Source organism: Vibrio sp. R10-SG3-ISO10, from assembly GCF_059834185.1.
The window spans coordinates 977152-1034822 of record NZ_JCBDHG010000022.1; the positions used below are offsets into that span (position 1 = coordinate 977152).

Annotated in this window: 50 protein-coding genes and 1 pseudogene (2 of these 51 only partly in view); 33 read left to right on the forward strand and 18 right to left on the reverse strand. The window is 42.7% G+C overall.

Annotated features, from left to right (window positions below; all coding sequences use genetic code 11):
• The 3 genes from AC6R16_RS17975 to AC6R16_RS17985 all read left to right on the forward strand — a co-directional run.
• A protein-coding gene (locus AC6R16_RS17975) for an exonuclease SbcCD subunit D (RefSeq protein ID WP_500675293.1) crosses the window boundary here: on the forward strand, positions 1 to 436 show its 3' end. 695 nt of this gene lie to the left of the window's left edge; 436 of the gene's 1131 nt are visible here — the last part of the coding sequence; its start codon lies off the left edge, out of view; its stop codon occupies positions 434 to 436.
• A gap of 8 nt (positions 437 to 444) precedes the next feature.
• Positions 445 to 3492, forward strand: a complete 3048-nt coding sequence (locus tag AC6R16_RS17980; protein ID WP_500675294.1) for an AAA family ATPase — start codon at positions 445 to 447, stop codon at positions 3490 to 3492.
• 196 nt (positions 3493 to 3688) lie between these two features.
• On the forward strand, positions 3689 to 5743 hold the full coding sequence (locus tag AC6R16_RS17985; RefSeq protein WP_500675295.1) for a hybrid sensor histidine kinase/response regulator: 2055 nt from the start codon (positions 3689 to 3691) through the stop codon (positions 5741 to 5743).
• Positions 5744 to 5805: 62 nt separating this feature from the next.
• Here the strand turns inward: AC6R16_RS17985 and cqsA are convergent, their stop codons facing one another.
• The 5 genes from cqsA to ylqF form a co-directional block, all read right to left on the reverse strand.
• Positions 5806 to 6987, reverse strand: coding sequence for an alpha-hydroxyketone-type quorum-sensing autoinducer synthase (gene cqsA, locus AC6R16_RS17990; protein WP_500675296.1), 1182 nt, complete (start codon positions 6985 to 6987; stop codon positions 5806 to 5808).
• 210 nt (positions 6988 to 7197) lie between these two features.
• Entirely contained in the window at positions 7198 to 8169 is a 972-nt protein-coding gene (locus AC6R16_RS17995; RefSeq protein WP_500640222.1) for a TDT family transporter, read from the reverse strand.
• A gap of 117 nt (positions 8170 to 8286) precedes the next feature.
• Positions 8287 to 9687 carry a H(+)/Cl(-) exchange transporter ClcA gene (clcA, locus tag AC6R16_RS18000; RefSeq protein ID WP_500675297.1) on the reverse strand — a complete coding sequence of 467 codons (1401 nt, stop codon included), beginning with the start codon at positions 9685 to 9687 and terminating at the stop codon, positions 8287 to 8289.
• Positions 9688 to 10106: 419 nt separating this feature from the next.
• Entirely contained in the window at positions 10107 to 11087 is a 981-nt protein-coding gene (locus AC6R16_RS18005; protein ID WP_500640220.1) for a CobW family GTP-binding protein, read from the reverse strand.
• 82 nt (positions 11088 to 11169) lie between these two features.
• The gene (gene ylqF, locus AC6R16_RS18010; protein ID WP_239855921.1) at positions 11170 to 12105 is read right to left on the reverse strand and encodes a ribosome biogenesis GTPase YlqF; all 936 of its coding nucleotides are present in this window, start codon (positions 12103 to 12105) and stop codon (positions 11170 to 11172) included.
• A gap of 99 nt (positions 12106 to 12204) precedes the next feature.
• Between ylqF and AC6R16_RS18015 the strand changes: the two genes are divergently transcribed.
• Positions 12205 to 12474 (forward strand): hypothetical protein, encoded by a 270-nt coding sequence (locus AC6R16_RS18015; RefSeq protein WP_500675298.1) that lies wholly within the window; start codon positions 12205 to 12207, stop codon positions 12472 to 12474.
• A gap of 51 nt (positions 12475 to 12525) precedes the next feature.
• On the opposite strand, the gene AC6R16_RS18020 is transcribed toward AC6R16_RS18015, so the two are convergent.
• Positions 12526 to 14046, reverse strand: coding sequence for a sensor domain-containing diguanylate cyclase (locus tag AC6R16_RS18020; protein ID WP_500675299.1), 1521 nt, complete (start codon positions 14044 to 14046; stop codon positions 12526 to 12528).
• A gap of 486 nt (positions 14047 to 14532) precedes the next feature.
• On the opposite strand from AC6R16_RS18020, the gene AC6R16_RS18025 reads away from it, so the two are divergent.
• From AC6R16_RS18025 to yejF, 5 genes are all read left to right on the forward strand, one after another.
• Positions 14533 to 16095: a methyl-accepting chemotaxis protein gene (locus AC6R16_RS18025; protein WP_500675300.1), complete on the forward strand. Its 1563-nt coding sequence runs from the start codon at positions 14533 to 14535 to the stop codon at positions 16093 to 16095.
• Between the two features lie 160 nt (positions 16096 to 16255).
• Positions 16256 to 18076: an extracellular solute-binding protein gene (locus tag AC6R16_RS18030; protein ID WP_500675301.1), complete on the forward strand. Its 1821-nt coding sequence runs from the start codon at positions 16256 to 16258 to the stop codon at positions 18074 to 18076.
• Positions 18077 to 18087: 11 nt separating this feature from the next.
• Positions 18088 to 19176 carry a microcin C ABC transporter permease YejB gene (locus AC6R16_RS18035; RefSeq protein WP_171383677.1) on the forward strand — a complete coding sequence of 363 codons (1089 nt, stop codon included), beginning with the start codon at positions 18088 to 18090 and terminating at the stop codon, positions 19174 to 19176.
• Positions 19176 to 20216, forward strand: coding sequence for an ABC transporter permease (locus AC6R16_RS18040; protein WP_500675302.1), 1041 nt, complete (start codon positions 19176 to 19178; stop codon positions 20214 to 20216). Before AC6R16_RS18035 ends, AC6R16_RS18040 begins: the two co-directional genes overlap by 1 nt.
• 2 nt (positions 20217 to 20218) lie before the next feature.
• Positions 20219 to 21811, forward strand: a complete 1593-nt coding sequence (yejF, locus tag AC6R16_RS18045; RefSeq protein ID WP_500675303.1) for a microcin C ABC transporter ATP-binding protein YejF — start codon at positions 20219 to 20221, stop codon at positions 21809 to 21811.
• A gap of 123 nt (positions 21812 to 21934) precedes the next feature.
• Here the strand turns inward: yejF and AC6R16_RS18050 are convergent, their stop codons facing one another.
• Positions 21935 to 23089, reverse strand: coding sequence for an insulinase family protein (locus AC6R16_RS18050; RefSeq protein WP_500675304.1), 1155 nt, complete (start codon positions 23087 to 23089; stop codon positions 21935 to 21937).
• A gap of 247 nt (positions 23090 to 23336) precedes the next feature.
• Positions 23337 to 25112, reverse strand: coding sequence for an EAL domain-containing protein (locus AC6R16_RS18055; RefSeq protein ID WP_500675305.1), 1776 nt, complete (start codon positions 25110 to 25112; stop codon positions 23337 to 23339).
• A 380-nt stretch (positions 25113 to 25492) separates the two neighbouring features.
• Here AC6R16_RS18055 and AC6R16_RS18060 point away from each other — a divergent pair, with 380 nt between their 5' ends.
• Positions 25493 to 26383 (forward strand): LysR family transcriptional regulator, encoded by an 891-nt coding sequence (locus AC6R16_RS18060; protein ID WP_500675306.1) that lies wholly within the window; start codon positions 25493 to 25495, stop codon positions 26381 to 26383.
• Here AC6R16_RS18060 and AC6R16_RS18065 read toward each other — a convergent pair.
• On the reverse strand, positions 26364 to 26999 hold the full coding sequence (locus AC6R16_RS18065; RefSeq protein WP_500675364.1) for a response regulator: 636 nt from the start codon (positions 26997 to 26999) through the stop codon (positions 26364 to 26366). The two genes, AC6R16_RS18060 and AC6R16_RS18065, sit on opposite strands and share 20 nt — an antisense overlap.
• A gap of 146 nt (positions 27000 to 27145) precedes the next feature.
• On the reverse strand, positions 27146 to 27898 hold the full coding sequence (locus AC6R16_RS18070) for a substrate-binding periplasmic protein (RefSeq protein ID WP_500675365.1): 753 nt from the start codon (positions 27896 to 27898) through the stop codon (positions 27146 to 27148).
• A 156-nt stretch (positions 27899 to 28054) separates the two neighbouring features.
• On the opposite strand from AC6R16_RS18070, the gene AC6R16_RS18075 reads away from it, so the two are divergent.
• The 5 genes from AC6R16_RS18075 (at position 28055) to vctC (ending at position 32271) form a co-directional block, all read left to right on the forward strand.
• The gene (locus AC6R16_RS18075; RefSeq protein ID WP_500675307.1) at positions 28055 to 28477 is read left to right on the forward strand and encodes an RNA-binding S4 domain-containing protein; all 423 of its coding nucleotides are present in this window, start codon (positions 28055 to 28057) and stop codon (positions 28475 to 28477) included.
• Between the two features lie 166 nt (positions 28478 to 28643).
• Entirely contained in the window at positions 28644 to 29555 is a 912-nt protein-coding gene (locus AC6R16_RS18080; RefSeq protein WP_500640208.1) for a siderophore ABC transporter substrate-binding protein, read from the forward strand.
• Positions 29556 to 29629: 74 nt separating this feature from the next.
• Positions 29630 to 30565 (forward strand): iron chelate uptake ABC transporter permease subunit VctD, encoded by a 936-nt coding sequence (gene vctD / locus AC6R16_RS18085; RefSeq protein ID WP_500640207.1) that lies wholly within the window; start codon positions 29630 to 29632, stop codon positions 30563 to 30565.
• On the forward strand, positions 30558 to 31508 hold the full coding sequence (gene vctG / locus AC6R16_RS18090) for an iron chelate uptake ABC transporter permease subunit VctG (RefSeq protein ID WP_500675308.1): 951 nt from the start codon (positions 30558 to 30560) through the stop codon (positions 31506 to 31508). Before vctD ends, vctG begins: the two co-directional genes overlap by 8 nt.
• Positions 31509 to 31515: 7 nt before the next feature.
• A complete protein-coding gene (gene vctC / locus AC6R16_RS18095) occupies positions 31516 to 32271 on the forward strand; it encodes an iron chelate ABC transporter ATP-binding protein VctC (RefSeq protein WP_500675309.1) in 756 nt (251 codons plus the stop codon).
• 62 nt (positions 32272 to 32333) lie between these two features.
• Here vctC and cueR read toward each other — a convergent pair whose 3' ends face one another.
• From cueR to AC6R16_RS18110, 3 genes are all read right to left on the reverse strand, one after another.
• Complete coding sequence (gene cueR / locus AC6R16_RS18100; protein WP_500640204.1) at positions 32334 to 32726, reverse strand: Cu(I)-responsive transcriptional regulator; 393 nt, start codon at positions 32724 to 32726, stop codon at positions 32334 to 32336.
• 159 nt (positions 32727 to 32885) lie between these two features.
• Positions 32886 to 33938: a porin gene (locus tag AC6R16_RS18105; protein ID WP_500675310.1), complete on the reverse strand. Its 1053-nt coding sequence runs from the start codon at positions 33936 to 33938 to the stop codon at positions 32886 to 32888.
• A gap of 225 nt (positions 33939 to 34163) precedes the next feature.
• The gene (locus AC6R16_RS18110) at positions 34164 to 35177 is read right to left on the reverse strand and encodes a helix-turn-helix transcriptional regulator (RefSeq protein ID WP_500675311.1); all 1014 of its coding nucleotides are present in this window, start codon (positions 35175 to 35177) and stop codon (positions 34164 to 34166) included.
• 116 nt (positions 35178 to 35293) lie between these two features.
• Here AC6R16_RS18110 and AC6R16_RS18115 point away from each other — a divergent pair, with 116 nt between their 5' ends.
• Entirely contained in the window at positions 35294 to 37309 is a 2016-nt protein-coding gene (locus AC6R16_RS18115) for a TonB-dependent siderophore receptor (RefSeq protein WP_500675312.1), read from the forward strand.
• A 67-nt stretch (positions 37310 to 37376) separates the two neighbouring features.
• On the opposite strand, the gene AC6R16_RS18120 is transcribed toward AC6R16_RS18115, so the two are convergent.
• Positions 37377 to 38984 (reverse strand): putative bifunctional diguanylate cyclase/phosphodiesterase, encoded by a 1608-nt coding sequence (locus tag AC6R16_RS18120; RefSeq protein ID WP_500675313.1) that lies wholly within the window; start codon positions 38982 to 38984, stop codon positions 37377 to 37379.
• A 287-nt stretch (positions 38985 to 39271) separates the two neighbouring features.
• Between AC6R16_RS18120 and AC6R16_RS18125 the strand changes: the two genes are divergently transcribed.
• Positions 39272 to 40465 carry an acetate/propionate family kinase gene (locus AC6R16_RS18125; RefSeq protein WP_500675314.1) on the forward strand — a complete coding sequence of 398 codons (1194 nt, stop codon included), beginning with the start codon at positions 39272 to 39274 and terminating at the stop codon, positions 40463 to 40465.
• 284 nt (positions 40466 to 40749) lie between these two features.
• Here AC6R16_RS18125 and AC6R16_RS18130 read toward each other — a convergent pair whose 3' ends face one another.
• Positions 40750 to 41721 (reverse strand): integron integrase, encoded by a 972-nt coding sequence (locus AC6R16_RS18130; protein WP_500675315.1) that lies wholly within the window; start codon positions 41719 to 41721, stop codon positions 40750 to 40752.
• A gap of 243 nt (positions 41722 to 41964) precedes the next feature.
• Here AC6R16_RS18130 and AC6R16_RS18135 point away from each other — a divergent pair, with 243 nt between their 5' ends.
• Together AC6R16_RS18135 and AC6R16_RS18140 are read left to right on the forward strand one after the other, a co-directional pair.
• Positions 41965 to 42582: a LysE family translocator gene (locus AC6R16_RS18135; RefSeq protein WP_500675316.1), complete on the forward strand. Its 618-nt coding sequence runs from the start codon at positions 41965 to 41967 to the stop codon at positions 42580 to 42582.
• Positions 42583 to 44292: 1710 nt separating this feature from the next.
• On the forward strand, positions 44293 to 45153 hold the full coding sequence (locus AC6R16_RS18140) for a hypothetical protein (protein ID WP_025580511.1): 861 nt from the start codon (positions 44293 to 44295) through the stop codon (positions 45151 to 45153).
• A gap of 1023 nt (positions 45154 to 46176) precedes the next feature.
• Here AC6R16_RS18140 and AC6R16_RS18145 read toward each other — a convergent pair.
• Positions 46177 to 47133, reverse strand: a complete 957-nt coding sequence (locus AC6R16_RS18145; RefSeq protein ID WP_500673213.1) for an IS110 family RNA-guided transposase — start codon at positions 47131 to 47133, stop codon at positions 46177 to 46179.
• A gap of 208 nt (positions 47134 to 47341) precedes the next feature.
• Positions 47342 to 47611, reverse strand: a pseudogene (locus AC6R16_RS18150) (IS110 family transposase); the annotation flags it as partial.
• Positions 47612 to 47952: 341 nt separating this feature from the next.
• On the opposite strand from AC6R16_RS18150, the gene AC6R16_RS18155 reads away from it, so the two are divergent.
• Positions 47953 to 48450 carry a GNAT family N-acetyltransferase gene (locus AC6R16_RS18155; protein ID WP_038191604.1) on the forward strand — a complete coding sequence of 166 codons (498 nt, stop codon included), beginning with the start codon at positions 47953 to 47955 and terminating at the stop codon, positions 48448 to 48450.
• Positions 48451 to 48601: 151 nt separating this feature from the next.
• Here AC6R16_RS18155 and AC6R16_RS18160 read toward each other — a convergent pair whose 3' ends face one another.
• Entirely contained in the window at positions 48602 to 48880 is a 279-nt protein-coding gene (locus AC6R16_RS18160) for a hypothetical protein (RefSeq protein WP_029790587.1), read from the reverse strand.
• A gap of 254 nt (positions 48881 to 49134) precedes the next feature.
• Here AC6R16_RS18160 and AC6R16_RS18165 point away from each other — a divergent pair, with 254 nt between their 5' ends.
• The 13 genes from AC6R16_RS18165 to AC6R16_RS18225 form a co-directional block, all read left to right on the forward strand.
• Positions 49135 to 49668: a DUF6817 domain-containing protein gene (locus AC6R16_RS18165; protein WP_500675317.1), complete on the forward strand. Its 534-nt coding sequence runs from the start codon at positions 49135 to 49137 to the stop codon at positions 49666 to 49668.
• 134 nt (positions 49669 to 49802) lie between these two features.
• On the forward strand, positions 49803 to 50225 hold the full coding sequence (locus AC6R16_RS18170; protein ID WP_500675318.1) for a GNAT family N-acetyltransferase: 423 nt from the start codon (positions 49803 to 49805) through the stop codon (positions 50223 to 50225).
• A 152-nt stretch (positions 50226 to 50377) separates the two neighbouring features.
• A complete protein-coding gene (locus AC6R16_RS18175) occupies positions 50378 to 50860 on the forward strand; it encodes a putative signal transducing protein (protein ID WP_500675319.1) in 483 nt (160 codons plus the stop codon).
• 135 nt (positions 50861 to 50995) lie between these two features.
• A complete protein-coding gene (locus AC6R16_RS18180; protein WP_500675320.1) occupies positions 50996 to 51571 on the forward strand; it encodes an NADPH-dependent FMN reductase in 576 nt (191 codons plus the stop codon).
• 110 nt (positions 51572 to 51681) lie between these two features.
• Positions 51682 to 52152: a GNAT family N-acetyltransferase gene (locus AC6R16_RS18185; protein ID WP_500675321.1), complete on the forward strand. Its 471-nt coding sequence runs from the start codon at positions 51682 to 51684 to the stop codon at positions 52150 to 52152.
• A 216-nt stretch (positions 52153 to 52368) separates the two neighbouring features.
• Entirely contained in the window at positions 52369 to 52749 is a 381-nt protein-coding gene (locus AC6R16_RS18190) for a SpoIIAA family protein (RefSeq protein ID WP_500675322.1), read from the forward strand.
• 179 nt (positions 52750 to 52928) lie between these two features.
• On the forward strand, positions 52929 to 53483 hold the full coding sequence (locus tag AC6R16_RS18195) for a chloramphenicol phosphotransferase CPT family protein (RefSeq protein ID WP_500675323.1): 555 nt from the start codon (positions 52929 to 52931) through the stop codon (positions 53481 to 53483).
• Positions 53484 to 53627: 144 nt separating this feature from the next.
• The gene (locus AC6R16_RS18200) at positions 53628 to 54470 is read left to right on the forward strand and encodes a DUF3626 domain-containing protein (protein WP_500675324.1); all 843 of its coding nucleotides are present in this window, start codon (positions 53628 to 53630) and stop codon (positions 54468 to 54470) included.
• Between the two features lie 41 nt (positions 54471 to 54511).
• The gene (locus AC6R16_RS18205; RefSeq protein ID WP_500675325.1) at positions 54512 to 55456 is read left to right on the forward strand and encodes a D-2-hydroxyacid dehydrogenase family protein; all 945 of its coding nucleotides are present in this window, start codon (positions 54512 to 54514) and stop codon (positions 55454 to 55456) included.
• Positions 55457 to 55602: 146 nt separating this feature from the next.
• Complete coding sequence (locus AC6R16_RS18210) at positions 55603 to 56241, forward strand: DJ-1/PfpI family protein (protein WP_500675326.1); 639 nt, start codon at positions 55603 to 55605, stop codon at positions 56239 to 56241.
• 39 nt (positions 56242 to 56280) lie between these two features.
• Positions 56281 to 56775 carry a GNAT family N-acetyltransferase gene (locus tag AC6R16_RS18215; protein WP_500675327.1) on the forward strand — a complete coding sequence of 165 codons (495 nt, stop codon included), beginning with the start codon at positions 56281 to 56283 and terminating at the stop codon, positions 56773 to 56775.
• A gap of 137 nt (positions 56776 to 56912) precedes the next feature.
• Positions 56913 to 57317: a GFA family protein gene (locus tag AC6R16_RS18220; protein WP_500640922.1), complete on the forward strand. Its 405-nt coding sequence runs from the start codon at positions 56913 to 56915 to the stop codon at positions 57315 to 57317.
• 138 nt (positions 57318 to 57455) lie between these two features.
• Positions 57456 to 57671, forward strand: partial view of an NUDIX domain-containing protein gene (locus tag AC6R16_RS18225; protein WP_500675328.1) — the 5' portion only. It continues 192 nt past the right edge of the window; only the first 216 of its 408 coding nucleotides appear in the window; its start codon is at positions 57456 to 57458; its stop codon lies beyond the right edge, outside the window.

Sequence of the window (57671 nt, forward strand, 5' to 3'; positions counted from 1 at the left end):
GAAATACAGCTTTTCAGAGCAGCATCAAAAGAAAGGCATGACGTTAGTTGAGCTTGATGAATCGGGTTTTAAGTCAGCAACCCATATCGAGCTCACTGCTCCACATGAAATGCGCATAATCGAAGGGGAGTTGGATGAAATCATTGCCCAAGGTAAAACCGACCCTAACAGCCATGACTATTTACTGGTTAGATTAATGGACAGACATGCAATCTTAAACCCTATGGAGAAGCTAAGAGCTGTCTACCCAAATGTGTTGCATCTTGAAAAGCCAGGGATGCTGGTGGGCGTGGAACAGCAGATGGCAGCGGCCAAGTTGGCTCGCAGTGAAGCCGATATGTTTCGCGATTTCTTCGTCGAAGCACAAGATAGTCAGCTCAGTGAAGAGCAAGACAAAGCCATCACAGACATCATCAAGCAACTCAGTGAGCAATAGGCCAGATCATGAAACCAGTTAAATTAATAATGCAGGCTTTCGGCCCTTTTGCTAAGACAGAGCAAATCGATTTCACTCAATTAGGCTTAAATCCTCTTTTTCTCATCAACGGACCTACAGGTTCAGGGAAAACGTCAATACTCGATGCGATTTGCTTCGCCTTATATGGCGAAACTACGGGCAATGAACGTCAGGGCAACCAAATGCGCTGCGACCAAGCAGCGGCGAATTTACTCACGGAAGTGACTCTAGAGTTTTCTTTAAACGGTAAACAATATCGAGTTACCCGCGCGCCTGAGCAAGAAGCGCCAAAAGCGCGTGGTGATGGTCTGACAACGCGCAAACATACTGCTTCCTTGTATGAAATCACCCAAGATGAAGTTCTGATCACCAGCAAAACGGCTCAGGTTAAAAATGAGGTTGCCAACTTGCTTGGGTTAAATGAAACCCAGTTCCGTCAGGTTATGGTGTTGCCTCAGGGCAAGTTTCGAGAGCTGTTACTCGCTTCATCTAAGGAACGTGAAGCGATTTTTGGTCAGCTATTCCAGACTGATGTGTATAAGAAAATTGAATTTGCATTGAAAGATAAAGCCAGTGCAATTAGCAAGGCTAAAGATGAATTCGACAATCAAATTCGCGGCGCTCTGCAAGTGGCAGAAGTTTCTACCGAGCAGGAGTTGCAAGAACGACGGATTCATTCTCGCAGTGAACTCGAACAAGCGAAAAGCGTTGAGGCGAAGGAGTTAGAGATTCTCAATAGCTTAAAAAGTGAGTTAAACAAAGCAAAATCGCTCAATGAGTTATTTACTAAGCGTGCTTCGACAGTTGCGGCTCAACAATCACATCTGGAAAACAAAGCGCAGATTACCGAGCTGGAGTCAAAGTTAAAGCTAGCTAAGAGTGCGAGCCACCTTGAAGTGGCTTACGCTAGCATGCAGTCAAGTGCGAAACAGGTGGTTGGTCTAGAAACCAAACTGGACGCACTAACGGCTCAACACTTAGTGGCAGAAAAAACATCTCATGAAGAAGAACAACGAGTTAATACGGCTGAGGAAAATGCTAAACAAATCCCAATACTGACTGAAGAGCTGTTCAAATTAGAGCAAGTCAAAGCAAAACTTGTTGAGAAATCGGAACTAGAGAAAAGCATTAACGCGTTAAATGTCACTCGAGTTGATTACGATAAAAAGCTCGTTCAATACAGCGAACTCAAACAGAAACTGCAACAAGAGGCTGACTTAGGTGCCAAGTCACTCGAACAAGCGCGCAAAGATCTGACCGAGAAATCGAACTTAGAAACCGGTTTAATAAACAATCAGCGTCTGCTTGACGATCTCAATAAGCTTACAGCCCAAACCGCCGAGCTTGCTCGCCTACAGCAGAAGCTTGTCCCGATAACAGAACAAGTCGAGAAGGCAAAAAACGCTGTTGCAGAGAAGCAAAAATACGCCGATGAACAAGAACTGAGTTGGCACAATTCTCAAGCTGCGTTTCTAGCACAAAAGTTGGAAAAAGGCTCGCCCTGTCCTGTGTGTGGTAGCCAAGAACATCCAACACCTGCCACGTTTGAAGGTGAACCAATCTCTAAGGAGTCGGTTCAAGCCGCTCGGCAGCAAGAGCGCAGTGCGGTTGAAGAGTTAAACCGACAAACTAATGTACTGGAACAACAGCAAGCGACAATAGTGGCTCAAGAGAAACACATTGAAGAGTTAAGGCGCGAGTTAGGTGAAGGCGCAGCTATGGGTTCTGAGCAGCTACATCAAGAGATAGTCCGACAGAAGGCTAGGTTAGACGTGTTGGCGGCAATCGATCTTGATAAGATGGAAAAGGCCGTTCAAGAGTTAACACAGCGCTGCGTTAATGGTGAAGCGAAAATCAATGAGCTAAAATCACTAGTTTCTGCAAATGACTCAGCGATAAACGTCCAAAGCCAGCAATTGGAGAAATTATCCTCTGGCATTGATCCACAATACTCATCAGCTGACGTTGTCGAGCGCCAATACCTTGCTCAAAAAGCTAACATTACACAGCTTAATCAGACGTTAGAAAAGGCTCAACAATCTGCGAAACAGGCGAAACTAGCGCTTGTTGCTATTGAAACAGAAAGAAACTCGACGACTCAGTTACTCAAAGATGGCAGAGTAAACCATCAAGAAGCGAACAAAGAGTGGCAGTCTCAACTAGAACTTTCAGCATTAGATTCACAAGAGCAATTTCTGCAAGCTCGCATAGAGCCTCAGCTTTATGAACAATGGCAAGCTCAAATCAATGAGTATGTACAGACCGCAACCCAGTTAGAACAGTCTGTAAAGGACCTTGATGAGCAGTTAAGGGACATTGAAAAGCCAGATCTTGATAAAAAACAAACCGAGCTAGATGCAGCGGAGATAAAATACCGCGAATGCCGAGGTTTGCTAGACACCGTGCATTCAGTGACAGAACGCCTTGAAAAAGTACAAAAAGATATCAATACACTGCATGAAAAAAATCAGCGATTAGAAGCCGAATACAAGGTCTACGGAACGCTTTATGACGTAGCGAGTGGTAAAACTGGGAGCAGAATCAGTCTACATCGATTCGTTCTCGGTGTGTTGCTCGATGATGTATTGATCCAAGCCTCTCAACGTTTATCTATGATGAGCAAAGGGCGCTATCAACTAGTACGTAAGACAGAAGGCTTCAAAGGTGCCGCAGGACGCGGGCTCGATTTGAGCGTAGAAGATGGTTACACCGGAAAAACACGTGATGTTGCAACCCTTTCAGGTGGAGAGTCTTTTATGGCGGCACTTGCGTTGGCGCTTGGGTTGTCTGATGTGGTTCAGTCGTACAGTGGCGGCATTAAGCTTGATACGTTGTTTATTGATGAAGGGTTTGGCAGCCTGGACCCCGAGTCTCTGGATTTAGCGATTCAAACGCTTATTGATTTGCAGCAAGCGGGGCGTATGATTGGCTTGATATCCCATGTTACTGAACTTAAAGAGCAAATGCCTTTAAGAGTAGATGTCGAAGCCTCACGTTTAGGAAGCCGTATTCAATTAGTTGGTATGCATGCTTAGAGCAGACTAAAATTTACATAGTTCACTATGTTGCGTATGCTCAATCTATAACAATGATTTATGTTAAGAGCATCGAATTGATGACAGTTGGCAGGTCACTCTTTTGTACCTAGCAGATATATTCACTTAACGGGGGCTTAAGGTGCTTTAACAGTGCTCTAGGCGATAAAGAAGTTGCGCGTAGCGGTTTTAATGCATGAATGTAGTAAAGAAGATTTATCAATACGCAGATCCCAACCTTGAGTTAGTCGGGTGGATGGGCTTCTTCGGTTTCCCTGCATACTTCTACATTTGGTCTTACGTTTATCCTCAATCGTATGAGAATGGTCCGCTTAGGTTTTTTTGCGCTTTACTCCTGTTGGGGTTAGCGCTCAGAAAGTATGTACCGCCACCCGTTAAGCGTTACCTCCCATACTATTATATTGCGACGATCACTATCTGCTTGCCGTTCTTCTTCTCATTCATGCTGTTTATGAACGAGTGGTCGACGGTGTGGGCAATGTCGTTCATGTCTTCAATCTTCTTGCATGTATTATTAGTCCATGAGACTCGAGTTATGTTGCTGCAAGCCATGATCGCAATTGCTGCGGCATACTTGCTAAGTTATGGACTGGAGCATGCGCCTAGCAAAGTTGAGACTGAAGTCGTCGTCATTTGGCCTTACATCCCGATTTTTTTGTTCACCTATGTCTTTGGTAATTTGTTCTATTTTCGTAATCAAGTTGAACATGAGGCGAAAGTCTCGATTGCTAAGTCATTTGGTGCTGGGATCGCTCATGAAATGCGTAACCCTTTAAGTGCTCTTAAAGCATCAGTTGACGTGCTTGACTCGTCTTTACCGTCAGTTAAAACAATTAAAGGAGATAAAGCTGAGATCGATAAGTTTGATATCGAGCGTATGAAGGAAGTGCTTTCTGGAGCCGACGAGGTTATTCGCAATGGTAATGAAGCTATAGACCTCTTGCTTACCTCTATTGACCAGAGCCGAGTATCGCACTCAACATTTCGTTCTTATTCCGTGGAGCAAGTGGTAAGAGAGTCGCTCACCAGTTTCTCTTATCCTAGCGATCATGCCAAAGACGTCGTGAATTTGCATGTCGAAGGTGATTTTGATTACTTTGGAAGTGATACGTTACTGAAATATGCGCTATACAACCTACTCAAAAATTCACTTTATTATCAGAATGGTGAAGAGTTTAAGATTGAGATCACGCTTAGAAGTGATCATGAGTTCAACTATTTATACTTCGAAGATAACGGCATTGGGATTGAAAAAGAAAAGTTAGAGTTTGTCTTTCAAGATTTTTATACCTCTGGAAAATCCTCAAGCTATGGGCTTGGGCTACCTTTTTGTAAACGTGTCATGCAAGCATTTGGCGGCAAGATAAAATGTGAATCCGTGCTCGGAGAGTGGACACGTTTTACCCTTAAGTTTCCTCGATATGAGTCCCCAAAAGTGTCCACAATTAAACAAGATATTCTAAGAAATAAATCAATGCTTTACGTGGGTAATGATGTAACGGTAAAGCGCAAACTGAACGAATTTACGTTCTACACAGGTGCACTATGTGACGTAGTCGATTTTGAGCAAGCACAGGGTAAAGAAGAGTTTGAATTTGAATACGATTTAATACTACTCGATCTAGAAGTATGCAGTGAGCAAGAGTATTTAATGCTGGAGTCTAAACTCCATTTTACTGAAGCGAAAATTGTGATGCTTTTTGCTCAAGATAGTGAGTATCACAACCGATTTAGTCGATTCCTTACTTTCTATCCAAAAGAGAAAAAGCAGTTCCTACTTGACGTCTCACAGTCGGTCGATGCACTTATGTTTGGCAATGTTGAGCCTAACCGTAACCTGATTCCGAAAAAGGCACCTGCGGTCGTTGGTAAACGTATCTTGATTGCTGATGACAATGAGTCGATGAGACAATTAACGACGATCTTATTGAATAAACAGGGTTATCAAGTTTCTCAGGCAGGCGATGGCAACGAGGTGCTAAGTGTATTGAGCAATGAGCAAGTTGACCTCATTCTGATGGATCTCGAAATGCCAATGTTGGATGGCTTAGAAACTACGACTCTTATTCGCGAGTCAGAAGAAGTCTACGCTAACGTGCCTATTCTTGGGCACACCGGTGATAATCGAAAAGAAACTCTCTCTAAAATTGACCAAGCGGGTATGAATGGATACTTAATTAAACCTGTAGATAAAGTTAAGTTGCTTGATAAGGTTGCAGACTACATTTAGTCCAATAATTTTTTCGTTTAAGTTTAAATAGTAACGCCCCTGTAGTAAGAGGCGTTATTTTATTATACGAAATACAATTCCTTATTTTCTTTAGCTTGCTTTGCAACCGATAAAATCTTATCAATATCATTGTTAGTTAAGGCGCTATTTAACGATAAGCGCAGGATGTTTTTATTATCAGGTGTGGCAGGAGTACAAAAAACGGAGCCAAATACTCCGTGTTCTTCGAAGAAATCTCTAACTTTACGCGTATTAGTCTTCTCTGCTGTTTCTAAACTGATTATCTGCGATTCGCTACGTATGTCGTAACCTATATCTTTTAGTCCCTCCCGTACTTGCTCTGAGCATTCCATTAATCGCTTGCGGGATTGGTCACTTTCCTTAATAACACTTAGCGTCGCATCAATTCTATCTAGCTCAAATGACATCATCGCTGAACTAAAAATAGATGGAAATGAGACGTACGGCACCACTTGACCTGTTAAGTTGTTACACCAAACTGCACCAGCTCGATAAGCGAAGGTTTTCGCTAGGCTGGCTGTCATGAAGTCTACATGATTAGTGAGACCGAGCTCTTGAAGTAATCCGGAACCTTTAGGGCCGTAAACACCGACAGAATGGGATTCATCAACGACAATCGCACAATCCATCTCTTTTGCCAAGGCCACCATTTCCTGAAGTGGCGCTATAGTGCCAATGGTGCTGTAAATAGAGTCAATCAAAACCACCCCTGGTCCATTACGTTTAATTAAACGTTTGAGATGATTAGTGTTATTGTGCATAAAGGGATGGATATTGGCTCCTGCAATTCGAGCCCCTTCCCACAGCGACATGTGCGCGAAAAAGTCTATATACACATTTGTTTCTGAATCACAGATGGTTTGCAGTAAGCCGATGTTGGCAATCCAGCCCGACGGTGCAATAGTGCAAGTTTGAAATCCTGTGTAATTTGCAAGGTGGTGCTCAACCGTTTTATCTAGTCCATCGCTGTGCAAAAACACATTAGACATAAATGCCGTGTCTTTCTTGGAAAGCAATGAATTAACTTGAGCGTCTATGATTTTAGGGTGATGGGTAAGTGCAAGGTAGTCATTACTTTGCAAAATGATATCACCTAGGTGTGGCTTCTTACCTAAAACTAGGTTTCTTCCATTATCTTTTTTATTTATTAGGTCAGAAACATAGTAGTTGATTCGTCTATCGATAAAATCGGGCAGACGAGATCGTGTAGTTAACATATTCATAATACATAGCCTTAAGTTATTTGTTGTAAGCGCCAGCTGACTTAGCTATGTATAAATTCAGTTGAATAATAAATCTAATATAAAATGTGATTTTCTTGCACATACCAACAGATATAATTATAATCAATGGTATATTAACTAAGAATAATTACCCTAAAGGGGAAGTGTCTAAATATAATAAATAGTTAATTTGTTTTTTCCACGATTTAATTATTGCGAATTCACTTTTATCTCCGAGGTAAAGACCTCCGGCCAATACATTTTTAAATATCCTGCAGCGACCCAAGCGACGAGACCTGTTGCGACCGACAACTCAATCAACCCAAAGTTATGTAACCAGTGCCAATGTGGGTGATTGTCTGCAAAAAAAGACGTAAGTCGATGCATCGCAATGGCACTGATGACTGATGGAAAAGTTACCGCGGCGATTGATGGTTGAAACTTCAGCCTCATGAGCCTTATATAACAAAGGTAAATGAGCAGTGTCATGGTGATTGCGATACCTGCAAGGGCACCAGTTAAGATAGGGTCGGGCTGTTCAAAGTTAACCAAATAGGTCGCTAACGTGAGGTTAATAGGGGCAGCCATGATCGCGAGTGTTGGCTTCGCCCTTTTAGGCAACATTCCCTCAAATACTAGTCTATATAGCACCAGTGGTAGCATAAAGAAGTAAATAGTTATGCATATGCTTACTAAGGTTTCTGAGAACACTGTGTGACCAAATTGCGTACCTGCAAGAGAGCTACTGATTACTCCAACTGGATAAAGAAACCAACTTGGTACAATGTTACACATCTTGAAGTTCTTCAACTGAAATGAGAAGAACAAACTCATCATGGTAAGATGTAAAAGTAAGGCAGCGAACCACAATGGATAGGCGATGATAGGCGATATAATGGCAAGGTAATCGCATAAAATCAGAAGCGCCATGCTCATTGGTGCCATTAGGCTTCCGCTGAGGGGGTGTCGGATGTCATTTATAAACGTGCTGTAGCTTGTTAGATATTTAACTAACACGGGGAAAAGCAGAATTGCACCTAAGCCAGCCAGGTAAGGTCTAATAACTTCTCCGACTTCTGGGACATAGAGTGCCCATGCATGACCAAGCCCAATGACACCTAATGCTAACGAGGCCTGTGAAGGCGGGACACTCTGGAATTGAGTAAAGCGTCTCCAGTTCAACGACGTTTTCCTTATACGGCTTACGGCAACCCTTTAGCTGGGAATATGCCGATATCTTTTAATGATGCGGGGTTAATTGCCGCGATCATAGCAAGCCAAACGGTTGCGACGCAAATCTCATTCAGTGTCTGATGGGAGATCTTTCTGTCTCAACTTCTCATTTTTTAGGGTTCGATGAAGCAGTTGGCTATAAATTGGCTGTCCGCCGAGCAGTTGAGCGAAAATAACCGCACCTAAACTCGTGATAATGAGTGGCAAGATTAGATAGTAGTTATTGGTCATTTCTATAACCAATAAGATTCCGGTGATCGGTGCACGAACGGTTGCGGCAAACAGTGCGCCCATTCCAGCAATAGCAAACATGCCTGGAGTAATATTAAGATCCGGTAAAAGGCCCTGTGCAATTAAGCCGAATGCATAACCAAACAAAGTGCCTAAAGCCAGCATAGGGGCAAAGATGCCACCGGGAGCGCCAGATCCAAAACAGATAAGCGTGGTAGCAATACGTGCTACAAACAATAGCAGGAGTATTTGCGCGCTATAGCCCCCATTTGTGATGGTTGGAATGAGACCAATCCCGCCACCTGTTACGGATGGGAAATAGAGCAACATAATTCCAAAGCAACCGCCGATTAAAGATCCGGTAACCAAGTAACGTTTTCTGTCGTTGCGATGCAGCTTTACAAACAGGTCTTGAGATAGAGTGACGAGCTGGTTGAATACTACACCGAATATTCCAAACAACGCACCTAGCAATAAGAACAGCCATAAGGTAGGCAGTTCCGGAGCTTCATACTGCGGCATGGTAATCACCGCATGCTGACCATTTATGTATCTAAAAACAATATTGGCGGATATGGCTGAAATGATCACTGCACGTATAGAGATCAAAGAGTATCGAAATTGAGGGCGCATCTCTTCGACAACAAACATAATGCCTGCTAGTGGGGCATTAAATGCTGCTGCTAAACCGCCTGCTGCACCTGATGCAAGCAGTGAATGGCGAGTATCATCATCTTTGACCTTGAAGATATCTGTGACCATTCGCCCGATAGCGCCACCCATTTGTACTGTTGGCCCCTCGCGGCCCAGTACCATACCCGAACCAAGTGCACCCATACCGCCAAAGAACTTAACAGGAATAACGCGCCACCAACGCACAGGGCGGATTCCATCCATTGCACCTTCTATCTCTGGTATTCCAGAACCAGCGGCTTCTGGAGCAAAGCGATGAACGAGGTAGTAGCCAATGAAAGCGAGTGATGCACTAATCAGAAATGCCGCTAACCAAAGAGGTAACACTCCGCCAATTTCGTTTTTTAGCCAATCCGTGCGAGTTTCAGAAACAAAATGAACCGCGATTTCAAAATAGGTTCCGACGAGTCCGGCTAGAATGCCAACCACCAAAGAAAGCGCCAAGACCGAAATAGGCGTTTTATCCTTTGAGAGAAATTGATTTACCGCATCCTTGGGTACTTTGGCGAGTAAGGACTGCTTAAATTTTTCTCTCTTGGTCATGAAAGTGGGGCTCCTGTTGAGTCGGAATATCGATAGGTGTCGTGAGAATTATACCCCTGAGAAATGCTAACTATAGCAATAAGAATGGAATATTGATTTTCAAATTTGAGATGGAGGGCAGGGATGAGATTTCGTGAGGGTAATTACTGGATGAAAATCACAATATCAGCACAAGCTATGGGGTGATGACCTTGCATAATCACTGATTTGAACCATAGTTAAGAGGTAAGGCAATTTGAATCGACCCGCATGGAGGAAATGTCGCCTTACCTACAATTTGGATGGATTCAACCGTAAAATTGAAAGCCTCGTTTTTTATCAGGTCGCAACATAATGACCTCCTGATTCGCAAACTCACGATTGAGTAACGAGGGATAGGGCGCACTTAATGGTGCGCCTCTTGTCGTTTAGTGGGGGAGTTATTCTTCGAGGTTGGAGATTTGTTTTAAAACATCTTCCAGTTGGTCCCAGGGCAGTAGTTGGTTGTCGATCACTTCCAAACGGCTCTCAAACCCTTCTAAAGACATCTCGTTGACCGACACAACGCCGTTGCTAACATTGAAAGCAAAACAACCATTTGTGGTGTTTAACACCCCTTTAACCCGTTCCGCGGTGAGATCAGAGAGAACGGAAAACAGCTCGTCAAAGTTGAAAACCACTTCTGCACCAAAGATCCAACCACAGCTAAAGTAACCTTGGCCTTTGTTCTCTTTACGTACGTAGGTTTGATCGGGCGCTAAGGCGAACTGAGGTTCTAACTCGGCGTGCTCATGGTGATGTGCAGCGACTTCTGTAGATACTGAATGGTCACGACGGGGAGAATCTAATAGCTCGATAGGAAAGTTGCCCTGTTTGACTAACTGGCTGAACACTTTTGGTGGCGTTTGATCGGTTACCCAGTCATTGAACGCATCAATATCACTGACATGACACTGATCGACTTTGTTGCCGATGACAATATCAGATATCTCTAGTTGGTCAGTGAAGTTTTGATTTTGTAAGTACTTCTCTTTACTTAGGTTTCTAGGGTCTACCAGACCAATCGTCGCTCTTAAATCTATGTAATCTGAGAACTGACTAGAGGTTAGCGTAGCCAATACTTTATGCGCATGCCCTAAGCCTGTTGGTTCAACAATCAGTCTGTCTGGCTTGGTTCTTAAAAGCGCCGTAATCGCAACAGACATAGGGACACCCGCTGCGCAGCACATACAACCGCCAGGCACTTCTTTAATTAGAGCGCCCTGATCGGTCAGCATAGCACCATCTATGCCAATTTCGCCAAACTCGTTCACTAGCACTGCCCAACGCTCACCTTCAGGCTTTTCTTTTAGAAGGTTAAGAATAGCGGTTGTTTTACCTGTACCTAGGAATCCAGTGATGATATTAGTTGGTATGCTCATCAGAAATACTCTCTTGTTCTTTTTGTTACACTATAACAATAGGGCACAAAAAAGGGCAGTGGAATCACTGCCCTTGGCGAAATTAGCGTTTGTTTTTAAGATAACGCTTGCGACGTTCTTCTTTCTTCTTCGCTTTTTCTTCTGCTTTACGCGCTGCTTCTAATTCAACTTCGATAAGCTCTTGAGTGATCATCTCAGGCAGTTCAAGCGTAATTTGTCCAAGTGTTCCGTTACGTAACTCGTGGAGCAGAATTTCCGAACATTTGTGTAAATCTACCCGGCCACCTGAACGCAATGCACCACGCCTTCGACCAATCTCTTCCATTAGCTCGATATCACTTTCCGGCAGCTCTTCAATCTCATAACGAGCTTGTAAACGCTGCGGGTAAGCTTTTGCTAGGTACTCGACCGTATAGAAAGCAACTTCGTCGTATTCCATTGCGGTATCTTTTACTGCGCCAGTGGCAGCAAGGCGGAATCCACTATGCGGGTTTTCAACTTTTGGCCACAGAATACCCGGTGTGTCAGAAAGCACGATACCATTTTGGAGGTTGATGCGTTGCTGACGACGCGTTACCGCAGGTTGGTTACCAGTGACAGCAATAGTACGACCAGCCAGTGAGTTGATAATGGTCGATTTCCCTACATTCGGGATACCCATAATCATGGTGCGAATGTTTTTACCAATCTCTTCGCGATGCGGCGCAAGTTTACGAACCAACTCCATGATCTTCTGCACTTCTTGTGGCTGAGATGTGGTAATCGCAATCGCTTTTACGTTGTGCTCTTTCTCAAAATGGTCAATCCAAAGTTGAGTCAATTCAGGATCGGCAAGATCGCGTTTATTAAGCACTTTTACAACCGGCTTATCACCCTTTAACTCGGCAATCATAGGGTTTTCACTACTAAAAGGGATGCGAGCGTCAAGCACCTCAATAATCACATCGATTTGAGGGATCGCTTCAGCAATCTCTTTTTGAGCCTTGTGCATATGGCCCGGAAACCATTGGATAGACATAGAACTAACCTTGAAATTCAAACTTGGCACAATTGTAAGGGGAATTGAGGGAGAGTAAAGGGTTCATATGGTCTTGATGAGCAGATTATTGAAAAATCAATGCCAATCATCAAACAGAAAGACCGTTCCAATGATAGCTTAATTGCAAAATCATTAGTGGAAATGTTCAATTACTATTTTGAAGTACCAGACTTTGCAATGCGCGATGAAGTGTTCTTTATTTGGGTCGAGCTTGTCGATACGGTGTTTACCGTATCGCAGATGAAACACGGTGACATTACGGCTGAATATGCGGATGAAGCGAAACGCGTTGCCAAGGCTTACTTAGGCACTTATCTTGATGTCTCCCTTCCTTTGAAGAAAGCGTAGTAATTTGGACTCATACTCGTTATGTCGGGTGTCTAGCCCCGTGACATAGTTTTACAGGTAGACGTGAAAACCATTGCGGCCATTGTTTTTCGCCTCGTATAGCGCTTGATCCGCTTGCTGGAACCAGTGTGTTAGTTGGTTATATGAGGTTAATTGCCCGGATGTTGCTCCCACGCTAATTGTAAGAACGTTACTTGTAGAAGAGTGTTCGTGTTTTAGTTTTAACTCCCTTACGTGAACGACAAGTTGGTCTAAATAGTCGTTGATTTCAAGTGGGTGATCTCCTGCTAGCAGGATACAAAACTCTTCGCCGCCGTATCGTGAAACGAGCTTCTCATACGATGTATCAACGGATTGGAGGGCTTTGGCTACCTTGCGCAAAGCTGCGTCACCTTCAAGATGCCCATAGTTGTCATTGAATAGCTTAAAATGGTCAACGTCAATTAACACAACAGCAATGTATTTATACTTGAGGTTTTCAATCAAGTTATGAGCGGTTTCATACAAGAACCTTCTATTGGCTATTTGAGTGAGTGCGTCAATGGTTGACTGCTCTTTTAAGATAGCGCGCTTATCTTCGAGCTCTGTAATTAAATCATTGATTTGGCGGGCGAAGCTACGCATCTCTTTCGAAATAAAAGTATCCTCACTTGGCAGGCGATCTCCTGATTTTTGGAACTGCTTTAGATACTGCTGCGCGGCTTTTAACGGTTTGATTAAATTAGTAACAACGTACAAGTTCACTATAAAGGTGATCAAAGCAAATAGAGACAACGCAGCTATTTCCGCTGAAGGAAGGAATTCTGGCAGGGTTTCATTGTGCGAGACGTGAATCGCAATTTTCACTTCATCGTCGATCAGAGCATCTCGGTACAGCACTGTATTGTTTAGGCCGACATCTGTCACTGAACTGAGAGCTGGGTATATACGAATACCTACTCCCGTTGAGGCTTCAATATCTTTAATGAATTGGTCTCTAATTTTTCGAATAAATAGCAAATAGCCATGTTGGCATTCTTGGCCGTCACTTAGACAGATTCGAGAAGAGGCAACCATAAATACTGAGCCATCAAAAGTTGCATAATCTAGGAATGACTCGATGGTGTTTTGTGACGCGTCAAATGCACGTGATAAAACTTTATTCACTACCGCGTGATCCTCGAGCGCAATAAATTCCATAGCCACAACACTTTCACCATCGTATGCACCACTCCAAACCGTGTTTCCTTGGGGGTCAAATATTACGATGGCATCGATATGTTTTGAGGCGAAAGCGTGAGCGCCGATACTATCTGCTATAAATATGGGCTCTGGGTTGTCTACATATCGGGCCATTGAAGTCCACGCCGCGTAGTCCTCTACCGAAGCACGAATCTCTAACTCTTCCATTCTAAGCACGGTGTTTACACGTTCTAATTCAAACTGCTGCCGGTTTTTAGATTGCTCTAGCGCTTGGCCGTGGCTCCAAAACAATTTAAAAGACAGGTAGAAAAACAGAAATAGAACAGCCGCGATCATTGACACAAAGATGGTGATCTGACGAATGCTTAAATGTTTAAAGTTATATAACAATGATGGCTCACCTGTATTGCTGATGATGTTTTCTTATTTGCTCTAATGCGTAAGTTAAGTGTAGAGGGGTTACTGGAAAGCAGAGAATAAATCGCTGAGAAAGATCTATTAATCGGTGCTTCTTAGCAAAATACCACTAACCATCAAGCGCGTGTCCAATGGGGTGGTGACTAAATCTACAAGTTAGCGCTATTCTCTTTTAAAGTGAGTTACTTATCAATAGTGGCTTTGATCCTATATGAGGGCTGAATAACACCAATTGTTGCAATGCTAGGTACGAGCTGAATTAGTTTTTTTTACTGGGTAGGTCTTTTATATTGATACAAATCTAAATGTAGGTTTCTGTACTTTTACGTGCGGCAAAATGTCCGGTTAATCTAGTGAATTACTTCAAAATTTTAAAATTGAGTTAAATTAATATTTTGTCATAATTTGATTAATTGTTTATATTCGCGAGCAACATAAATACTACAAAAGTACTAGGAAATGTCAGCCCAATCATCTTCCGCACGTGAAACGCTATTAGAAAGCCAAGAACAACTTGTCTCCACGACCGACCTCAAAGGCGTGATTACCTACAGTAATGAGGCGTTTGCTCGTGTTGCTGAATACTCACAACAAGAATTGCTAGGTCAACACCATAATATCGTTAGACACGATGATATGCCGAAAGCAGCTTTTGCAGACATGTGGCGAAATCTGAAGCAGGGTAAAGCGTGGCGTGGGATTGTTAAAAATAGAACCAAGTCTAATGGTTATTACTGGGTCGATGCATACGTAACGCCGATTTATCAAGATAACCAAATGGTGGGTTATCAGTCGGTTCGCGTCAAGCCTAAGCGAGAGTGGGTTGATATTGCGGACAAAGCCTACAAGGGGCTTTTGAATGCTGAAAAATCTGGCAGATCATGGTCACTTAAGATCAGTGACACCGTTCGTTATGCGGTGCTTCTTGGTGCTCTGGGTGCACCACTAGCCTCAAGCGTGATTGGCTTGCAGGGAGTGCCGAGTATTCTATTGAGTTTGGCACCAGTTGCGGTGATTTTGGCGCTATTTAGACAAGAACTCATTGATACGCCGAAACAACTTGGCAAGCTTCAATCTGAATACGACAGTGTCAGCCGTTTGATTTTTTCGGGCAGAAAAAAGTTTTCTGTCGCTGATTTCCACCTCAAGCTGTCGTCTGCGCGAATCCGCACAGTACTTGGGCGAATGAGTGACTCGGCAAAACCATTGCAAGATCTCGCAGACAATTTAAGCGCGACTTCTTATCAAGTGACTGAAGCTCTTGACCAACAGACCAAGGACATTCTGCAAGTTCGAGAAGCGACCGAAGAAGTAGAACTGACTGCGAATGAAGTTTCATCGAGCACACAAGATGCTCACCAGATTGTTGATGTCACTTTGAAAACCTGTGCTGGTGCAAAAGAGAGTATCAATCAAACGCACCAGAACCTCACTAATTTAAGTGTACAGGCGGAGAAGGCGACACAGACGACGTACCAATTGAGCGAGCAAGCTCAAAATGTCAGTAAAATGATGGAAGAAATCGGTGGAATTGCCGAGCAAACCAATCTTTTGGCCCTCAATGCTGCCATTGAAGCGGCGCGAGCAGGAGAGCAAGGACGTGGCTTTGCGGTGGTTGCTGACGAGGTTCGCGCACTTTCGGGGCGCACATCCAATGCGACTGTTCAAATTAAAGACAGCATTGAAGCCATGTTAGGCACTATTGAAAGTTGGCAGGGCGATATACTTGCCAACCAAGAGCAGACCAACGCTTGTAGCGATGTGGCGAGTGTGAGTGCTGAGAGGTTGTCTGAGGTCGAAGAGCTCATGACATCGATGAATAACTTAATGCAGTCGGTTGAAAGCTCTGCGATTAAACAGCGTGAACTGTCGAGCGAAGTGAATTTACATATTCAATCAATCGCCTCAACTTCAGAGCAAAATCTCGCGGCAACTCGTGCTGTAAAAGAACACTCTAATGAGCTGAAAGAGCAAGTGGACGAGTTCCATCAGCTGGCTAAACGTTTTGAAGAGAAATCATAATTCGCTCTGATTGTAATAGCCCTCGAACTTAGCGAGGGCTATTTTTTTGCTTCACAGAAAGAACTTTCCCTATCTATACTTATCCAAGTAGTTGAATTATTAATACTAATTAATACTATAGTTATTAGATTAACTTGTATGACCATGGAAGGAAGAGCATATGAAGATGCTGTCTCGCTTAGTGCTTAGTGGATTGATTGCCACAAGTACAAGCTTTGGGGCTTATGCCGATGTGATTGAAACGACGACTCTGGTTGGATTTGGCAAAGCAAAATACCCAGAAAATTTTGCTCACTTCGATTACGTCAATCCGGAAGCGCCTAAGTACGGCAAAGTGACATATGGTCAGATGGGGACTTACGATAACTTTAACCGATATGCTTCGCGCGGAGTAGCAGCAGCAGGAAGCGGTCAGCTGTACGATACGCTTATGTATTCTCCAAGTGATGAGATTGACGCCTACTATCCGCTGATTGCGAGTAAGGCGCGCTATTCTGATGATTATATGTGGTTAGAGCTCGACATTAACCCGAAGGCACGTTTCCAAGATGGGAAGCCAATTACCGCCCATGATGTTGCTTTTACCTTCCAGAAGTTTATGACTGAAGGTGTGCCTCAATATCGTTCATATTACAAAGCCATTAAGTCTGTCACTGCCACGTCTGATCATGTCGTTCGTATCGAGATGTCTGAACCAGACAGAGAGAAGCTATTTAGCTTCGCTCAGTCTACTCGTGTACTTCCTAAGCACTTCTGGCAAGATAAGAAGTTTTCTGAACCCCTCAATGAACCACCAGTTGGCAGCAGTGCGTATAAGGTTACCGATTACAAACCGGGGCAGAGCGTGACCTATACATTAGACAAAGACTATTGGGCAAAAGATCTGCCGGTGAATGTAGGGCGCAACAACTTTGAACAGGTTCAGTACGATTATTATCGGGATGATACGGTCATGCTTGAGGCCTTTAAAGCAGGTGAGTTTGACATCCGTATTGAGAGCGAACCGAAATTCTGGGAAAACTCATACACAGGCTCAAACTTTGATAAGGGTTACATTAAGAAAGAAGTGATCCCTCATTCACAGCCTCAGCAAGCCAATGGTTTTGTGTTCAATATTCAAACCGAGGTATTTAAAGATCCTAAAGTACGTGAAGCCATCACCTATGCACTCGATTTTGAGTGGATGAATAAAAACCTTTTCTATAGTGAAAACAGCCGTACGCGTAGTTATTTCCAGAATACCGATTATGCATCAGTTGGTTTGCCGTCAGACGCTGAAAAAGCGGTATTGGAGCCGATAAAGGATAAAATTCCGCCGCGTGTTTACACCGAAGAGTACCAACCGCCTAAAACCGATGGTTCAGGTCGTATTCGTAGCCAAATGCGATCGGCGTTTAAGCTATTTAAAGAGGCTGGATGGGAATTGAAGAACAAAGTCATGACCAACACCAAAACGGGTGAAGCGATGAGCTTTGAGCTACTTATCTTCAATCCGAATGTGGAAACTTACGCGATCCCGTTTCAGAAAAACCTCAAGTTAATGGGGATTGATATGAAGCTTCGCACTGTGGATCGTACCCAATACATCAAGCGATTGCGTGATCGTGATTTTGATATGGTCTCTTCGCGTTTCTTTGCCAACGCTTATCCTAGTTCTAGCCTAATGATTGTTTGGAATTCAAAGTTCATTGACTCGACCTACAACACCGCAGGTGTTATTGACCCCGCAGTCGATTACCTAACCCAGGAAATCGCCGATAATCAGCAGAACCCTGAGAAGTTACTCGCGTTAGGGCGTGCATTCGACAGGGTGCTTCAGTGGAACTTCTATATGGTTCCTCAATGGCATTACAGTAACTACCGCGTCGCGACATGGGATAAGTTTGAGCGACCAGATATTCGGCCAGAGTATGATTTAGGTGTCGATACTTGGTGGGTGTCTAAAGAGAAAGCTGCCAAGCTTCCAGAAAAACGACGTTAATCGAGGCATTGATGGCTGCATATATTTTTCGACGACTGCTGTTAGTCATACCCACATTGTGGGCGATTATCACTATTAACTTCTTCATTATTCAGGTGGCCCCGGGCGGTCCAGTTGAACAAGCAATTGCGCAAATGGAGGGGTTAGAGTCTGGCTTGATGAGCCGTTTCACTGGGGGAGGCAACTCAGCGGACACCGCTGTTGTAGAGGAAGCGTCTTCAACAGGCTATAAAGGCTCACGAGGCTTAGACCCAGAAGTTGTCGAAGAAATTAAAAAGCAGTTTGGTTTTGATAAACCTATCCATGAACGCTATTTCGACATGTTGAAAAACTATGTGACTTTCAATTTCGGTGATAGCTTATTCAAGGGTGGTAGCGTCATCGATCTAATTGTTGAAAGGTTACCTGTCTCCATCTCCCTAGGTTTATGGAGCACGTTGATCATCTATCTGATTTCAATACCCCTTGGGATTTTGAAAGCGATTCACCATGGCAGTCGATTTGATATTTGGTCTAGTGCGGTCGTCATCGTGGGTTATGCAATTCCAGGTTTCTTGTTTGCCATCATCCTGATTATTGTGTTTGCCAGCGGTAACTACTTTAGTTGGTTCCCGCTGCGTGGCTTGGTTTCAAGTAATTTTGAACAGCTCAATTGGTATCAACAAATCATCGACTACTTCTGGCATTTAACCTTGCCGATCCTTGCCATGGTTATTGGCGGCTTTGCGACATTAAGTATGCTGACGAAAAACTCCTTCCTTGATGAGATCAACAAGCAATACGTGGTTACCGCGCGCGCAAAAGGACTTGATGAACGAGACATTCTCTATAAACACGTTTTCCGCAATGCCATGTTGATAATTATTGCAGGCTTTCCAGCGGCGTTTATCAGCATCTTTTTCACTGGCTCAATGCTAATTGAAGTCATGTTCTCCCTTGAGGGGATAGGCCTGCTCGGCTTTGAGTCGACCATACAGCGCGACTATCCTGTCGTGTTCAGCTCACTTTATATCATGACGCTTCTCGGCCTGATCTTGAGCATAATTTCAGACCTCACCTATACCTGGGTGGATCCACGAATTGATTTTGAGGCGCGTTAATGTTGTTGAAAAAGAAGCGAAGTAATCCTCTAAATGAAGCTCGTTGGCTAAGGTTTAAAGCCAACAAGCGTGGCTTTTGGTCAATGTGGATTTTTGGGTTGTTGTTCATCGTTAGCTTGTTTGCCGAATTGATTGCCAATGACAAGCCGTTGCTGGTGGAATTTGATAGTCAGTGGTACTTCCCGATTGCGACCCAGTATGCTGAAACCGAGTTCGGTGGTGAATTTGAAACTGAAGCAGACTATACCGACCCTTATGTGATCGAATTAATCGAAGAAAAAGGTTACATCGTCTGGCCATTAATTCGATTTAGCTACGACACCATCAACTTTAATATTGGCGGCGCTGTGCCTTCGCCTCCGGACAATATCAATTGGTTAGGAACTGATGACAAAGGCCGAGACGTATTGGCTCGGGTCATTTACGGCTTTCGTATTTCGGTCTTGTTTGGCTTTGTTTTAACCATAGTTTCGAGTGTCATTGGTGTGGCAGTCGGCGCAACACAAGGTTATTACGGTGGCTGGTTAGATTTATTTGGTCAGCGTTTTATCGAAGTGTGGTCGGGTATGCCGACACTGTTCTTGCTCATCATATTATCCAGTTTTGTCGAGCCCAATTTCTGGTGGCTACTCGGGATTATGGTGGCATTTAGCTGGATGAGTTTAGTCGGGATAGTGCGCGCTGAGTTCTTACGCTGTCGTAACTTTGATTATGTTCGCGCCGCGCAGGCGATGGGTGTGGCCGATAGGCGAATTATGCTGCGTCACATGTTGCCCAATGCTATGGTTGCGTCTCTGACTATGATGCCTTTTATCCTTTCAGGTTCGGTAACAACGCTAACCTCCCTAGACTTCTTAGGTTTTGGTTTACCCGCGGGCTCGCCTTCATTGGGTGAGTTACTCGCGCAAGGTAAAGCCAACTTACAAGCGCCATGGCTTGGTTTTTCAGCATTCCTTGTTCTCTCCGTGATGCTAACTTTGCTGGTGTTTATCGGCGAAGCAGTCCGTGATGCCTTTGACCCTCACCATCAAGGAAGATAGCGATGTCTGAAACTGTACTTACTATTAATGGATTATCTGTTGGGTTTGGTAGTAAGAAGCAAGTCGAACAAGTGACTAACCAAGTGTCGCTCTCGATCAAAAAAGGTGAGACCCTCGCTTTGGTTGGTGAAAGTGGCTCCGGCAAGTCGGTGACGGCCAATTCGATTCTCAAGTTACTGCCCCAAGGTTCTTCTCACTACCTTTCTGGCAATATTACCTTTGATGGCATCAATATTCTTGAGTGCTCAGAGCGGCAGTTAAGAGGGATTCGTGGGGGAAGAATCGGCATGATTTTTCAAGAGCCAATGGTCTCGCTCAACCCGCTGCACAAGGTCGGTAAACAATTGGTTGAGACACTGGCAATCCATAGAGGGATGCGCCAACAAGCGGCAGAACAGCTTGCTGTTGAGTGGTTAGGAAAGGTGGGCATTCGTAACCCTGAACATAAGGTTATGGCTTACCCGCATGAACTGTCAGGGGGAGAAAGGCAACGAGTAATGATCGCCATGGCGTTGATTAACGAGCCTGAATTGTTGATTGCTGACGAACCGACGACAGCGTTGGATGTATCTGTTCAGGCTCAGATACTCGACCTGCTCAAACAGTTGCAACAAGAAATGGGTATGGCAATGTTGTTTATCACCCATGATCTGAGCATTGTAAAACGGATTGCTGATCGTGTGTCTGTTATGCAAAACGGTAGTTTGGTTGAAACTGGTAATTGCGAGCAGATTTTCAATTCCCCCGTCCATGAATACACACAAAAGTTGATTAACTCGGATCCCAGAGGCTTGCCAGTTCAAATCAGTGAGCAAGCTACGCCTTTACTAGATGTCAGCAACTTGCGTGTTTGGTTCCCCATTACTGGTGGGATCTTCAAGCGAGTGGTGTCGCATATTAAAGCCGTTACCAACATGAACTTTGAGTTAAAGAAAGGCCACTCGATAGGGTTAGTTGGTGAGAGTGGTTCAGGTAAATCGACCACGGGAATGGCAATACTGCGGTTGGTTAAGTCTGAAGGCTCTATTGCTTATCAAGACAACGAGCTTCAAGGTTTAGATAGAAAGGGCATGTTGCCTTATCGAAGTAAGATGCAGGTGGTGTTCCAAGACCCATTCTCAGCGTTGAATCCTCGTATGTCGGTGGCACAAGTGATTGGTGAAGGATTGAGGGTACATCAGACGCTAAATGAAGATGAAATAGACCAACGAATTTGTGATGTAATGGCTGAAGTGGATTTAGACCCAGAAACGCGATATCGCTACCCAAATGAGTTTTCTGGCGGTCAAAGGCAGCGTATTGCTATAGCACGGGCGCTAATCCTTAAACCAGAATTTATTTTGTTGGACGAGCCAACTTCTTCTTTAGATAGGACGGTTCAGGCACAAGTACTTGAGTTGCTAAAGTCATTACAAGAAAAGTACCAACTCACCTATTTGTTTATCAGTCATGACTTAAACGTAGTTCGCTCGCTGTGCCATTACACTATTGTGATGAAGCAAGGTGAGATCATCGAACAAGGCGAGACCCAAACCCTGTTTGGTAATCCGAAGCAACCTTATACGCGACATCTGGTCAATCTTTCCTCCCTATAAATACTAACCGGGATAAATCGGTGATCAGCTGCTTGTTCTGATTGGTATAATTACACCCAATAAAAAACCAGTAGTGGGGCACTACTGGTTTTTATTTGTATTATTTTGCTTGGTGTAACGTGCTTATAACGTGATGCTGTTGTCAGCAGACCAAGTTTTCTCAAACTCTTTACTGACATCGTACTCGTTTAAGTGAGCAACGTGGAAGTTTAGCAAATCTAGATCGTACGATGGCTCAGTATAAACGTTACCTAAGCTAATCGCTTCAACCAAACGGTCGGCTTGGTCTGCAGCATAGCGGTCGTTACCTAGGCGAGTTTTACTTTGAAGTTGATTACGTAGTTCACTGACGACCATTTCATATTCAACTTGTGTGAATCCAGCAGCAATAGCGCGCTCGATTTCAGATTTCACTACATTTTCTGTTGTAGACTTCTCGTCCGCTGACATATCAGTAATACGAATTTGCGATAGCAAACGGTGATCGAAAAGAACTTCGTTATCGATAGATACTTTCGCTTGAGATTGATGCTGCTCAAGAGCATTTTGAATGCGGTGTTCTAGCATCTTGTTCGCTATCGTTGTTAACAAGATCTCTTTACGCTGCAGCTTACTGTCTTGTTCATCTTGGAGTGTTTTAAGCGTGCTTAATGACAAGCCATTATCATTCAATTCGGTTGGCTCAAGATAAGCGTCTAATGCAATACTATTGCCTGAAGAGGTGAAACCTTGCTTACCTTTTGCCCATCCCGAGAACTGGCGCTGGATTAGCTTGGTTGTCTGTCTAGTGTTAATGCCACCAGTAACAATGACCGTTACATTTTGCGGAATATAGAATTCCTGCTTGAACTCATTGCCCTTTGTATTGGTCACCAAACCTTCTTGGATGCTCGCGAAGCTTGCTTCAAGTGTTTTAGCATCGGCATGGGCAAGATCTAAGCTAAATACAGTTTGCTTTAAGCTAGTTGTGGCTTGCCAATCACTTTGTTCTACAGAGGAAAGCGCCGCGAGCTTTGCTGTTGAATCTTCGTCATTAGACTGTTGCGCCGAGCCTGAACCAATCATTACGCGCAGAGAGACTTCATCCGAGCTGCGAGTCGTTGGTAAAACCACAAAACGCAGGCCGTTGTTCAATTCGGCTACCATGGTGTTGGTTGGCATTTGAATATCGGTATGCTCGAACCATAAGGCCGAGTTAGATGAAGCTGAAACTACAGGTGAAAAAATGAGCGTTGCAGAGAGTGCTGCACCAATCAAGCTACGTACTGAATAAGACACTTTTTTACTCCAGAGGCAGAAACAACAATGAGTTCCCTGTCCAGTAATAACGAATTTACTTTCGTTATCAGCGCTTTATCTATCCTTGATTGAGAAGCTGAGCTTCACAAAACACCGTTACCTTAAGCCGCAATTCTAGCGAGGTATATGAACTGGTTTATAAATTTGTGTGAATTCTCTACAACTAAAGTTAATTAGTCAAATGGAATGATGAATTCGATGAATAAGTCTCGAATGTGAGACGGGGCTATATCTTGGTATAGTGGCTAGCGCTGGCAAGAGATAGAGGCTTGGAGAACCAATAACCCTGTAGGTAGGCGGCCCCCATATCAGTAAAGACACGTTGCATTGCCGCATCCTCGATACCTTCAATGACGATATCAATGTTATAAGCATTGCATAAATTGGTGATGAATGAGAGGTACTCAAACGTGACCGGGTTTTCTAATGATCGCCAAGCAATAGATTTATCGATCTTAATTTGAGAAAGAGGTAAATCGAAAAAGCTATTTAGTGAGCTGTAGCCTGCTCCGAAGTCATCTAGAGACAACTGAAAGCCAAACTGTTTGAGACGCAATAGTTGTGAGATAGCGTCTTTGTTGTCATCTAATATAATGGTTTCAGTCAGCTCTAGAACGATAGAATTGGCATTGACACCAAACTCTTGGGTAATTTTCTTAACGTTGTCAGGAAACTGCTGGCTAAGTAACTGTAGGACTGAAACATTCACATTAACCTTGATCTCTTCGGTGTGGGTTTGCTGATACTTGTTGATAAAGCGACACGCTTTCTCAAAAACAAAGTAGCCTAATTCGCTTATCAAGCCTTTCTTTTCCGCCACAGAAATGAATTCGTCAGGGTATATCTCTCCAATTGTATCGCTGCGCCAACGAACTAGGCTTTCAAAACTTGCTACTCTGTCTGATTTGCAGCAAACGATAGGCTGAAACTTAACCGACAGATTACCGTCACGTATTGCATTGCCAAGCTCTTGATCAATATAGAAATGGCGATCTATTTGAGTTTTAGTACTCCCAGCATAGATTCGAACAGAGTGCTCGGAATTAGCTGCGGCGAACTGACAAGTTTGAGCAGCAACACGGACAATTTCGTCTGTGTCACAATTTTCAGTGATGTTTGGGTAGATACCGATACTGATTTCGTTTGCAAACAGGAAATCGAGCGTTCTAATCGCTTCTTTGTAGACTTTGGTTATACGGCGAGCCAATTTGTTGAGGGCCGACTCGTCCAACTGACCACGTACAATGATGGCAAAATCGTGTGATTGGATACGGTACATGTCAACGAACTGTTCAGGAAAGTCACCGAGTACTTTAGTTAAGCGCGAAAGCAGATCACGCATCATTTGACCACCATAAAGTGATTGATACGAACGTGTGACCCCAGGTTGAATGTACATTAGGTGGTGTGTTTCTTCGTTCACCACCTTAAGGTTATCAAGATCCATCGCCAACTTTTGTTCGTTAGCTAATCCAGAAGAACCATCAGTTAACGATGTTTGCTGAACATAAGATTCCATCAATTTTCTATCAGAGATATCTCGGTGGCAGCCAATCATGAATCTCTTACCGTTGACCGTCTTTGTTACTGCCGTCCCTTCAAGCCAAATGTACCGACCAGTGGTACAACGAATCCGATATTGGGTAACAACGCGAGCGCCATCTTGTTGAATATGCTCATCAACTTTCTCTTCGAATGCGATTTGGTCTTGCGGGTGAATAAGGTCAGTCCAGCTCTTTAGATCGGTATGGCCAGGTTCGATACCAAACCGAGAATAAAAAGAGGGGTTGTAGAAGCAAACATATTCATTTCCCGACATATAGAAGATGCCATCGTTTAGGACATCAATCATATGGCGGAAATGGTTATCCATAAGATCATCAAGTTCAGCACCGGTGAGACCAAGTACTGCGGATTCAATTTTATCTACAAGTTCATCTTCTGTCCCTGATACTAAGGACAGTTTTGGTGGAGACATGACGTTGTCAATTGAATGATTCATTAAAAATCTATATACCTGATAACACTGTGGTTTATCTTTGTTATGTGATATTTATTATTTGTTTAATCACTTATTCTGTTAGTAATACAGCAATTAAGATTTGATCTCTAGCATATCAATCGCATTATTTATTAGTTGCATAAAAAATATTAACTGTAGCTCACAGAGTAACCAATGTTGTTGATATTTAGCTTGATAAACTGACAATTCCAGTATGGTTTTTTAGTGAGCAGAGAACGAAAACAACGGCGTATTCTGACAACCACGTGAGATGTTTTTTAGTAAACATATGATTATAATGCTTTATTCACCTAGTTGGATAATTGCTTAGCTTAGGTAAAGCGCATTCAGCAACAGAAAAGTAAACTCTCGGGATTGTTATGAAGTCACAGTTGGATCTCAATTTGCTCAAGGTGCTTCCTTTGTTAAAGAAGTATCGACAACTTAAACCGGTTGCTAAGGAGTTAGGCAAGACAGAAAGTGCGGTAAGTAAGCATCTGGCTAAATTACGTGAGCAACTTGGTGATCAGCTCTTTGTCCGAGGTGCGTTCGAATTTGAGCCCACTGAATATACTCTCAACTTATTGCCTAAAATCACCGAAGGTCTCAATTTGATCGATGATGCAGTGCAGCCCGTCAATTTTTACCCAATGACTTATGAAAAGCCGATAGTGATTGCTTTACCCAGCTTGGCACAATACTTAATTGGCAAAACGTTGCTTTTAGACTTGCTAGACACGTTTCCTAAGGCGCAAGTTCAACTTACGACTTGGTCAGACTCTTCAGTGGAAAAGATTCACGATGAGAGCATTGATATTGGGGTTCAATACTTTAACGATGAACAAGTTAAAACCATATACCAGCATCGCTTAGGCAAGTACAAAGGTGCTATTGTTTGTTCTCATAAGTATCAACAGCGCACCTTGGAAGAAAAACTGGCTATGCCTTATGTATTAATGGAAATGAAAGGTTGGCAGGACAAAAAGGCAGTCATTAAACGTTCACTTGAGTCTAATGGTGTAAAGGTCAATAAGGTGGCGACTGTTGATGATATGACCTGTCTGTTCGAAATGCTTTGTGACTTTGAATGTGCAACACTGTTGCCAGCCACGAACCATTTACAAGCACGTATCGACTACAATGTCACTGTGTTACCAGAGAGTTTACAACTCGAACAGCCTTTATCTATTGTCGCTAATTATAAGCTTGCTAACCATGATAATCCTTTACATAGGTTGCTAGTAAAAAAACTTAAGCAGCACTTGTTCTAGCTTCAGAGACATCAACATAAACGTGTTGTTGTAGGTTCATCAATTCGACGATTGAATCCACTTTGTATTTATCCAGAATTCGAGATTTATAGGTGCTGATAGTCTTTGAGCTTAATGACAGTATCTCTGAGATTTTCTTATTGCTGTAGCCTTTTACTAGGTAATTGAATACAACCGTTTCTCGGTTTGAAAGCGTAGTACACCGTTCGCTCTTTCCTAAACCTTTTCGTTTAAACACCGAGTAACCACCAGCGACACGAATAATAGCCTCGCGAATCACTGGGGTCTCTTCACGCTTGGTAATATACCCGTTTGCGCCCAGTTTTCTTGCTGTGTCTGAGTACATAGGGTGGTCGTTATGGGAAATAAATAGCACTTGGCCTGTATAGCCATGGGCACGAGCACGCCTTAAAAACTCGAATCCATCTGAGCCTTCTAGCTCGACGTCTAACAGTACTAGGTCGATGTCGTATGTCTTTAATGCTTGTATACCAAATACAGCTGTTGACGCTTGGTAGACTTGCGAATCTACTAATCCGTCATAGACAAATTGAGAAATTGCTTCGCGCATGATTGGCTGGCTATCAAGTACTAGAACATTGGTGCTTCTGGTCATCACTACTTTCTCTTATTGGTTTATTTGGGACTAATGAGCCCTATGCTTTGCGTGAGGTGTGCAATGTAAGGGATTCCCGACGGAAAAGGCGGAAAAGCAAATTTTCCAACGTGGAAAGTGTGTCAGGTGAGTGTAAGAGAAGTCAGTTAATTGTTATTTTGTAGATACTTGGACATGATTTTGTCAACCGTACCGTCTTTCTGAAGTTGCTTTAAAGTCTGGTTAAACCGCTCAACAAAGTGTGACTTGTAGGGGTACTTGTCAGGGGATGTCTTGGTAAACCCTAAGTAGCCTTGCTCACCGCTAATCGAAGTGCCCAACGTCAACTCCCAGTTAGGTTTAACAACTCCTTCCTGAGTAAGCAACTTGATTTCCCATAGAATAGAGAGCCGATCATTGATGTAGCAGTCAATTCGGTTTTTATACAAGTTTAGTATGTTGGCTCGATTGCCCTTGGCTTCTTTTAATAGGATTTTTCCTTGCTTAACGGCTTCCCAAAATTCTGTTCCTCCAAGCGCAAACGCTTCATTGATACCGATGGTTAGCCCAAGGTAATCAGCGGGCCAACGCTTTAGCTTTCGATTTGCTACGCTGTCTGGTTGGCAGTAAACCACGACTTCTTCGTTTAAGATGGGGATCGAGTAGGGGAATATGTAAGGGCGTTTATCTGTGTAGAAGTAGGGAGGGTAAAGTGCAAACCCCTCTCCGACCTCAAGTAGTTTAAGGCCCCGCTTCCATGGTACCAAGGTAATTTTGATACGGTACTTGGGCATTTCTTCAAACACCGCCTGCAGTATTTCAGTGTAAATGCCTTTTGCTTCCCCATTTTCTATGTAGCTGTATGGGGGGTAAGCGTCATCACCGTAGATAACGACGTTAGTGGGAGGGTGATAAGCCATACAGGCACTACTTAGTAGAAACAGTAACGGTAGCAAAGACCATTTCACGACGTTGAACCTTATTTGTATCTTATACTTATTACTAACTTTAGTTTATTTATAGAGATATTGAGATTAGACTCTGTTTTTTGTTTTAGAAAGACCATAAGGCATCGTATGGACCAAGATTACGAACAAGGTGAAGAGATCGAAATCGAAGCGATTGGTATCGAAGTCTCATCGCAGCCAATAGAGTTGTATAAGGTATTCAAAATAGCCAACCTTGTTGGAGGTGGTGGTGAAGCAAAGCACCTGATTGCTGAAGGCTATGTTGCTGTTAACGGCGAACTGGAAACTCGTAAACGTCGTAAGCTGTATGATGGCGATTTTTTTGAGTTCAACCAAGAATACTATGTTGTAGTATGTGATGCGCCCGTGACTGAGCCTGGAGTTAAGCCTAAGAAGGAAGAAAAGCCTACTAAGCAGGCGAGTTCAAAAAGTCGCAAGCCGTCAAAAGATAAGTCGTCGCAATCGACTAACAAAGACTCTAAGCCAGCAAAGAAAACTGGCAATGGCCGCTCATCAATAGATTTCTTCTAGCAGTTATTCTTCCATTGTTGAAAGGAGCCAACTCGCTCCTTTTCTTTTCAGTTTGCCACCAATATTCTTTACATCAATTTGATAAGTGTAAAAAACGTAAATTGCTGATGACAGAATTATGAATCTAAATGATAATGCATTGCATTTGTAATTATGGAGTCTAACAATGAAGTTGTCTGCACTGGCATTAGCCACAGGATTATTAGCATTCGGTGCTAACGCAAAAATGGTTGAAATTGAACACGCTCAAGGGACAACCAAACTAGAATCTAGCCCAGAACGCGTTGTCGTGATCGGACTAGGCGCGCTAGATACAGTAAAAGCGTTCGGTATTGAGCCTGTAGCGGTGTCAACGGTCAGCATGTTCCCTGATTATTTGGCTGAGTACCGTGATTATAAATTCGTTTCCGCGGGCAGCCTTCATGAACCAGACTTCGAAACAATCTATACCCAGAAACCAGACTTGATCATTGTTGGTTCGCGCGGTGCTGCGAAATATAAAGAGCTAACAGAGATCGCTCCGACGATCGTTTTCGCTGCGGATTCAAAGAAAGGTTATTGGCAGAGCACCCAAGAACAATGGCGTAATCTTGGTGAAGTGTTTGAGAAACAAGAATTTGTTGAGTCTAAGATTGAACAACTCGACAAAGAATTCAAAGCAATCAGCGCGTCCAACGATAAAAACGATGTTGACGCACTAACGGTAATGAGTGCTGGTGGTAACATCACTGCCTTTGGTGCTCAGTCACGTTTTTCTGCTATCTATAAAGACTTTGGTTTTAAAGAGACCGTTAAGGGTATCAAAGAAAGCCGTCATGGTGACCTTGTTTCTTATGAGTTCATTCGTGAGAAGAACCCATCAACCTTACTCGTCATCGACAAAGATATCCTGATCAATAAAGGTAAAGGCAGCACGGTTAAGCGCGACTTCGAAAATGATCTGGTTAAAGCAACTGATGCTTACCAAAACAAGAAGCTGGCTTACTTAGACATCAACGCTTGGTATCTATCTATCGCAGGTATGCGCGCGACAGAACAGATGATAGAAGACGTTAAGTCAGCATCAGCGGTCAACTAACAGAACAGAAGAATTATAAACAACGGCCTCAAGCATTTTTGTGCTTGAGGCTTTTGTGCTAAAGAGAAAAGCAAGTGAAAAAGTTATTGTTGGCGCTGATAATCTTGAGTATCGCGTCACTGTTTGTGGGAGTGGGTCAGCTAAATCTCGCTTCTTTGTTGGCTGGCGATCCTAATAGTTGGCATCTGTTTTGGACGAGTCGAATCCCTCGTCTTGTTGCGGTGTTACTGGCGGGTGCAGGATTGAGTATCGCTGGTCTTATTATGCAGCAAATTAGCCAAAACCGATTCGCGTCTCCGTCGACTTCAGGCACCATCGAGTGTGCCATGTTAGGTTACGTATTGAGTTTAGTTTTGTTCGGCAATGGTTCTCAACTGTGGCTAATTTTCGGTGTATCTATGGCAGGTACCCTGTTGTTTGTTCAGTTCATTAACCGCATCCAGTTTAAAAACGCTATCTTTGTTCCTTTAGTAGGAATTATCTTTGGTAACGTCGTCGACTCATTAGCGACATTCATCGCCTACAAATACGATGCGTTGCAAAACCTCTCTAGCTGGACAGTGGCAAACTTCGCCAATTTGTTACAGGGTGACTACGAGTTGCTCTACATCGCGATTCCTGTGGCTATCTTCAGTTACTTGTATGCTGCAAGGATCTCGGCAGTAGGGCTAGGTAAAGACTTTGCGACTAACCTTGGTTTGAACTATCAGCAAGTATTAGTCATTGGCGTTTTACTGGTGTCTGTGATGTCTGCGACGGTCGTGATGATCGTGGGCATGCTGCCATTCTTAGGCTTGATTGTTCCTAACCTCGTGAGTCGTTTCTTTGGCGACAACTTGCGTAAAAACATTCCTTTAACCGCCATTCTCGGTGCACTGATTGTTCTTTGTTGTGACTTAGCTGGTCGATTGATTATTTTCCCTTACGAAATCCCTATCTCTACCATTATCAGTATTCTTGGCGGAGCGGTGTTTATCTTCTTTATTCTTAAGGGGCAAAAGCATGCTTGATAGAACCAAACTAATCGGGCTGGCTGTCATAGCACTGGTATTTTGCTTTCTGTTTATTGGTATTGGTCTGAATGCCGACAACTATCAGTATTTTCTGTCGCGTCGAGTCCCCAAAGTGCTGGCTATGATTATCGCTGGTATTGCGATTGGTCAATCGGCACTGGTGTTCCAGACAATCACTCACAACCGTATCTTAACACCGAGCATTATGGGTTTTGATTCCCTGTATATGTTTACTCAAGTTTTGGTTGTGGTGATTTTTGGTGGCATGAGTAGTTTTGCCTTGAACGCATACTTCAACTTCAGTTTGTCTGTTGTGGTAATGCTAGGCTTCTCGCTATTGCTGTTTAGCTTCTACTTTAGAGGCGAGCGCCAGAACTTAATGGTACTGCTATTGCTTGGGGTCATCCTCGGCCAGCTGTTTGGTAGTATCTCGTCATTTTTTGTTATGCTGATGGACCCAAATGATTTTGCTTCTGTTCAAGCAAATATGTTTGCCAGCTTTAACAATGTAAAGGTTGAGTTGGTTTACTACTGTGCGCCATTGTTGCTGGCGATTAGTGTTGCCTTATACCGATTACACCGAGTTCTTGATGTGTTTTGGTTGGATAAAGATAACGCAACAAGCCTTGGTGTCGATGTTAAAAAGGTGACGTTGCAAGTCCTCGTGTTGAGCGCTGCACTGATCGCGATTTCGACTGCCTTGATTGGTCCAATCATGTTCTTTGGCCTACTGGTAACCAACCTAGCGCGTGAGCTGTTTAAGTCCTTTCAGCACCAAGTTTTGCTAGTGGGTGTTTCATTACTTTCTGTCGCCTCTCTATTGAGCGGACAATGGATAGTCGAAAATTTATTTGGCTTTTCGACCACGATCAGTGTCGTGATCAACTTTATTGGCGGTATTTACTTCTTAACCATGTTGCTGCGCAACAAAATCGTGTAGGTCTATTATGATTTCAATGAAAAGCCTGACCAAGGTGTTTGGTCAAACCAAAGTGGTTGATAGCGCGAGCGCAGAGTTCGATAAAGGTAAGGTCACTTCGATTATTGGACCCAATGGGGCAGGAAAAAGTACCTTGCTTTCAATGGCGAGTCGCTTAGTCAGCAAAGATGAAGGCGAAGTCCTGATTGACTGTAAAGAGCTTAGTCAATGGGATACTAAGGAGTTAGCAAAAAGACTAGCGGTCTTACGCCAAGCCAACAACATCACCATGCGCTTTACTGTAAGAGAGATGATCGCTTTTGGCCGCTTTCCATACTCGCAAGGAAAGCTAACGGATGAAGATCAGACTGTGATCAATAAAGCGATTGAGTACCTTGATTTAGAGGCAATTCAACACAAGTATCTCGATGAACTCAGTGGTGGTCAAAGACAACTGTCTTTTATTGCCATGGTCATGGCGCAAGACACAGACTACGTGTTTTTAGACGAGCCACTGAATAACCTAGATATCAAACACTCTTTACAGATCATGCGCAATGTAGGAAGACTGGCACATGAGATGAAGAAAGCCGTTGTAGTTGTAATTCACGATATTAACTTCGCAGCCTGTTATTCAGACAAAATCATTGCTCTTAAGAAGGGTAAGGTAGTGGCTCAGGGGAGCGTTGAAGAAGTGATACAATCTGATATTTTAGAAAGCATTTACGAGACCCCTTTCAATATTATTGAAGTGGATGGTAAACGTATGTGCACTTATTTTTAAGGCTCAATCCATAACTGAAAGACCTCCAAATCGGAGGTCTTTTACTAGACGGGGGAGAGGGTTTACTCTTCCTTCGTTAAGTCTTCGATGATTGGGCAGTCACTGCCAGAATCACCAGGGCAGGCTGAAACCCAACTTTTGAGCTGCTTTTCAATCTCTTTCAGCTCTCGAATCTTTAGCTCTACCTCTTTGAGTTTTTCTTTAGCCTTCGCTTTGACTTCGCTGCTCTTACGGTTTGGGTTAGAGGCCAAATGGACAAACTCTTTACACTCGACCAGAGAAAAACCAGCATTTTTAGCTCGAGAGATGAGGTTCAGTTGATTGACGTGTTGCTGCGAATATTCACGATAACCGGATTCACTGCGCAGTGGGGCAGTAATCAACCCCTTATCTTCATAAAGGCGGATAGATTTACTTGATAATCCAGTCAGCTTGGAGACAACACCAATATTCATAGCCATTCCTCAAAACAGAGTCGAAATGCAATATCTCAAATAGATGCGATCTTTTTACTACTTTTGTTATCAAGTTTAAAGCGCTACACATAAAAAAGCCCACCTACTAGAGGCGGGCAGTGCTGAAATAGGTCAGCAGTTTGGACAGCTATCTAGAGCTTATAGGTAGTAACGAGCACCGATTAGCCACTTGTTATCTGTGTCACGGTTGTTCTTGTCGTTTAGATCGAACTGGTAAGCCGTGTAAGTGATAAACTTAGGTGTGAAATTGTACTCAGCTTGAAGAGCAAGCTCTTCGCGTGCTGTGTCTTTTTCAGAAGACTTAGTCACTTTACCTTCAACCTTCTCATAGTTCATGATTAGGTTGAGGCTGTTTTCAAATGCGTAAGATACTAGTCCTTCGTATGCAGTACTTTCTTCTAGAAGCTTAGGAGTAGTGCTGTCATCGTTGTTCATGTTTTCGTTCTTCGCATAAACACCCGCTACGTAAATACCTTTACCGTAAGTACCGTACTTAGCAGATACTAGATGAGATTTTGCTTTCTCTTTATTCGTAGAAGTACCTTCAACAAAGTCGCCCGTGTTGTAGGTGTAACCTAGTTGAGCACCCGCGATTGTATAAGTTAGCGCTGCTTGTACACGATCATCATACTTGATGCCAGACGTAGTATTGTTAAGTTCAACCTGCTCATCGTTAGTCCCTTGCCAACCTAGACCGAAAGACAGCGCGCCAGCTTGGTCAAAATCGAAACCGTTACGGTAGCTCATCATTTTATCCGCACGACCTGTACCTAGCGCACCGTGGTTGTCGTAGATAAAGTCGTTCGCGAACGCAACTGGCATATCTGCAACGCCTGCTACGTCATAGTATGGTGCCCACTGAGTACCTACTACAGCGCGGCCGTAAGAATCGTGTGTAAGACCAACGTAACCCAGACGAGTAGTAAACGCATTTTCACCACCGTTTAGGTAGTTCAGTGCCCATTCGCCTTTAGCGTCAGCGGTAAAGCCGTTGCCTAGCTCTTGAGTCGCGTTAAAATTGATACGTGGCGAGTTAGTACCTACGTCAGCATCGCCTTTTTCAGAATCGTTTACGTTTACAGAAACGTGACCGCCGATAGAAAAGGTAGTGCCGTCATTGTTGTATAGCTCAACAGCAAAAGAAGATGCAGAAACAGATGCGATAGCAACCGCTAGAATCGTTTTTTTCATGATAAAGTCCATATTATTAAGCCTTAATCAGGCTTTCATTGCTCGTGTTTATACGATGAGCAGACTTTAAATCGAAAGTTCACAAAATGGTCACAAAACAAAATAAAATGTTAAAATGATATTTTTGTTATTTTAAAACAATAACTTGTGAGTGTAATAAGTTGTTACATTAGGAGTTTTTATATGTACATCTTGTTACTTATAGCTTGTGTAAATGTTTGAGGTTTAATGCCTTTGTTTTGCTGATTGAATATGGGCGATATTGCCATTTTGGGTCGCAATGAGAATGGGGGGGATGCCGTACTCTTTTTTGAAGGCGTTGGTGAAATTTGCGGGGTGATTGTACCCTGCTTCGTAGGCTGCTTCAGTGATCGTCACTAGGCCACGTTCCAAATGCTGTTTCGCCACATCAAGACGACGCTTGCGAATAAAACCGCTGACAATCACTCCAAGCTGTTGTTTAAATTTGCGTTGTAGATTAGAGCTACTCATAGCGAAATGCTCGGCGACGAGATCGACAGATAGCGGATCGCCTAAATGCGATTCTATATAACAGACAATATCTTCAATCGATGAAGGAGTACCTGTAGCTCTGTTTGTTTCTTTTGTGCAAAAATCCTCAGTGTCTAACCTGCCAAAAACAGATTCCATAATCTGAAATGCGATTGATTCCAGTGCGATTTTTTCAACAAATGAACTTGCTTGATAAAGGTTAATCGCGCGTGTTACCAAGCTTTCTATCTCTGGGGTCACATCAAATTGAAGGAAGTTCTTGTGATTGGCGGTGAATTGGCTTAATTGACAATGGCCGTTAGTGCGTGCATGAATCCAATCATGGTTCATCATGATATTTAGTTTAGTCACACAATTATCTTTAGTGATTTGTCGACGAAAGTTAGTCGGCTGATTGAGATTAACCAAAGTGACTTTTCCACATTGACTAGAGTCCAACTTAAACTCTAAGTCGTCGTAGCTAAATCTAAGTTTACCTTCTAAAAGAACCGTTATGATCACTGAGGAAGGCGCCATAGAAACCACATTAGAATCTTGTAACTCTAAACTTCTACAACCATGCATATTGACGCGTTGAGCAACGTTGTACGAAAGAAACTGTCCTTCAACCAACGGCGCTTTACCATGTTTAGTCTCACCGATAATCAGCTGTTTTTCTGACTCTTCTACTTTTTGAGTAATGGCTACTTTGCGTAATCTGTTCGTATTGAGTTCAGCAGTTGGCATGTGGCAGTTCCTCATAAGCGTTATGCAGTTTTGCATAAGCTATTAATCTTTTAGTTAATCGCTAACAACCATATCATATGTGCGAATTATTATCATTTACATTTAGGGGTAGTCGCATGAATAGGGTAACCAATCGCCCCAACAACCTCTCTTTAATCACTCTCGCTGTATGTTCGGCACTGAGCAGTAGCGCTTTAGCGCAGGAGGTTACTCATTTAGAAGATGTTGTCGTTTGGGGAACCAAAGTATCGAGCAGTTCGGAATCGCTCGGTGCCAGTGACATGTCGCTTAAACAAGCTGACCACATGTCGGATCTTCTTCGTGATGTGCCGGGCGTGGATGTGGGCGGGACTCACTCTGTAAACCGGCGAATCAACATTCGTGGTCTTGGCGAAACCGACTTAGATATTCGCTTAGATGGCGCATCTCAACACGCCAACATGTTTCATCACATTGGTAATCTGACTTTAAACCCCGATATTCTTAAGTCGGCCGACATCCAAGTGGGGAACAACTCAGTGACGCAAAATGGTCTTGGTGGTTCGGTCTACTTTGAAACCAAAGACGCGAAAGATCTGTTACGTGGAGACGAAATGTTTGGTACGCGTGTCTATGGGGGCTACGCGAGTAATGCAAGCCACCAAGGGTCGGCAACATTTTATGGGCTATTGGGTGAGAAGTTTGATTCCATGCTGTATGGAAACTGGGTTTCAAGAGATAACTTCAAAGATGGTAATGGTAATGGTAATGGTAATGAGACCTTTGGCGTAAAAGGCGACACTTATAACATTCTTGGCAAACTAGGTTACGAGCCTTCAGGGCTTCACCGATTTGAGCTTGCTTACGATCTGTATCGTGATAGCGGTGATTACAGTCCGCGCCCCGACTGGTCGGGCTCAGCAAACAATGAGCGTTCTGGCACTGAAACTATTCCAACGGATTACGATCGCGACACAATTACTCTATCTTACGAACTAAAGGGTGAAGTTAATAAAGGTAAGGTCACGCTTTATTCTAGTCAAACTGAAATTGTTCGTGATGAATCGGGTGTGACTAGCCGTTGGCCGGGCGACCGTTTGTCAGTAAACAGTGCTGAAAATAAAAACCTGGGTGCGAATGCGAAATTTCAAAGTGATTACCAGGTTGGTCGTTTTGATAATACGGCCACTTACGGTTTGGATTATATAGACAAAACCAGTAAGAGTATTTATGGCGGCGTTGTGTTCGCCGACGAATCTGCAATCAATAGTGCTTTCTTCGCTGAAAACCAAATGTACATTACTGACTTTTGGTCAGTGACTGCGGGTGTTCGCTACGATGATTACAAGCGCAAAGCGACAACGGGTACATCGAACTTTGATGATGTTACGTGGTCTCTCGCGACAGAGTGGGATGTGACCAATGACTGGACTCTATTTGCGAGTACTAGAAGCTTGTTCAAAGGCCCAGAGCTGCTTGAAACCTTTATCAAATACCAACCAACGACACATCTAGCGAGTGATATTAAAGCCGAAACGGGTCAAAACACGCAGGCAGGTGTTCGCTTTAACAAGCAAGTGAGCGACCATTTCTTTGGAGCCAATTTAACCGTATTTAAGACCCAAATTGACGATTACATCGCCGAAGCTTACCAAAGCTCCACTAAAGGGTATTTAATCTATAACAAAGGGGACGTCGAGTTTACCGGTTTTGAGCTAAGCGCAACGTATGGATATCAAGCCTTTAACTCGAAGCTGTCATATTCTCGCTCAGATAACAAAGATGTAACTAACGGTGGCCCGGTACTTGATGCCAATGACAGAAGTATCGACATTGGTGACAGCATTGCGCTAACGCTAGATTATCATGCTGATTCGATTGACGTGTTATTTGGTTGGACGTCGATCGTCGTTTTAGAAGAAGACAATGTCCTCGAAGGCAAAGCGGTGAAGGAAGGTTATGACGTCCATAATCTTTATGCTCAGTGGATTCCTTCCAATGTCGAAGACCTATCGGTTACGTTCGGAATAGACAACATCTTTGATGAAGCTTATGTATCGCATGCCTCTAAAACGGGCGATGCTCGTGGCATTATCGCGGATGATTATGAGCCTGGCCGTAACTTCAAGCTGTCAGCGGCATACCAGTTCTAACTTAACTTTTGGCTTTATTTGATCCATTTGAACTTTGAACAATTTGCTGTCCTTCGGGGCAGCTTTTTTAGTTTACTTTGGCAAGCTCTGAAATAATTGGTGGGTTATGTGACAGAGTCCAATTGATTGCGTTATGGATCTCTAATGGAGGGCTATAATAAAAACCCTGTATGTAGTCACATCCTTGACTCTTGAGAATGCCGAGCACCGTTTCATTTTCAACGCCTTCCGCTACTACGGAGTAACCTAGACCATGAGCGAGTGAAATGGCGTTCTCTACGATCGAACTGTTTCGCTCGTTTTTTTCAAGTTTGTATAAAAAAGAACGGTCAATTTTAATCTGATCAACCGGTAAGTCCCTTAAAAGCGAAAGCGATGAATAGCCGGTCCCAAAATCATCTAGACTGATCTTAAAACCGAGCTTTCGGATGTTCTCTAAGAGCTTCTCGGGGCTTCTCAGCCGATTGATGGCAGTGCTTTCAGTGATTTCTAAAACGATTGAACTGGTAACGTTGTTGTTGTCCTCGATCAGATCTAGCAGTTTTGCTTCAAGTTTGGAGCCCATTAAGTCCTTAGCTGAAAGGTTGACGTGTATAGGGTAGCGTATGCCCTGTGCTTCGAATGTTTTGATATCTTGAGTAACTTGATCGAGTACCCACGCAGTAATAGAAGTAATTTTATTGCTGTGTTCGGCGATTGGTATGAAATCTATCGGACTAATGGTTGTCCCATCTTTAGTAATCCAGCGAATAAGTGCTTCGTATCCACTTACAACGCCATGTACGCTGCACAAGATAGGTTGATAGTAAATTTGAAATTCGTTGTCTTCTAGGGCTTTATCTATGTTTCTAGAGATTTCGAGTTTTCGTCTTGCTCCTTGGCTCATGCTGTCATCGTATATCGCAAAAGGTCTTCCTGCTTTTTTTGCCCAGTACATAGCAATGTCTGATGCATTGATCATTTGCTCAGCATCAGAACCATGCATAGGAAACTGACTAATTCCTATGCTTGCGCTGGAGGTGAGTTCAAAGCCATCAACGGAGAAGGGGAGATGAAGCTCCTGATTAATTCTCTTTGCTGCATGTTTTATGTCTAACTCTGGACGAAGCGGGGTGATAACGATGAACTCGTCACCACCTATTCGCGCTACAAAATCCCCTTTCTCTAGTAGTGAACTAATACGTTGTCCTATTTGTACAAGAAGTTGATCACCGCAGAAATGTCCCATGCCATCGTTGACTTGCTTGAAATTCACTACATCGAGAAGCATAAGGTCAAAAGGTTTATTGTTCTCAATTAAAAGCTCTATTGTCTCAATACAGTGTTTACGATTCGGCAAATTGGTTAGAGGATCATGCAGAGCGTTGTACTTTTCTTGTCTGACTAATGTTTTAAGTTGAACTATCGTGGTGAAACTGTAGGAAACAACGGTGTAAACGAAAATACTGCCGCAGAAGAGAATAGCGCTCAACCCAAGTAAAATCGGGCTGATTGTTTGTTCTGAGACTAAAGATATCAGCACAAAGGAATAACCAATGACAAAGCTGACAATCAAGCAGTAAAGCCAGCGCCAACCGGCATGTTTTGTCTGCTTACAGATCTTTGTTGCAGTTTTCAAACCCGCCAAAAGCAGGCAGAGGCCAATAAGCACCAAACTGATTGCTAGCGTATACAAAACTACCTCTCGTCGAATGGTTACTAAGTGATGCGTGTACCTCGCTCACACAGATTGCATAAGCTCGGGCGTAACTAAAGTGTAGTGTGTTCTTGTTAGTAATAAAATTAACATTAATTTTTTAGTGTGAAATAAATCCACTATTGCGATAGATCAACAAAAGTTTGTTTGATTTGTTTAAAAAGACCAATAAAAGTTGAAAGATTCAAAAAATATTGAATAATGTGCACAACAACAATATAGAAGCGTAGCGCTTCAATCTCACAGTCTGAAACAGGAACAAATCCATGTCGAACTCGTTTGTGCTGGTCATTAACTCTGGTAGCTCTTCATTAAAATTTGCTGTAATTGACTCTAAGTCTGGTGACGCAATTGTCAGTGGCTTAGGCGAATGCTTTGGCTTGCCAGAGGCAGTCATTAGCTGGAAGTACAACGGCGAAAAAACTGAAGAGGCGATTGATGCGCCTGATAACCACCACCAGCACGCTATTAACCGAATCGTTGCGTTAATGGATACTCTTAGTTTCACAAAAGATTTAGTTGCCGTGGGTCACCGTATCGTACATGGCGGGGAGAAGTTTACTTCTACAGTTCGTATTAATGACGAAGTACTTACAGAAATTGAGAATCTGTCTGATCTGGCGCCGCTCCACAACCCAGCAGGCGCAAAAGGAATTAAAGCTTCTATGCAAGCTTTCCCAAGCCTTCCTCAATTTGCTGTATTCGACACTGCGTTCCACCAAACTATGCCTCAGAAGGCGTTCACTGGTGCAATTTCTAACGAGCTGTATAAAGAATATGGTATCCGCCGATACGGTTTCCACGGCACTAGTCATTACTTCGTTAGCCGTGAAGCGGCGAAGATGCTAGACAAACCTGTTGAAGAGTCTAACTTCATCTCTGTTCACCTTGGTAACGGTGCTTCTGTTTGTGCTATTGCAAACGGCGAATCTGTTGATACTTCAATGGGCTTTACACCACTTGCGGGTCTAATGATGGGTACTCGTTCGGGTGATTTAGACCCGGGTGTTATCGAGTTCCTAATCAAGAAAGGTTGGACGACTGAGAAAGTCTTTGAAACTCTAAACAAGAAATCAGGTTTCTTAGGTGTTTCTGGCCTAACATCTGATGCTCGCGGTATCCTAGAAGCCATGGCTGAAGGCCATGAAGGTGCGAAGCTAGCATTCGAAGTATTTACCTACCGCGTTGCGAAATACATCGGGTCTTACATGATTCCTTTAAGCAGCCTAGATGCGGTTATCTTCACCGGCGGTATTGGTGAAAACTCGTCAGACATTCGCCGCGAAATTCTAAACAACCTTAAGCTGCTCGGTTTTGTTGAAAACGAAAAAGGCAATGAAGAGGCTCGTTTTGGTAACGCAGGCGTTATCGCGACATCAGAATTGCTTGGCGCAGTCGCGATGGTTATCCCAACTAACGAAGAGTTTGTCATCGCACAGCAGTCGGTTGAACTGCTTTAAGCGAACGAAAGATGACTTAAAAAGCGAGCCTAGTGCTCGCTTTTTTGTTTTTTATCAAAATCATTTTAATGTATTAATCAACTGAATTTTGGCGCTTTTTAACAAGCTGAGGCCATCAACGAACTGAAGTTTGCCTTCGTATCACTCGCTGTAACCCCTAAGCCAACTTTACAATGTAAGCTTAGCTGTACCAATCTAAGTTATCCAAAGTGTAATCATGGATAGAATAGTGTTGTTGGAATGGGAGTGTAACGCAAACTCCATATTAACTTTTTATATTCAAATTAGTCGAAAATACTTGATAGAGGGCTTTTAACTCCGTTTGCACCTCTATCAAGGATGTGAGTATAAATTTGCGTTGTTTTCACATCTGAGTGGCCTAGCTGTTCTTGGACTGTTCTAATGTCCGCTCCACTTTCTAGTAGGTGAGTAGCAAACGAGTGTCTTAAGGTATGGCACGAGATATCTTTGCCAATTTCGGCTTGTTTCGATGCGATTTTTATGTGCTTTTGTAGAGATGTATGGTGAATATGATGCCTGCGTTTTTTGTCGTTACGCGGGTCAGGGGACAAACGCTCAGATGGGAAAAGGTATTGCCAGTTAAAACTCATTTCGGCATTGGGGTACTTTCTTGCGAGTGATTCAGATAAGTAGCTTCCTGAAAATTCTCTGTTGTTAATGTCTTGCTGATAATAGCGCAATGAAATTTGCTGTTGTTGCTTCAGGTCTTCAAATAACTCAGGCGCTAACGTTACGACTCGATTTTTCTCTCCTTTGCCTTGCCATATCCTTATCGATTTATACTGAAAATCGATATCATGCACTCTAAGGCGGACGCACTCCATTAATCTTAACCCCGAACCATACATAAGCTGGAGAGGGAGTTTGTATTTTGCTGAGCATTGAGAAAGTAGCCTTCTTACTTCCGCTTGAGTGAGCACAGTAGGCAATTTACGAGATTTATTGGATCGTCTAAATTGCATGTCGGGTTCGACGGGCTGATGAATGATTTCTTTATAGAGAAACACCAACGCGTTGAGTGCTAGGCTCTGTGTTTTTTGCGCAATGCCCTTTTGCGATACCAAGTGGCTCAAGAAGTTTTCTACGTCTTGAGTACCCAGTTCTTTTGGGTGTTGTTTACCATGAAAGATTATATATTGGTGGATCCAGTAAACATACGCCTCAACGGTGCGAAGGGCATAGTTCCTACCTAGCATATAGTCACGGATGTACGCCAAGAATGGCGATCTTTTCATAATTGCATACCTGTTTATTTATACAATGCTATTATTTTGGCAGAGTAAGGCAGACTGTATAGAGGTATTCTTGCTTTTGCGTGTTTCCTTGCGTAACTATGAAGATAAGTAACTGTTAGTTTTCAGTTATTTGAGATATGGTTGCAGTTTAATATCAGGAAATACAGAATTGTTCGGTAGTTAATAGCAGAATAGTTCTGGCTAAGAACTGTTATAAGCCCACAATGAAATAGGGAGATTAACATGGAAGTTGAAGTTTGGGTCACATATGTGGTGACGGTTTTGGTTCTAATGAGCACGCCGGGTCCGAGTCAGCTACTTATGCTATCTAATAGCATTAGCAACGGGTTTCGACGGTCAGTCTACACGGCAATCGGTGATTTAACTGCTAATCTACTTCAAATGGTCGTTGCAGCATTAGGCTTAGCTACACTTATCGCTAGTTCTGAGCATTTTTTCACTGTCGTGAAATGGGGAGGTGTAGCGTATTTGTTATATTTAGGATTCAAGCTAATTTTCGTCAAATCAAGTAATTCAGTCGACCAACAAACAAAACAACGCTCAAAATCGTCTTTATACTGGCAAGGTTTTGTGACATCAGCAGCGAATCCGAAGGCTGTGATTTTCTTCGCGGCTTTGTTTCCTCAGTTCATCAGTCAAGATTCGAGTCTGTTGGTGCAGTTTGTAATATTAAGTTCGACTTATCTGGTAATGGATGGTGTGTTCTTATGTTGCTATGGAAAATTTGCAGAGTCGATAGTTAGCCGATTGCGTGACAACATGAAGCTGCACCTAGACCGTGTTTCGGGTATTTTCCTAATTATAGCAGCCGCATTATTAGGTCATAAAGAATTGAGTTAGCTGCAATTTGGCTTATAACAAAGCGTTTAAGACAGATTCCCAACGCTTGGCATTTTTCATTCTATCGTTGGGTTTTGTGTTTACGGTGGTATGGTAAAGTTCAGTGGCTGCGTTGCTCACTACTTAACGCGGCGTTAGTTGCCAAAGAAGAAAAAATTAAATAAATCAGCAAGTTTAGGGCTAATGTCAGTGTGTTTTTGCTGGTTCGAATTTCACTTTCCAGCCTTCTGGCGTCGTTAAAGTCGTTCTTTGGCTAGTGCTCGGTTTGGATTTCCTATTTCAGAAGCTGTTCCGCTCGTTGAAAGTCTGCTCTGTTTCTTAGTCTTTCCAAAGGCTCTCTTTGGTGTTTTAAGTCAGTTTTCTACGGCGCTGCAAATTCCACGTGGTTTCAGTGACAGTCGCTTTAAAACTGCGCCTGATTTGGTTTCATCAAATCAGGAAAGGGTAGTATTGGCAAAGTCTCATGAGCTTCAAACCCAAGGCTTTAGGGCAGGCAACTAACAAACAATTTAAGCAGATTCGCAACGCTCGGCATTTTGGGTTTGAATCGGCTTCAGTGTTTACGGCACAATGGTCTAGGTAGGTGGTGGCGTTGCTCACTACTTAATTGGGCGTTATGTTTACTTGTATTTCAAGGGTTTAAATATCTTAGGCTCTAGTTCTTTGTCCCTCTGGCAATTCGTCCCTAGTAGAATCAGCAAATCCGCATTGTCGGTCTAAGTTCTTGAATCACTCAGCCCGTAAAACATGCCAATGTTCGTGAGTTGCTTCATTGTCAGGTCGAGCTGGCTAGATTCAAGTTTATCTGGCTTTAAGTCGCTTCTAGGTTCTTAGCCAATTAGCATCCTACCTTGGCAGTTGCCTCGGCAACTTGCCCTTGTTTGGCGCTGTTGTGAGAAGAGACGAGGGTACTTGTTGAGTGCCTTCCGTGTTGCCTCATTGGGCAGGGAAGTGTTCATACTTGTTTTAGGTTGGTCGCCTTTGGTGGCCAAGCTTGTTTCTAGCTCGTGGTTTGGTTCAGAAATCTAGTCCAAAATGGTAGTTCTTTCTCAAGTAAGTCAGTCACTTGTGGTAAAACATAACAAACAATTTAAGCAGATTCGCAACGCTTGGCGTTCTGAGTTTGAATCAGCTTTAGTGATTACGGCACAGTGTTCAAGTTAAGTGGCAGCGCTGCTCACTACTTAATTGGGCGTTAGTTGCCAATGAAGAAAAAAGTAACTAAATCAGCAATTTTAGGGCTAATGTTAGTGTGCTATTGGCTAGGTTTTCGTGTTTCACCTTCTAACTGTTCGAATCGGTGATAGTGTAGTTCTGGTTGATGTGTCGCTGGGTTCTTTGTTTCAGAAACTGATTCGTTCGTTGAAAGTCAGCTCTGTTGCTTAGTCTTTCCAAAAGAGTCCTTTGGTGTACAAAGTCTGTTTTCTGCGGTGTTGTAAATTCCAAGTGGTTTCAGTGATAGTCGCTTTGAAACTGCGCCTGACTTGGTCTTTTCAAAGTGCGTAAAGGCAGTGTTTGCAAAGTCTCAATGAATTTCAAAGTAAAGTCTTTGAGTAAGCAACTAACAAACAATTTAAGCAGATTCGCAACGCTCGGCATTTTTGGTTTGAACTAGTTTTAGTGTTTACGGCACAATGGTCTAGGTGGGTGGCAGCGTTGCTCACTACTTAATTGGGCGTTAGCACTATTCTCTAGCTATGGAGTAATTTAATGACCAGAGTCGGTATTTATGGCTATGAATGTACGAAAATATATGAGTTTTACGGGTGTAGAATAGTCCCGTTATACAGTCAGTTCACTCAAGTTAAGAAGTTAGCATCGGATCAGAATTGTTATCATTTAACGGCATTCTTAGAAATATCTGACGAGTGCCCTTATGAATTAAAGTCTTTAGTCTTTAATTTAGAAGCCGTACTGTCTTTTATCGACCACAAGGACGTTATAATCACAAATCAGTTACGAAGTAATGAAACTTATGACTGTTTAGATGATGACTTCCCCAAAGAAGTGCAGGGGCACTTTAGGCAAAATGGCGGTGGTTGTGTAATCATGAACGATGCATTTAGTGAAAATTCACGTGAAGTTTTCATACGCAAATCTTTAGATGTTCTGTTATCTGAAACTACACCGGTAAACACAGCTTTCAGAGGTGCCTTTTTTAGGTGTATTGAGGTCTTTAGAGGGCGTGGCAGTTTTATTGATGTATCGTATTATCTGCTGTTTTCGGGACTTGAATCATTTTGCCGAGCAATTCTAGATGACTATAAATCTAAAAATTGTGCGACACCGATAACTCGAGTGTTGGTTGGTTACGGCTTTGATGTAAAGCAGGAAAATCTCGACTCCCACCATAAATCAGTAATGACATATGTCCATTTACGAAACGCCTTGTTTCATAATGGACAGCTTGAAAAAACTACTAAAAATGGCGACACCTTCAAGTTAACAGACTATTTTTCGCCTTTGTGTAGGCTCTTGCCATTGGTATTAATCAAGTTCATTGAGTTTGATGATGGTTATCTGAACTGGAATTGTTGGTTAGATCGTCAGCCATTTAAAGGGCGTAAGTAAATAGTGCTAACAAACAATTTAAGAGTGATTCAGCACGCTTGGCATTTTTCGTTTGGGTTGAGTTTAGTGTTTACGGTGGTCTAGCTAAGTGTAGTGGTCGCGTGCTTCACACCTTAATTGGGCGTTAGTTTGCGAAGTCAGCTTAGGTAATTGATTTTAAGCTAAAATATCATTAGAATCGTCAGGCTTTTCTAGAGTGCATAGGTAGCGCGGGGGAGTGGTTCGAAATTGCAGGTTATGTATTAAACGTAGTGGTCGCTTTGGTGACTGCTTATGACTTAAACACACTATTTGTAGAATCATTCAGGGTTCGACGCCCACTTAGAAGAAAACGCGAGGTAAAGCTTATGGAAAATAATGACTCAACGGTAAATCAAGCAACATCTGGTTTAAAGAAAGCTATTAATTCCTTCGGTTTCCGAGCTACTCTCTTCTTGCTAGGATTGTGGTTTTTCCCCCTGCTTCCTATGCACTCTTAACTTTCCAGCGGTTTAGTCCTGATAGTAACTATCTACCTCTCTCAATCCAAAAATCGAACTCCCTGAAATACAAACTAACAAAGCATTTAAGACGGATTCCCAACGCTCGGCATTTTCGGTTTGCTTCAGTTTAAGTGTTTACGGCACAATACTTTAAGTTCAGTGGTCGGCGTTGCTCACCACTTAATGCGGCGTTATGTTTCAGGAAGTATTATGAACAAATTACTATGTCAAACTTGCAATACTGAGACGCTAGGTGAAGTAGGAGAAAGTCCGAAAGGTGTAAGGTATTTTGTTTGCTCCAAATGCAGAGAGTTAAAGAGATGATGTCCTAGGTGTGATCAGGGCTGGATTAACAAATTTGCAGATTCTGCTACAAATGAAGCTTTATTTAACTGCGAGGAATGTGAAGCTACATGGCTATCTGTAAATAAGATAGGCTCTCTAGATAGATCCCAATTTGACCGGCCTTTTGACGGTAGCATGGAGTCATTTAGGCAAGTAGCGACGTATGAAACATAACAAGAGACTATGGCGTCAATAGTTAATTTTTGGCGCTATTGTTATCCCACATTACACCGTCTCTGAGCATCGAGTTTAAGATCACAACCATCTTTCTCATGCAGGCAACTATGGCGACTTTTTTGGGTTTTCCTGCCGCAAGTAATCGTTCATATGTAGTCTTAAAAACAGGGTTACATTGGATGGCAGACATCATCGCCATATACATAACGGTTCTAACTTGAGTCCGACCTCCTTGTATTATGCGCTTTCCTTTGTAACGACCACTTTCTCTAACGATGGGTGCTACACCAATCAAACTAGAGGCTTGTTTATTGGTGATGTAACCAAGCTCGGGGACGTTACTGATGATGGATGCGGCCAGTATCTTACCGACTCCAGGCATGCTTTGAAGTATCTCATTCTTAGTCTGATATTCAGGTGAGATATCGATGAGCTTTGTGATTTTAGCTTCTACTTTTTCAATTTGATTTTTAAGAGCGGTTAAGATGGGCGTAATGGTTGAGGCGATGTTCTTTGGCAATATTTGTAGTCGGTTTCTTTCCATGGTCTGTATGGAGAGTAACTGATTTCGCCTTGATACTAAGTCACTCATTAATCGGATATTTTCGGCTTTTAGCTCGGTTAAGTCAGGCTGAACTTTCTCAGCATAGTGGGCAATGAGCGCGGCGTCTAAACGGTCGTTCTTAGCTCTTTGTCCGATAGCACCAGCGAACCTTTTTATCCTCAAAGGGTTCGCGATGACATAGGGTAGCTTTGCTTGGTCACAAGCAAGGATGAAGGGCATTTCTAATCGTCCAGTAGCTTCAATCACGACACGCTGAGGTTGGTGTTTAGCGATAGTTCTGACGGCTTCTTTAATGCCTTTGTCATTGTTAGGAACGGTGAAGTAAATGTCGAGCGGACGGATATAAATATCTAATTGTGATTTGCCAGTATCAACGCCGACATTAATGTTTTGAAGTGTGTTTGTATTCATAATAAGCTAACTCTTGCTTGCAAATGCGGGCTCGAGACCCAGAAGACTATTCGAGTGTGGTGCTTGGAGTTCTATCTGACGTTCGTACTTGTTATCGGTCTCTCGATAGAGGAGCCATCATTTAATCGAACTATCAGATAGAAGAACTTTAGTTGCAGCTAAAGTCTGGGTCTCACCTTACCCGATTGGAGTGCTTATTATCCATACAAGCGAACCTTTTTATCCTCAAAGGGTTCGCGATGACATAGGGTAGCTTTGCTTGGTCACAAGCAAGGATGAAGGGCATTTCTAATCGTCCAGTAGCTTCAATCACGACACGCTGAGGTTGGTGTTTAGCGATAGTTCTGACGGCTTCTTTAATGCCTTTGTCATTGTTAGGAACGGTGAAGTAAATGTCGAGCGGACGGATATAAATATCTAATTGTGATTTGCCAGTATCAACGCCGACATTAATGTTTTGAAGTGTGTTTGTATTCATAATAAGCTAACTCTTGCTTGCAAATGCGGGCTCGAGACCCAGAAGACTATTCGAGTGTGGTGCTTGGAGTTCTATCTGACGTTCGTACTTGTTATCGGTCTCTCGATAGAGGAGCCATCATTTAATCGAACTATCAGATAGAAGAACTTTAGTTGCAGCTAAAGTCTGGGTCTCACCTTACCCGATTGGAGTGCTTATTATCCATACAAAGCGTTTAAGACGGATTCCCAACGCTTGGCGGTTTCAGTTCCAGTTAAGTTAAGTGTTTAAGGTACGATGGTTTAGGTTTGGTGGTTAGCGTTGTTCACACCTTAATTTGGCGTTAACTGGCAAGGAGAAAAATGGAAGTTCAGCTAGTAAAAATAGAACGAGAAGAGCGGCATGTACTTGAGAATTTGTTCTGCTACTACGTATACGACATGTCAGAGTATATGAAATGGAATCCAGCTAAAGATGGTACGTTCGGAGGGTACGATGTCTCAAAGTTCGACCCTTATTGGAATCGAGATGATCATACTCCATATTTCATAAAGGTGAATAACGAACTCGCAGGTTTTGTTCTGATTCGTCGTTACCCTAGTGACTTAAAACTTTACGACGTTGCCCAATTTTTTGTTCTACGTAAGTTTAAAGGTCAGGGCGTAGGAAAGCTTGTTTTGGAGCAAGTCGTTAAAGCTTTTCCAGGTAAATGGCAAATCCGAATTCTTTTGGAAAACTCAGGGGCACTAAGTTTCTGGAAGTCTGCTGTTTCCAATATCGTAGGTGAAGACTATACGTTGTCAAAAGCGAATGACGTGGATCTTGTCATGTTTTTTATCCACTTTGAGGCTGCCAGTTAACAAACTGTTCAAGAGGGATTTGCAACGCGTGGCATTTTTACTATGCGTTGGTTTTAGTGTTTAAGGTGGTATGCGGCGGCTTCAGTATTGTGTTGCTCACCCCTTAACAGGGCGTTATATCCAAAAGGGGGAAACTTCCCCCTAATGAGCATTATTGATCTAATGCTATGAAGTCCCTGATGCCTTCGGAGTAGCCTAGTGCAAATGCTTGGTGAACACTTTTGTGTCTCCCATCAGCTCTTGCTTGGCTATCACCTAGTTCGTTGATATCTAGCTGAATTGAGCTTCTCAGCTGTCTACCTTGTTCATAACCTGAATTGTATGCGCATTGACAACACTTGTGGCGACCATTGTCGTGCATTTGATGGTTACTAAGGGTTGTGAGAACTGATTCATCTAAACGGCGAGCGTGTGTTCGATTACATGGCATAGTATAGTAAGCTCCTTTCATATGTCGTGCATAGCAAGTTATAATCTCTCTCGAATATGAAACACAATGCGTTAGATCAAAGGTTCATTACACGCGAATGGAATTGGTATAACAAACTGTTTAAGAGTGATTCGCAACGCGTGGCATTTTTACTAAGCGTTGGTTTTTATGTTTAAGGTGGTATACGGCGGCTTAGGTGTTGCGTTGCTCACACCTTGACAGGGCGTTATGCGACCTAAAGGGAATTGAGATTTATGGATAAATTTGGAATGCTTCAAGAACTTGGTGCGGGCGACTTTCAGCACCTTAATGGTTCATTGGAGGCGCACCTAAAAGGCACTGAAAAAGTTCTAAATAACTGGGGTAGTAGCGAGTTACTTCAAATCGCAGGTCTCTTTCATGCCGCTTATGGAACAGCGGGTTTCGATGAAAATATGGTGTTGCTAAGCCAGCGCCAAGAAATAGCACGAATAATTGGTAGTGATGAAGAAGCATTGGTTTACTTGTATTGCTCATGCGACCGAGACTATGTATTCCCTCAATTTGGCAAAGTGCTAGAAATCCAATTTAAAGACAGATTTACTGGTTCAATATTCAAACTCGATAGTTCAACGGTGAAATTGTTTTGCGAGTTAACGGTCGCTAATGAGCTAGAGCTTGTTTATAGCAGTGAAGAGTTCAAGCTCAAATATGGTGCTGAGCTATTTGAACTGTTCCAAGGTATGGACAGCTACTTAAGTACCGAGGCTAGAAAGGCGTACAAATCAGCATTGTCGAACTTCGCATGACAAACTGTTTAAGATTGATTCGCAACCCGTGGTATTTTCAGTGTGCATTGGATTAAGTGATTAAGGTGGTATGCGGCAACATCGGTATTGCGTTGCCCACGCCCTTAACAGGGCGTTATGCAAATGGAGTTAGAATGAGAATTTTTGAAGCCGATAGCTCTATGAAAGACGCTGTTGGTCAATTCTATAAAGAGCAGGGCTATCATAGCGCTTGGTCTAATACTGAAAGAGCATTTATCTGCCTTAACGATGGTGCGATTATCGGCTCGGTGAAAGTTGAGCTTATTAATGACGTGACGATACTCAGGGGCATGTACATTGCGAGTGAGTTTCAAGGTCAAGGTCTAGGACTTCAATTTCTTAGGCATATTGAGCCTGTTTTAAATTTGCGCACCGCCTATTGTATGCCACTTGCTCACGTAACAGGTTTCTACAAGAATATTGGTTTCAATGAAGTTGAAGAAAGTCAGTATCCGGAATTTCTACAACAACGTTGTGAAAAGTACCGTGAAATGGGGTATTCGATAACAACAATGCGTCGTGAAAGATTTGCATAACAATCAATTCAAGCCGATTCGCAACACTCGGCATTTTTTGTTTGAATCAGCTTTAGTAGTGTATACGGCACAATGTTTGAGGTAGGTGGTAGCGTTGCTCACCCCGTAACAGAGCGTTATAGCGTAGGGCGAAACCCAGCTAAGGGGACAAGATGAGTGATAAAGTGAAAGTGGCCCTGAAATGGCTCAAAGATCTCTTGGAGGCAGAGGGTGTTGAGTACCAAATTGTTGGTGGGCTAGCGGCAACTATTCATGGTGGAATTCGTGAAATCGCTGATATAGATCTTTATATTCGCAATTCTGACGCAAACAAGGTCTTGGCTCGCGTATCGCAGTTCATATCTAAACCGTTAGCTCATTACACGGAGTACGGTTGGGATCTAGCGTATTTCCAGCTAGTTTACCAAAATCAAAAAATTGAAATCGGGTTATCTCAAAGCACGAAGATACAATCAGCTCTCGATGGTTCTTGGCATAAGCTTGAAATTCACTTTTCAGAATCAGAGGTAAAACTCTATCAAGGTATCGAAATACTAGTTATTCCCGTTCATCGTCTCGTCGAGTACAAGCGCACTTTGGGTAGGGAAGTCGACCTAATAGATATACAAGAACTAACGCTGAGTTCAGCGCCATAACAATAAATTTAAGCAGATTCTGCACGCTTGGCATTTTTAGTTTGGGTTAAGTTCGGTAATTACGGCGGTAAAATTGAGTGTCGTAGTCACATGCTTCAAACCTTAACTGGGCGTGAGTATTCGACAGGAGATAACATGTACATTTTGGTAGTAAGTTCGAGCTTGGATCCAAATAGTCGAAGTCGTAAAATCGCTAAGCTATGTATTGACGAACTACAATCGCTGGATAGACAAGTTGAATTTGTTGATTTGGCCGAACTTAATGTGCCCAATTTTGACAACGACAAAATATATCAGACGGAACAATATAAGGCGTTACATAAGCTAACGTCTGAGGCGAGTGGTATTGTTTTATGCAGTCCAATTTATAATTGGGGATGTTGTTCTGAGTTAAAAAAATACATTGAATATGTTGGGTCTACACCTCCTGATGGTAGCTTAACTGGCGCACTTTTCGATAAAGTGGTGACGTTTGTAACCTCAGCGGGTCTACCTCATAGCTACATGGCTGACTCTGCGCTCTCGACATCATTAAGCATTGATTTTAAGTGTATTATCAATCCTTACAACTTGTATGTTCATAATCGTCACTGGGTCAATGATACTCTTTCGGATGAAAGGCTACCTAGGCTTGAAAAGTCTATGAAAGTAATGGATGAGCTCTGTAGTTTATTGAGTGCTAGAACATATAAGTCTGGGTGGGAACTGTAATGTTAACAATAAACTTAAGAGTGATTCGCAACGCTTGGCAGTTTCGCTTCGCTCAAGTATAGCTAAGCGCGGCTTACACCTTAACAGGGCGATAGCAATCAGGAGAAATAATGAGTATCAAAATCAGAAAAGCAGAAATCAGTGATGCGAAGTCTATCAGTGAATTGATTTTACCTTTAACAGAAAAATATGTTTGTCCAACGTGTGACGCGTCCGTCCACGATGTCTTGCTCAGTTCAATGTCAGAGGACAATATTAGGAAATATTTATCCACAAATTATGACTATATTGTGGCAGTAACTACGAAGAATGAAGTGATTGGAGTGGCCGGGGTTCGAGACAACTCACACTTGTATCATCTATTTGTAGACGACAGTTTTCAAGGTAATGGGCTTTCAAGAAAACTTTGGGAAACGATTAAGGAAGAAGCAAATAAAAAAGGGAATAGCGGTGCCTTTACTGTTAACTCTGCGGTAAACGCGGAAAATGTCTATTTGCGTTTTGGTTTTAAACGTACAGAAGGCATCAGAAACCGCCAGGGAATGGTTGATGTTCCAATGAAATTTGAGTCCGATTGCTAACACACAATTTAAGAGTGATTCGTAACGCTTGCCGATTTCACTTCGATTTAAAATTAGTGTTTACGGTGCAATGGATTGACTTGGGTGTTATAGCGCTGTCGCACCTTAGCGAGGCGTTAATCATTGAAATTACGCGTGAAACTGGTAATTAGTTCTCATCTTTTGTCGCTCGTTTACCCTAAGCTGTACAGGTTAATTCAACTTTAGGTATTCGCTATGAGTATAGAACGTCATGGAATTACAATAGGTATTGAGCGTATTGGCTCTGAATCTGTTTTAGTGTTTAAGGCTACAGGTAAACTCACTCACGAAGACTATAAAGCTATTGTTCCAGTCTTGAATTCTAGTTTAAAGGGTATCAATTCAAAGCATATAAAAATGTTGGTCGACATTACTGAGTTCTCAGGTTGGGAGCTTCGGGCTGCTTGGGATGATTTTCAGCTTGGGTTAAAAGTTGGTTTTAAAATTGAGAAAATAGCCATTTATGGTGATAAAAATTGGCAGGAGCTAGCCGCCAAAGTAGGCAGTTGGTTTATATCAGGTGAAATGGAATCATTTGGTAACTACGAATCGGCGGTGAATTGGCTGACTGATTAACATAATAATGTGTAAGACACGCAACGCTCGGTATTTTCGGTTTGCGTTGAAATTATTGTTTATGGGCACAGTTGCAAAAATCTGTGGTAGCGTTGCTCACACCTTAACGCGAGGTTAGATTTTCCTTGCGACTAAGTGTGCTGGCGCTATCATATTGATTTTACAAAGAGTCTTATCTTTTGGTTATATTTTTAAATGGAACATCCAGTTCTGGGAAAACAACATTAAGCCATGCACTTCAACAGGCTTTGGCCGATGTTTACCTACATGTCTCAGTTGATACTTACCTGTCTCAAATCGCTCAATGTGACCTAAATAATTCCACGTTAATGGAAAATCGATTTCCAAATATCGTTAATGGTTTCCATGAATCAGCAGCCGCTATTGCACGTGCAGGAAATAACGTCATCGTAGACTACGTACTTCAGCAACCAGAATGGTTAGGTGCTTGTGTTAAAGCGTTTGAAGGTATGCCTGTGGTTTTTGTTGGCGTTCATTGTCCTCTAGAAGTACTAGAAAAGCGTGAAGTGGCTAGGGGGGACCGTAAACAAGGAGCAGCCCGCTTTCAGTTTGATCGCGTACATAGTCATTGTACTTACGACCTTGAACTGGACACATCAAGCTTAAGCGTTGATGCTTGCGTATCAAAAATTATTACGTACATTGAAAATGGCTTGAAACCTTTGGCATTTGAAAGGCTGAGAGGGCAAGAAGAAATTGGACAACAAACCTAACAAACAATTCAATCAGATTCGTGACGCGTGGCATTTTTAACTATGTGTTGCGTTTAGTGCTTAAGGTAACCTACGGTGGCTTCGCTACTGCGTTACTTACACCGTATTAGGGCGTTATGCTCTTTGCCGAAAATAGGAAGTTTTATGGACCAAAAAGCAGTAGAGAAAGCAATCGAAAACATCAGACTCAAGTCTCAAGGTACTGACTCTTCAATGGTTAGTGCTGTTACAATTAACTTCCATCCCGATCGCTTTACTGCTGGGAATAAGCCAATACTTCAAGCAATTGCACAAGACGGCTGTCTGAAATCCCAATTTGAAACAGGTACCAGCAATGGCGGCTTGACTGCGTATGTTGGGGGTGAACGCTGGCTTTGGGAGCAAAATGTCTTTGACGGAGCATACGATGACGCTCCAAATAGTCTTAGACCAAAATATGGAGCTCTAAATTTTAGAAACTACGAAACAGGCGCATCTCCTCGCTTTGGGTCTTCATACTTCGAACTGAAACCTCATGTTTCTACTCGAACAACGTTTTGTTATCCAGATAGTTATTTCGAACCTGAAGATTTTGCAATTTTCAATCGAGTTAGCCCTCTAATAGATAAAGCGCTAGCTTCAAATTCAGACTTGCTAGACGACTATATCGAAGCTCATATACATGGCGAAATCTCAGTAAAAGACGACATCGAATGTCTTGTACTCGATCCAATTTTTCGCGCTAGCCCTATTGAACAGCAAGCTTTGAGCTTGGGTATTCCAGTCAGATGGCATAATGGTTATGAGCTTAGACTTGAAGAAATGAATCGTTATCCTGACTATCGAGGTCAGAAGTATATAGAACTAGCTAAAGAGCTAGCTCAAAATGGAAGCATAAATGCAAAGATACTGGGTTTAGCGGTTACCAAGCAGGGCTATGAAGAGCAAGATGTCAAAAAAGTATGGCACTACTTGGCTAGGTTTGGCTATAAATCAGCACGAGCATAACAATAAACTTAACGCGGCGTTATAACAACAAGGAGAGTTCAGTGAAAATAACGGTTTTAGATGACTATCAGGGTGCGGTTAGAGCGCTAGATTGCTTCGAGCTACTATCAGGCCATGATGTGTCCATTTTGAACGAAACACTCCCTGAGTCAGAGTTGGTAGCCGAGCTCAAAGACGCAGAGGCTCTTGTCCTAATTCGAGAACGTACGGTCATCACAGAGTCTCTTCTCGCTCAGTTGCCCAACCTAAAGGTTATTAGTCAAACGGGTAAAGTTAGCAATCATATTGATGTCCACTTATGTGAAAAGTACGGGGTCAAGGTGCTGGAAGGGCGTGGTTCTCCGGTTGCTCCTTCGGAATTGGCGTGGGCACTTATTATGGCGGCAAGTCGCCACATACCAACTTATTCAGCCAATCTCCAAAACGATAAATGGCAAAACTCAGGTGTACTCGGTTTGGGTCGAACTATAGAGGGCTTGAAGCTTGGAATTTGGGGCTACGGAAAAATTGGACAACGAATTGCTCAATATGCAAAAGCATTTGAGATGTCAGTGGTTGTGTGGGGTAGTGAACAATCAAGAAATCTTGCGCTTAAACACGGATTTGAAGCCGCTCCATCAAAGGAGGCATTCTTCTCTGGTTCGGATATCGTGTCACTTCACCTACGCTTGAATGAGGTCACTAAGGCGAGCGTAACAGCCCAGGACTTAAGTTTAATGAAGTCCGACTCTCTGTTTGTTAACATCAGCCGCTCAGAGCTTGTCGAAAGCTCTGCGCTATATAACGAGTTGGTGGCTGTACCAACTAAGCGAGCTGCCGTTGATGTTTTTGACAATGAACCAGCATCGCTTGATAACGAGCCTTTATTGTCATTACCTAACGTAACGGCTACTCCACATTTAGGGTACGTAGAGCAAAACAGTTATGAGCTTTACTTCAAAATAGCATTCGAGAATATTTTAGCTTTCGAGCAGGGTAAAGCATAAACATCGGCATCGAGTAAATCATTGCTGTAAAAAAATAGAATAACAAATCGTTTAAAACACAATAAATTAGCTAAGGTGTTAGAGCTGTTCGAACCTTAGTTTAGCGTTGTGCGACCCTATGAGATCTACGAAAGAGATAAAATATTATGTATAAAGTCGGCGTTGTTTTGTTTGATGATTTCACTGATGTAGACTTCTTTCTTATGTATGACTTGCTTGGGCGAACGCCCGATAGTTGGACGGTTAGCATACTAGGGACTAAACCTGAACATTACTCCCATCTTGGTATCAAGGTTAAAACTGACGGACATGTTTCAGAGGTAACGAATCAAGATGTAGTTCTTATCACGAGTGGTAAACGTGGTATACCAGCAGCCATGAATGACACAGGATTTATGTCGGCGCTAAATCTTGACCCAACTAAGCAGCTAATAGGTTCGATTTGTGCGGGATCATTCATCCTTCATGAACTCGGTTTACTTAAAGGTAAGCCGTTAACGACCAATCCAGACGCTAAGAGCGTTCTGCAAAATATGGGTGGAGATGTTCAAGATCTACCTCTAGTGGTAGAAGGTAATGTAGCCACTGCCGGAGGTTGTCTTTCACTGATGTATTTAATTGGTTGGGTGGCAGAGAGGTTATTCGATTCTGATAAACGTAAAACTATACAAAATCAACTCATTCCAGCTGGGCAGTTAGAGCTTTTTGAAGATCTCATTGCTACTACTATTCAATCAGCAGAGCTAGAAGGTTCGCATAGCAATGCGTCTAAGGTTGATTTGTAACGCTTGGCGTTCTAGGGCTCGAAGATAAAAGGAATTTACGTGGAAATTAGGGTCGGGGAATTAACTGATATTGCAGCGATCACAGACATCTTCAATTATTATATTGAGAATACTGACGCCCGTTTTGAAGAGTGTGTATTTACCCAAGAAAATCGTAAAAATTGGTTCTCTCAATTTTCGCGCGATAGTAAGCATCAACTTTTCGTTGCTACAGAAAATGGAGAATTGTTAGGCTTTGCATGTTCCCAACCTTATAGGGAGATTTCAGCATTTGAGGACACTGCTGAAGTTACCGTGTACCTAACTTCGACAGCAAAAGGGAAAGGAGTGGGCTCAAGCCTATATTCAAAACTATTCTCATCAATTTCTGGTTATGGAGTTCATAGGGTACTGTCCGGTATTGCATTGCCCAATGACGCCTCAGTCGCCTTACATAAACGTTTTGGTTTTAGAGATATAGGCGTCTTTAACGAGTATGCTAAGAAAAATGGAAAGTACATTAGCTCGGTTTGGTTAGAAAAGTCGCTAAACTAGAGTTCCGCTTTGTAATGAGGGGGTTAAGGTTGAACCTCAACACTTAGCACTTTGGTTTTTTTAATCGACTTTTGTGTTGTCGACACAATGGTTTAGGTTTGTCAGTCGTGTTGCTCACGTATGCATAGGAAAAGGTTATGACTATTACTGGTGAATGCTTTTGTGGTGAAATCAAGTATAAAGTCGAAGGTAGTCTTTATGACGCGCGTTCTTGCCATTGTTCCAGATGCCGCAAAGCATTTAGTTCTCAAGCTTCTGCTTACGCACTTGTTAAACAAGGTGAATTTGAGTGGGTTAGTGGTGAGGAGCTTCTAACTTCTTATGTCGGCGAGCATGGCTTTGGGCTTCAGTTTTGCTCGAAATGTGGATCAACGTTGGTCGGTGTATATAAAGGCATGGTTCATGGTGTTACCTTGGGTTGCTTAAATGGAGATCCCAATATTCAGCTAAGTCGCCATATTTATGTAGATTCTAAAGCGTCATGGGAACTCATCGCTGAAGGTGTACCCCAGTTCAAGGGCGCGCCTCCAGAAAATGCGTGACAAGAAATTTAATCGAATTCGTAACGTTTGGCGCATATATTTTGAGCCAGTTTATTGCTCATAGCACAAATGATTAGCTATGGTGCGAGGGTTGCTCACGCCTTAAGAGATTGTTAGAAATTAGAAGGAATATTTATATTGAACGCTCACGAATGCGTCTCTTTCATTATGCTAAATGGTTCAGAAGTTCTCTTGGAGAAACGGAGTGAGCACAAAGAAACCGATCCTGGTTTAATCACTATCCCCGGTGGGCATATAGAAACTGGAGAAACTTCAGTTCAAGCTTTGTTTCGTGAGGTCAAAGAAGAATTGAATGTTACGCCAATTACATATCAATATTTGTGCTCACTATTT

What these genes read in the sequence shown, in the direction of transcription:
- AC6R16_RS17980 (WP_500675294.1), top strand. Translation starts at nt 445, where the DNA reads ATGAAACCAGTTAAATTAATAATGCAGGCTTTCGGCCCTTTTGCTAAG.
- AC6R16_RS17985 (WP_500675295.1), top strand. Translation starts at nt 3,689, where the DNA reads ATGAATGTAGTAAAGAAGATTTATCAATACGCAGATCCCAACCTTGAG.
- cqsA (WP_500675296.1), bottom strand. Translation starts at nt 6,987, where the DNA reads ATGAATATGTTAACTACACGATCTCGTCTGCCCGATTTTATCGATAGA.
- clcA (WP_500675297.1), bottom strand. Translation starts at nt 9,687, where the DNA reads ATGACCAAGAGAGAAAAATTTAAGCAGTCCTTACTCGCCAAAGTACCC.
- AC6R16_RS18005 (WP_500640220.1), bottom strand. Translation starts at nt 11,087, where the DNA reads ATGAGCATACCAACTAATATCATCACTGGATTCCTAGGTACAGGTAAA.
- ylqF (WP_239855921.1), bottom strand. Translation starts at nt 12,105, where the DNA reads ATGTCTATCCAATGGTTTCCGGGCCATATGCACAAGGCTCAAAAAGAG.
- AC6R16_RS18015 (WP_500675298.1), top strand. Translation starts at nt 12,205, where the DNA reads ATGCCAATCATCAAACAGAAAGACCGTTCCAATGATAGCTTAATTGCA.
- AC6R16_RS18025 (WP_500675300.1), top strand. Translation starts at nt 14,533, where the DNA reads ATGTCAGCCCAATCATCTTCCGCACGTGAAACGCTATTAGAAAGCCAA.
- AC6R16_RS18030 (WP_500675301.1), top strand. Translation starts at nt 16,256, where the DNA reads ATGAAGATGCTGTCTCGCTTAGTGCTTAGTGGATTGATTGCCACAAGT.
- AC6R16_RS18035 (WP_171383677.1), top strand. Translation starts at nt 18,088, where the DNA reads ATGGCTGCATATATTTTTCGACGACTGCTGTTAGTCATACCCACATTG.
- AC6R16_RS18040 (WP_500675302.1), top strand. Translation starts at nt 19,176, where the DNA reads ATGTTGTTGAAAAAGAAGCGAAGTAATCCTCTAAATGAAGCTCGTTGG.
- yejF (WP_500675303.1), top strand. Translation starts at nt 20,219, where the DNA reads ATGTCTGAAACTGTACTTACTATTAATGGATTATCTGTTGGGTTTGGT.
- AC6R16_RS18055 (WP_500675305.1), bottom strand. Translation starts at nt 25,112, where the DNA reads ATGAATCATTCAATTGACAACGTCATGTCTCCACCAAAACTGTCCTTA.
- AC6R16_RS18060 (WP_500675306.1), top strand. Translation starts at nt 25,493, where the DNA reads ATGAAGTCACAGTTGGATCTCAATTTGCTCAAGGTGCTTCCTTTGTTA.
- AC6R16_RS18065 (WP_500675364.1), bottom strand. Translation starts at nt 26,999, where the DNA reads ATGACCAGAAGCACCAATGTTCTAGTACTTGATAGCCAGCCAATCATG.
- AC6R16_RS18070 (WP_500675365.1), bottom strand. Translation starts at nt 27,898, where the DNA reads ATGGCTTATCACCCTCCCACTAACGTCGTTATCTACGGTGATGACGCT.
- AC6R16_RS18075 (WP_500675307.1), top strand. Translation starts at nt 28,055, where the DNA reads ATGGACCAAGATTACGAACAAGGTGAAGAGATCGAAATCGAAGCGATT.
- AC6R16_RS18080 (WP_500640208.1), top strand. Translation starts at nt 28,644, where the DNA reads ATGAAGTTGTCTGCACTGGCATTAGCCACAGGATTATTAGCATTCGGT.
- vctG (WP_500675308.1), top strand. Translation starts at nt 30,558, where the DNA reads ATGCTTGATAGAACCAAACTAATCGGGCTGGCTGTCATAGCACTGGTA.
- vctC (WP_500675309.1), top strand. Translation starts at nt 31,516, where the DNA reads ATGATTTCAATGAAAAGCCTGACCAAGGTGTTTGGTCAAACCAAAGTG.
- cueR (WP_500640204.1), bottom strand. Translation starts at nt 32,726, where the DNA reads ATGAATATTGGTGTTGTCTCCAAGCTGACTGGATTATCAAGTAAATCT.
- AC6R16_RS18105 (WP_500675310.1), bottom strand. Translation starts at nt 33,938, where the DNA reads ATGAAAAAAACGATTCTAGCGGTTGCTATCGCATCTGTTTCTGCATCT.
- AC6R16_RS18110 (WP_500675311.1), bottom strand. Translation starts at nt 35,177, where the DNA reads ATGCCAACTGCTGAACTCAATACGAACAGATTACGCAAAGTAGCCATT.
- AC6R16_RS18115 (WP_500675312.1), top strand. Translation starts at nt 35,294, where the DNA reads ATGAATAGGGTAACCAATCGCCCCAACAACCTCTCTTTAATCACTCTC.
- AC6R16_RS18125 (WP_500675314.1), top strand. Translation starts at nt 39,272, where the DNA reads ATGTCGAACTCGTTTGTGCTGGTCATTAACTCTGGTAGCTCTTCATTA.
- AC6R16_RS18130 (WP_500675315.1), bottom strand. Translation starts at nt 41,721, where the DNA reads ATGAAAAGATCGCCATTCTTGGCGTACATCCGTGACTATATGCTAGGT.
- AC6R16_RS18135 (WP_500675316.1), top strand. Translation starts at nt 41,965, where the DNA reads ATGGAAGTTGAAGTTTGGGTCACATATGTGGTGACGGTTTTGGTTCTA.
- AC6R16_RS18140 (WP_025580511.1), top strand. Translation starts at nt 44,293, where the DNA reads ATGACCAGAGTCGGTATTTATGGCTATGAATGTACGAAAATATATGAG.
- AC6R16_RS18145 (WP_500673213.1), bottom strand. Translation starts at nt 47,133, where the DNA reads ATGAATACAAACACACTTCAAAACATTAATGTCGGCGTTGATACTGGC.
- AC6R16_RS18155 (WP_038191604.1), top strand. Translation starts at nt 47,953, where the DNA reads ATGGAAGTTCAGCTAGTAAAAATAGAACGAGAAGAGCGGCATGTACTT.
- AC6R16_RS18160 (WP_029790587.1), bottom strand. Translation starts at nt 48,880, where the DNA reads ATGCCATGTAATCGAACACACGCTCGCCGTTTAGATGAATCAGTTCTC.
- AC6R16_RS18165 (WP_500675317.1), top strand. Translation starts at nt 49,135, where the DNA reads ATGGATAAATTTGGAATGCTTCAAGAACTTGGTGCGGGCGACTTTCAG.
- AC6R16_RS18170 (WP_500675318.1), top strand. Translation starts at nt 49,803, where the DNA reads ATGAGAATTTTTGAAGCCGATAGCTCTATGAAAGACGCTGTTGGTCAA.
- AC6R16_RS18175 (WP_500675319.1), top strand. Translation starts at nt 50,378, where the DNA reads ATGAGTGATAAAGTGAAAGTGGCCCTGAAATGGCTCAAAGATCTCTTG.
- AC6R16_RS18180 (WP_500675320.1), top strand. Translation starts at nt 50,996, where the DNA reads ATGTACATTTTGGTAGTAAGTTCGAGCTTGGATCCAAATAGTCGAAGT.
- AC6R16_RS18185 (WP_500675321.1), top strand. Translation starts at nt 51,682, where the DNA reads ATGAGTATCAAAATCAGAAAAGCAGAAATCAGTGATGCGAAGTCTATC.
- AC6R16_RS18190 (WP_500675322.1), top strand. Translation starts at nt 52,369, where the DNA reads ATGAGTATAGAACGTCATGGAATTACAATAGGTATTGAGCGTATTGGC.
- AC6R16_RS18200 (WP_500675324.1), top strand. Translation starts at nt 53,628, where the DNA reads ATGGACCAAAAAGCAGTAGAGAAAGCAATCGAAAACATCAGACTCAAG.
- AC6R16_RS18210 (WP_500675326.1), top strand. Translation starts at nt 55,603, where the DNA reads ATGTATAAAGTCGGCGTTGTTTTGTTTGATGATTTCACTGATGTAGAC.
- AC6R16_RS18220 (WP_500640922.1), top strand. Translation starts at nt 56,913, where the DNA reads ATGACTATTACTGGTGAATGCTTTTGTGGTGAAATCAAGTATAAAGTC.